The 47870-nt window shown below is 33.6% G+C and carries 53 protein-coding genes, 1 tRNA gene and 1 other RNA gene; 26 read left to right on the forward strand and 29 right to left on the reverse strand.

The window, feature by feature from the left end:
- Positions 1 to 213: 213 nt before the first annotated feature.
- The 3 genes from ACX12B_RS07855 to ACX12B_RS07865 all read right to left on the reverse strand — a co-directional run bounded on the left by ACX12B_RS07855 (position 214) and on the right by ACX12B_RS07865 (position 3333).
- Positions 214 to 1461 (reverse strand): cation:proton antiporter, encoded by a 1248-nt coding sequence (locus ACX12B_RS07855; protein ID WP_459353468.1) that lies wholly within the window; start codon positions 1459 to 1461, stop codon positions 214 to 216.
- A 74-nt stretch (positions 1462 to 1535) separates the two neighbouring features.
- The gene (gene purM / locus ACX12B_RS07860; RefSeq protein WP_459353469.1) at positions 1536 to 2558 is read right to left on the reverse strand and encodes a phosphoribosylformylglycinamidine cyclo-ligase; all 1023 of its coding nucleotides are present in this window, start codon (positions 2556 to 2558) and stop codon (positions 1536 to 1538) included.
- A 49-nt stretch (positions 2559 to 2607) separates the two neighbouring features.
- A complete protein-coding gene (locus ACX12B_RS07865; RefSeq protein ID WP_459353470.1) occupies positions 2608 to 3333 on the reverse strand; it encodes a proteasome assembly chaperone family protein in 726 nt (241 codons plus the stop codon).
- Between the two features lie 417 nt (positions 3334 to 3750).
- On the opposite strand from ACX12B_RS07865, the gene ACX12B_RS07870 reads away from it, so the two are divergent.
- Complete coding sequence (locus ACX12B_RS07870; RefSeq protein ID WP_459353471.1) at positions 3751 to 5412, forward strand: hypothetical protein; 1662 nt, start codon at positions 3751 to 3753, stop codon at positions 5410 to 5412.
- A gap of 9 nt (positions 5413 to 5421) precedes the next feature.
- Here ACX12B_RS07870 and ACX12B_RS07875 read toward each other — a convergent pair whose 3' ends face one another.
- On the reverse strand, positions 5422 to 5769 hold the full coding sequence (locus tag ACX12B_RS07875; RefSeq protein WP_459353472.1) for a hypothetical protein: 348 nt from the start codon (positions 5767 to 5769) through the stop codon (positions 5422 to 5424).
- Positions 5770 to 5957: 188 nt separating this feature from the next.
- Between ACX12B_RS07875 and ACX12B_RS07880 the strand changes: the two genes are divergently transcribed.
- Entirely contained in the window at positions 5958 to 6539 is a 582-nt protein-coding gene (locus tag ACX12B_RS07880; protein ID WP_459353473.1) for a P-II family nitrogen regulator, read from the forward strand.
- Between the two features lie 226 nt (positions 6540 to 6765).
- Here ACX12B_RS07880 and ACX12B_RS07885 read toward each other — a convergent pair whose 3' ends face one another.
- Positions 6766 to 7098: a P-II family nitrogen regulator gene (locus tag ACX12B_RS07885; RefSeq protein ID WP_459353474.1), complete on the reverse strand. Its 333-nt coding sequence runs from the start codon at positions 7096 to 7098 to the stop codon at positions 6766 to 6768.
- A gap of 117 nt (positions 7099 to 7215) precedes the next feature.
- Between ACX12B_RS07885 and ACX12B_RS07890 the strand changes: the two genes are divergently transcribed.
- The 4 genes from ACX12B_RS07890 (at position 7216) to ACX12B_RS07905 (ending at position 10125) form a co-directional block, all read left to right on the forward strand.
- Complete coding sequence (locus tag ACX12B_RS07890; RefSeq protein ID WP_459353475.1) at positions 7216 to 8523, forward strand: ammonium transporter; 1308 nt, start codon at positions 7216 to 7218, stop codon at positions 8521 to 8523.
- Positions 8524 to 8538: 15 nt separating this feature from the next.
- Positions 8539 to 8907, forward strand: a complete 369-nt coding sequence (locus ACX12B_RS07895) for a DUF6659 family protein (RefSeq protein ID WP_459353476.1) — start codon at positions 8539 to 8541, stop codon at positions 8905 to 8907.
- A gap of 1 nt (position 8908) precedes the next feature.
- A complete protein-coding gene (locus ACX12B_RS07900; RefSeq protein ID WP_459353477.1) occupies positions 8909 to 9052 on the forward strand; it encodes a hypothetical protein in 144 nt (47 codons plus the stop codon).
- A gap of 137 nt (positions 9053 to 9189) precedes the next feature.
- Complete coding sequence (locus tag ACX12B_RS07905) at positions 9190 to 10125, forward strand: calcium/sodium antiporter (protein ID WP_459353478.1); 936 nt, start codon at positions 9190 to 9192, stop codon at positions 10123 to 10125.
- A gap of 18 nt (positions 10126 to 10143) precedes the next feature.
- Here the strand turns inward: ACX12B_RS07905 and ACX12B_RS07910 are convergent, their stop codons facing one another.
- From ACX12B_RS07910 to ACX12B_RS07935, 6 genes are read right to left on the reverse strand one after another with little or no spacing between them, the layout of a single operon-like run.
- A complete protein-coding gene (locus ACX12B_RS07910; protein ID WP_459353479.1) occupies positions 10144 to 11502 on the reverse strand; it encodes a TldD/PmbA family protein in 1359 nt (452 codons plus the stop codon).
- A complete protein-coding gene (gene cofH, locus ACX12B_RS07915) occupies positions 11503 to 12762 on the reverse strand; it encodes a 5-amino-6-(D-ribitylamino)uracil--L-tyrosine 4-hydroxyphenyl transferase CofH (protein WP_459353480.1) in 1260 nt (419 codons plus the stop codon).
- Complete coding sequence (gene cofG, locus ACX12B_RS07920) at positions 12759 to 13928, reverse strand: 7,8-didemethyl-8-hydroxy-5-deazariboflavin synthase subunit CofG (RefSeq protein ID WP_459353481.1); 1170 nt, start codon at positions 13926 to 13928, stop codon at positions 12759 to 12761. Before cofG ends, cofH begins: the two co-directional genes overlap by 4 nt.
- Positions 13929 to 13969: 41 nt before the next feature.
- On the reverse strand, positions 13970 to 15112 hold the full coding sequence (locus ACX12B_RS07925; protein WP_459353482.1) for a S1C family serine protease: 1143 nt from the start codon (positions 15110 to 15112) through the stop codon (positions 13970 to 13972).
- Between the two features lie 38 nt (positions 15113 to 15150).
- A complete protein-coding gene (locus tag ACX12B_RS07930; RefSeq protein ID WP_459353483.1) occupies positions 15151 to 16359 on the reverse strand; it encodes a glycosyltransferase family 2 protein in 1209 nt (402 codons plus the stop codon).
- A gap of 3 nt (positions 16360 to 16362) precedes the next feature.
- Positions 16363 to 16779 carry a type II toxin-antitoxin system RatA family toxin gene (locus tag ACX12B_RS07935; protein ID WP_459353484.1) on the reverse strand — a complete coding sequence of 139 codons (417 nt, stop codon included), beginning with the start codon at positions 16777 to 16779 and terminating at the stop codon, positions 16363 to 16365.
- Between the two features lie 172 nt (positions 16780 to 16951).
- On the opposite strand from ACX12B_RS07935, the gene ACX12B_RS07940 reads away from it, so the two are divergent.
- Positions 16952 to 17149 (forward strand): hypothetical protein, encoded by a 198-nt coding sequence (locus ACX12B_RS07940; RefSeq protein ID WP_459353485.1) that lies wholly within the window; start codon positions 16952 to 16954, stop codon positions 17147 to 17149.
- 38 nt (positions 17150 to 17187) lie between these two features.
- A complete protein-coding gene (locus ACX12B_RS07945; RefSeq protein ID WP_459353486.1) occupies positions 17188 to 17517 on the forward strand; it encodes a tRNA-binding protein in 330 nt (109 codons plus the stop codon).
- A 170-nt stretch (positions 17518 to 17687) separates the two neighbouring features.
- Here the strand turns inward: ACX12B_RS07945 and ACX12B_RS07950 are convergent, their stop codons facing one another.
- Positions 17688 to 18248, reverse strand: coding sequence for a TATA-box-binding protein (locus ACX12B_RS07950; protein WP_012214981.1), 561 nt, complete (start codon positions 18246 to 18248; stop codon positions 17688 to 17690).
- A gap of 138 nt (positions 18249 to 18386) precedes the next feature.
- Here ACX12B_RS07950 and ACX12B_RS07955 point away from each other — a divergent pair, with 138 nt between their 5' ends.
- Positions 18387 to 19508, forward strand: coding sequence for a DUF1512 domain-containing protein (locus ACX12B_RS07955; protein WP_459353487.1), 1122 nt, complete (start codon positions 18387 to 18389; stop codon positions 19506 to 19508).
- Positions 19505 to 19687: a hypothetical protein gene (locus ACX12B_RS07960; protein ID WP_459353488.1), complete on the forward strand. Its 183-nt coding sequence runs from the start codon at positions 19505 to 19507 to the stop codon at positions 19685 to 19687. The genes ACX12B_RS07955 and ACX12B_RS07960 overlap by 4 nt, the downstream gene beginning before the upstream one ends.
- 1 nt (position 19688) lies before the next feature.
- Here ACX12B_RS07960 and map read toward each other — a convergent pair whose 3' ends face one another.
- The gene (gene map / locus ACX12B_RS07965; protein ID WP_459353489.1) at positions 19689 to 20582 is read right to left on the reverse strand and encodes a type II methionyl aminopeptidase; all 894 of its coding nucleotides are present in this window, start codon (positions 20580 to 20582) and stop codon (positions 19689 to 19691) included.
- Positions 20583 to 20654: 72 nt separating this feature from the next.
- Between map and ACX12B_RS07970 the strand changes: the two genes are divergently transcribed.
- From ACX12B_RS07970 to ACX12B_RS07985, 4 genes are all read left to right on the forward strand, one after another.
- A tRNA-Pro gene (locus ACX12B_RS07970) sits at positions 20655 to 20731 on the forward strand.
- A 136-nt stretch (positions 20732 to 20867) separates the two neighbouring features.
- The gene (locus ACX12B_RS07975) at positions 20868 to 21113 is read left to right on the forward strand and encodes a hypothetical protein (RefSeq protein ID WP_459353490.1); all 246 of its coding nucleotides are present in this window, start codon (positions 20868 to 20870) and stop codon (positions 21111 to 21113) included.
- A 138-nt stretch (positions 21114 to 21251) separates the two neighbouring features.
- A complete protein-coding gene (locus tag ACX12B_RS07980; RefSeq protein ID WP_459353491.1) occupies positions 21252 to 24539 on the forward strand; it encodes a lamin tail domain-containing protein in 3288 nt (1095 codons plus the stop codon).
- A 34-nt stretch (positions 24540 to 24573) separates the two neighbouring features.
- The gene (locus tag ACX12B_RS07985) at positions 24574 to 25065 is read left to right on the forward strand and encodes a DUF367 family protein (RefSeq protein ID WP_459353492.1); all 492 of its coding nucleotides are present in this window, start codon (positions 24574 to 24576) and stop codon (positions 25063 to 25065) included.
- Here the strand turns inward: ACX12B_RS07985 and ACX12B_RS07990 are convergent.
- Positions 25050 to 27512 (reverse strand): ABC transporter substrate-binding protein, encoded by a 2463-nt coding sequence (locus ACX12B_RS07990; RefSeq protein WP_459353493.1) that lies wholly within the window; start codon positions 27510 to 27512, stop codon positions 25050 to 25052. The two genes, ACX12B_RS07985 and ACX12B_RS07990, sit on opposite strands and share 16 nt — an antisense overlap.
- Before the next feature lie 80 nt (positions 27513 to 27592).
- Between ACX12B_RS07990 and ACX12B_RS07995 the strand changes: the two genes are divergently transcribed.
- A complete protein-coding gene (locus tag ACX12B_RS07995; protein ID WP_459353494.1) occupies positions 27593 to 28246 on the forward strand; it encodes a hypothetical protein in 654 nt (217 codons plus the stop codon).
- On the opposite strand, the gene ACX12B_RS08000 is transcribed toward ACX12B_RS07995, so the two are convergent.
- The 3 genes from ACX12B_RS08000 to ACX12B_RS08010 are packed head-to-tail and all read right to left on the reverse strand — an operon-like array spanning position 28230 to position 30513.
- Positions 28230 to 29975: a DUF2070 family protein gene (locus ACX12B_RS08000; protein ID WP_459353495.1), complete on the reverse strand. Its 1746-nt coding sequence runs from the start codon at positions 29973 to 29975 to the stop codon at positions 28230 to 28232. The two genes, ACX12B_RS07995 and ACX12B_RS08000, sit on opposite strands and share 17 nt — an antisense overlap.
- A gap of 7 nt (positions 29976 to 29982) precedes the next feature.
- Positions 29983 to 30147, reverse strand: coding sequence for a preprotein translocase subunit Sec61beta (locus ACX12B_RS08005; RefSeq protein WP_141975998.1), 165 nt, complete (start codon positions 30145 to 30147; stop codon positions 29983 to 29985).
- A gap of 42 nt (positions 30148 to 30189) precedes the next feature.
- On the reverse strand, positions 30190 to 30513 hold the full coding sequence (locus tag ACX12B_RS08010; RefSeq protein WP_459353496.1) for an Sjogren's syndrome/scleroderma autoantigen 1 family protein: 324 nt from the start codon (positions 30511 to 30513) through the stop codon (positions 30190 to 30192).
- Positions 30514 to 30615: 102 nt separating this feature from the next.
- Between ACX12B_RS08010 and yciH the strand changes: the two genes are divergently transcribed.
- Both yciH and ACX12B_RS08020 read left to right on the forward strand, forming a co-directional pair.
- Positions 30616 to 30924: a stress response translation initiation inhibitor YciH gene (gene yciH / locus ACX12B_RS08015; protein WP_141975992.1), complete on the forward strand. Its 309-nt coding sequence runs from the start codon at positions 30616 to 30618 to the stop codon at positions 30922 to 30924.
- A 6-nt stretch (positions 30925 to 30930) separates the two neighbouring features.
- Positions 30931 to 31920 (forward strand): CPBP family intramembrane glutamic endopeptidase, encoded by a 990-nt coding sequence (locus ACX12B_RS08020; protein WP_459353497.1) that lies wholly within the window; start codon positions 30931 to 30933, stop codon positions 31918 to 31920.
- On the opposite strand, the gene ACX12B_RS08025 is transcribed toward ACX12B_RS08020, so the two are convergent.
- The 3 genes from ACX12B_RS08025 to cofD all read right to left on the reverse strand — a co-directional run bounded on the left by ACX12B_RS08025 (position 31909) and on the right by cofD (position 34496).
- Positions 31909 to 32817, reverse strand: a complete 909-nt coding sequence (locus ACX12B_RS08025) for a transcription initiation factor IIB (protein WP_014962921.1) — start codon at positions 32815 to 32817, stop codon at positions 31909 to 31911. The two genes, ACX12B_RS08020 and ACX12B_RS08025, sit on opposite strands and share 12 nt — an antisense overlap.
- A 118-nt stretch (positions 32818 to 32935) precedes the next feature.
- Complete coding sequence (cofC, locus tag ACX12B_RS08030) at positions 32936 to 33574, reverse strand: 2-phospho-L-lactate guanylyltransferase (RefSeq protein ID WP_459353498.1); 639 nt, start codon at positions 33572 to 33574, stop codon at positions 32936 to 32938.
- Between the two features lies 1 nt (position 33575).
- Positions 33576 to 34496 carry a 2-phospho-L-lactate transferase gene (gene cofD / locus ACX12B_RS08035; RefSeq protein WP_428326698.1) on the reverse strand — a complete coding sequence of 307 codons (921 nt, stop codon included), beginning with the start codon at positions 34494 to 34496 and terminating at the stop codon, positions 33576 to 33578.
- A 115-nt stretch (positions 34497 to 34611) separates the two neighbouring features.
- On the opposite strand from cofD, the gene ACX12B_RS08040 reads away from it, so the two are divergent.
- Both ACX12B_RS08040 and ACX12B_RS08045 read left to right on the forward strand, forming a co-directional pair.
- Positions 34612 to 35979 carry a hypothetical protein gene (locus ACX12B_RS08040; protein WP_459353499.1) on the forward strand — a complete coding sequence of 456 codons (1368 nt, stop codon included), beginning with the start codon at positions 34612 to 34614 and terminating at the stop codon, positions 35977 to 35979.
- 29 nt (positions 35980 to 36008) lie between these two features.
- Positions 36009 to 36308 carry a hypothetical protein gene (locus ACX12B_RS08045; RefSeq protein WP_459353500.1) on the forward strand — a complete coding sequence of 100 codons (300 nt, stop codon included), beginning with the start codon at positions 36009 to 36011 and terminating at the stop codon, positions 36306 to 36308.
- 4 nt (positions 36309 to 36312) lie between these two features.
- Here the strand turns inward: ACX12B_RS08045 and rnpB are convergent.
- From rnpB to ACX12B_RS08080, 7 genes are all read right to left on the reverse strand, one after another.
- Positions 36313 to 36593: RNase P RNA component (gene rnpB / locus ACX12B_RS08050), an RNA gene on the reverse strand.
- A 37-nt stretch (positions 36594 to 36630) separates the two neighbouring features.
- Positions 36631 to 37254, reverse strand: coding sequence for a class I SAM-dependent methyltransferase (locus ACX12B_RS08055; protein ID WP_459353501.1), 624 nt, complete (start codon positions 37252 to 37254; stop codon positions 36631 to 36633).
- 331 nt (positions 37255 to 37585) lie between these two features.
- Positions 37586 to 38794: an NAD(P)/FAD-dependent oxidoreductase gene (locus ACX12B_RS08060; protein ID WP_459353502.1), complete on the reverse strand. Its 1209-nt coding sequence runs from the start codon at positions 38792 to 38794 to the stop codon at positions 37586 to 37588.
- 48 nt (positions 38795 to 38842) lie between these two features.
- Positions 38843 to 39052: a hypothetical protein gene (locus ACX12B_RS08065; protein WP_459353503.1), complete on the reverse strand. Its 210-nt coding sequence runs from the start codon at positions 39050 to 39052 to the stop codon at positions 38843 to 38845.
- Between the two features lie 227 nt (positions 39053 to 39279).
- The gene (locus ACX12B_RS08070) at positions 39280 to 40041 is read right to left on the reverse strand and encodes an SDR family NAD(P)-dependent oxidoreductase (protein ID WP_459353504.1); all 762 of its coding nucleotides are present in this window, start codon (positions 40039 to 40041) and stop codon (positions 39280 to 39282) included.
- A gap of 53 nt (positions 40042 to 40094) precedes the next feature.
- Positions 40095 to 40973, reverse strand: coding sequence for an NAD(P)-dependent oxidoreductase (locus ACX12B_RS08075; RefSeq protein WP_459353505.1), 879 nt, complete (start codon positions 40971 to 40973; stop codon positions 40095 to 40097).
- Between the two features lie 3 nt (positions 40974 to 40976).
- The gene (locus ACX12B_RS08080) at positions 40977 to 41363 is read right to left on the reverse strand and encodes a hypothetical protein (RefSeq protein WP_459353506.1); all 387 of its coding nucleotides are present in this window, start codon (positions 41361 to 41363) and stop codon (positions 40977 to 40979) included.
- 80 nt (positions 41364 to 41443) lie between these two features.
- On the opposite strand from ACX12B_RS08080, the gene ACX12B_RS08085 reads away from it, so the two are divergent.
- The gene (locus ACX12B_RS08085) at positions 41444 to 41812 is read left to right on the forward strand and encodes a C2H2-type zinc finger protein (RefSeq protein WP_459353507.1); all 369 of its coding nucleotides are present in this window, start codon (positions 41444 to 41446) and stop codon (positions 41810 to 41812) included.
- Here ACX12B_RS08085 and ACX12B_RS08090 read toward each other — a convergent pair.
- A complete protein-coding gene (locus tag ACX12B_RS08090; protein ID WP_459353508.1) occupies positions 41803 to 42105 on the reverse strand; it encodes a hypothetical protein in 303 nt (100 codons plus the stop codon). The genes ACX12B_RS08085 and ACX12B_RS08090 overlap by 10 nt on opposite strands.
- A gap of 50 nt (positions 42106 to 42155) precedes the next feature.
- On the opposite strand from ACX12B_RS08090, the gene ACX12B_RS08095 reads away from it, so the two are divergent.
- The 4 genes from ACX12B_RS08095 to artG all read left to right on the forward strand — a co-directional run bounded on the left by ACX12B_RS08095 (position 42156) and on the right by artG (position 44715).
- A complete protein-coding gene (locus tag ACX12B_RS08095) occupies positions 42156 to 42353 on the forward strand; it encodes a hypothetical protein (protein ID WP_459353509.1) in 198 nt (65 codons plus the stop codon).
- A 31-nt stretch (positions 42354 to 42384) separates the two neighbouring features.
- A complete protein-coding gene (locus tag ACX12B_RS08100; RefSeq protein ID WP_459353510.1) occupies positions 42385 to 43047 on the forward strand; it encodes a DsbA family protein in 663 nt (220 codons plus the stop codon).
- Positions 43048 to 43527, forward strand: a complete 480-nt coding sequence (locus tag ACX12B_RS08105; RefSeq protein ID WP_459353511.1) for a hypothetical protein — start codon at positions 43048 to 43050, stop codon at positions 43525 to 43527. It abuts the gene before it with no gap.
- A gap of 243 nt (positions 43528 to 43770) precedes the next feature.
- Positions 43771 to 44715, forward strand: a complete 945-nt coding sequence (gene artG / locus ACX12B_RS08110; RefSeq protein ID WP_459353512.1) for a thaumarchaeosortase — start codon at positions 43771 to 43773, stop codon at positions 44713 to 44715.
- Here artG and dinB read toward each other — a convergent pair.
- The gene (gene dinB / locus ACX12B_RS08115) at positions 44699 to 45793 is read right to left on the reverse strand and encodes a DNA polymerase IV (protein ID WP_459353513.1); all 1095 of its coding nucleotides are present in this window, start codon (positions 45791 to 45793) and stop codon (positions 44699 to 44701) included. The two genes, artG and dinB, sit on opposite strands and share 17 nt — an antisense overlap.
- Positions 45794 to 45927: 134 nt before the next feature.
- Here dinB and ACX12B_RS08120 point away from each other — a divergent pair, with 134 nt between their 5' ends.
- Positions 45928 to 47385 carry a sensor histidine kinase gene (locus ACX12B_RS08120; RefSeq protein ID WP_459353514.1) on the forward strand — a complete coding sequence of 486 codons (1458 nt, stop codon included), beginning with the start codon at positions 45928 to 45930 and terminating at the stop codon, positions 47383 to 47385.
- A gap of 89 nt (positions 47386 to 47474) precedes the next feature.
- The gene (locus tag ACX12B_RS08125; protein ID WP_459353515.1) at positions 47475 to 47723 is read left to right on the forward strand and encodes a hypothetical protein; all 249 of its coding nucleotides are present in this window, start codon (positions 47475 to 47477) and stop codon (positions 47721 to 47723) included.
- Positions 47724 to 47870 lie beyond the last annotated feature (147 nt).

The following is a 47870-nucleotide window of genomic DNA, read 5'->3' on the forward strand; positions in this document are numbered from 1 at the left end:
TTTTTAGCTGGTTTTCTCTTTGCTGTCTTTTTAGCTGGTTTTCTTGTAGATGGTTTGTTTGAAATATTATTTTTGAGATTTTTTAATTCAGTTAATTCATTTTGAATTCTTTTGATCTCTGCAATCATATCTTCTTTGAATGATTGACTACTTGCATCAACTGACATGTTACTGATTCTCACAAATTTTTATAGAATTTAAGACTTGCTGGTTTTATTCTGGTTTCTGTTCTATACTTTGCTCTGGTTGACTACCACTTTTTTGCTCTTTTCTATATTCCATCTTCAACCAGATTGGTGTGATTATTGTTGTAACTGCAACCATGATTACAATTGTGGAATACACCTCTGATGTTAATACTCCTGCAGTTACTCCTACTCCTGCAACAATTAATCCTACTTCTCCTCTTGAAATCATTCCAATACCTACTCTCATTCCTTGAGCTTTGTTTTTCAAAAAGAACATTGCTGGAAGTCCACAACCTAATAATTTTGTAACAATTGCAACTACGATGATTACTCCACTAATCATTAAAATATTCAAATCTACTGCACGAAGGTCTACCTGTGCTCCAATAATTGCAAAGAATAACGGCGCAAAAATCAATCCAACCTTTCCAATGTAGTTTTCAACTTTTTCAAACACTTTGGTTGTTGATAATGCCATTCCTACTGCAAATGCTCCTACGATCGGTGACAGTCCAATTGAGCCTGCAAGCGCTGCTGCACCAAAGAACGACGCTGTAGCAATTCCTTCAACACTACCCTTTGCTTTCCATAGCCTTGGAGTAATGACTTTGGGTATTACTATCACTGCTACAACTAACATAATTGCAAAGAATCCTAACACTTGCAAAATTGTTATAATGACATCTGAAATAACAATACTCTCAATTCCTGCATCTGATCCTGTGATTGAAATTACAACTGACAACACTGCTATTGCTAAAATATCATCAACTACTGCTGCACCAATGATTAATCTGGCTTCGGGTGTCTTTAGTTTACCAAACTCACTAAGTACTTGAATAGAAATTGCAATACTGGTAGCTGTAAGTGCCGTTGCAATCAACATTGATTCTAATGCTTCAAATCCAAACAATCCAAAAATTACAAAACCTGCAAAGAACGGGACGACCACCCCTAATGTCCCAACTGTAAATGATGCCTTTCCACCTTTTAGGAATTCTTTTGGTGTCATTTCCAATCCTGCCATAAACAAAATTACAATTGCACCCATTTCTCCTAGAATTTTTATCTCCTCATTGATGTGCAACAATTGCTTTCCATCTATAATGAAAAATTGACCTAATGCAAATGGTCCAACAATCATTCCTGCCAATAATTCTCCTAATACAATTGGAAGCTTTAATCTCAAGAAAAGCTCTGCCATTAATTTGGCTGCAAAAAGAAGTATTCCTACACCAATGATTGTTTCAATAAACTGTGCTTCTGCAGCCATCTTTCTGTTATAGTTATGGAAAAATGTGTAATATAAGGCGATACTAGGTTGAAAATTATTTTATTATTGTTAAATTAAGCAATTTTTTGTGAATTTACAAAAACACCTTTCTTAGAAACGATCTGACCTATCTCTTGACTTGAGATCTTGTGTTTTTTGAATATTGATTTAATTCTTGTCACCTGCTCTTTTGGTGCTACTACACAGAATCCTACACCCATGTTGAATATCTTGTACATTTCTTCAGGCTTTACTCCTTGCTCTTCAACTAGACCCATAATTGGTGGCATTTTTGGTAAAGAATCTATTTGATAACCTATTTTCTTGAGACGCAATAATTTGGTAAATGAGCCTCCTGTAATGTGAGCAAGACCATTAATTTTGCATTTTTCCACCATTTCTAAAACTGGTTTTGTGTAGATTTCAGTTGGCTTTAGTAATGCCTCTCCTATGATACCTACTCCCTTTACTTTGTCTTTCACTGAATATTTTTTCAATAACGCCTTTCTTGCAAGTGAATATCCGTTTGAATGAATTCCTGTGCTGTTTGCTCCAATTATCACATCTCCTGATTTTATTTTGTTTCCAAGTACTAACTGTTTTTTCTCTACTAATCCTACCACCATTCCTGCTAAATCAAATGCAAAGCCTTTTCCTTCTATAACATCTGGCATAATTGCAGTTTCTCCTCCTACAATTGGCATTGCAGATTTCTTTGCACCTTTTACTAATCCTTCTACAATCTTTTTAAAAATTGGAACATCATTTTTGTTTGCAGCAATGTAATCTACAAATGATATTGGTGTTGCACCAATACAGATTATGTCATTAACATTCATTGCAACACAGTCAATTCCTATTGTGTTGTATTTTTTCATCATGTTTGCAATTACAACTTTTGTTCCTACTCCATCAGTATGTGTTGCTAAAAGTTTTCCTCCGGGAATTTCAACAATTCCTGCGTAATGTCCGAAACCATGTGCTATCTTTGCTTTTTTTTGAAGCTTATGGGTTGATGAAATTAGTTTTCCAATTGCCATTTGACTTTGTTTAATTTTAGAAATGTCTACTCCTGCTTTCTTGTAGGTTAGAGCCATAGTTTGTTGCCCTTTTGCTGTGAATAAAAGAATTTGCCCATTATCTCGATCACATATACATTCCAGTTATCTCTTCTCTGTGCTTTACATATTTTTGAGACAACTCACTAAATTCAGAATGAATTCTATCTTTTTCCTCTTGAAGATCTGTTGTATCTATATCCATATCGTAGAATCGATTTAGAGCCTCAATTAGTGTTGCTGCGGCTCCAGAATCTGTGGTATCTCTACTTGCCTTTGCCAATAATGTCAGCCCTTGAATTTCTCTTACCAAACATTCGTTTAGTATTCCTCCTGGAATTCCTGTGATGAATCCTTGTGGAATCATACTGATGTCTTTATCTGCCATGGTTCTTACCAAATCTTCTTCTGCTGCACAGTATGCCTTATCATCATGTTCCGTACTTGCCACTCCATCTAAAATCACAATCTCTTTTGATCCTTTTTCTGTCGCCCAATCTAAAATTGATGAAACTAATGAATAAAGTCCATCCATTCTTAATGTAATTTCACAAATTATCGCACAAACCGTTCCTTCCTTGTTTGCATAGAATCTAAATGGATGACGTAATCTTCCTCTCATAAACACAGTAGATGGTGGAAGATATTTTGATCTCATTACTGCAATTTCATTCATTTTTAATTCTTCAATTATGTGATTAATTGCTACTGGTCCTACAAGACCTGCCCCAACAAACCCTGCAAAAATCACAGGACTCTTTAACTCTATTTTTTTAATTTCAAAGACTTCTGCTTCTGGAAATTCTTTTGACATTGTTTACGTCGATTTGTTCTGTCTAATTACTTTACTGAATAAGTATTTTGTACACTTTTTGTTAGACAGAATTTAGCAACAATTCTGTAATAATTAGAACTTAAGACCAAAAACGTCAGTTTCTTGGTGACAGTTCTAACTATGATCTATTTTTGTAAAAATAGTATTTAGCATATCCTGATGATTTGTATGAATCATTTCTACGTGTCTTTTTTATGCGAATTATGTTTAGTAGATTTGTACAATTGTTGGGAGTCATTCATCAACGTGTGCTAGACCATAGCGTTTCTGTCAGGTCACTTTTGACCTGACTTTTTCCTTTACTCTGTGCGTAAAAATTGAAATTTTACTGATAATTTATCAGTGCCCGATAAATATCAAAATCTCAAATTTTTGTTCATGAGGGGCATTGGTTACATGTTTGTAATTGGTGTATTTTTCACACTTTTCATACATTCTGCATATGCCCAAACAATAGGAGATCAAACAACCTTATCAGGAGATCTACAAAACAATCCTGTTGCCCAAGACATTCTTAAAAAAATTGAACAAAGCAAAAAATGGATTACACAAATAGAACAAAGAAATTTTGAAAATTCACAAAGAGAGTTAGAATTAGAACAAAAGCGTGCAGAAGTCCTCCAAAGTTTAGAAAATGATTTAAGAAAATGGGAAGAACTTTGGGGTTATTACACATTTGATAATATGCTTGAAAGGGCACTAGAAAACAACCCTGCAAAAGATACATCTAGCATTTATGATCACCATCTAAAATTCACTGCATCAAAGATTGATGCTGGACGAGAAGCATTACAAAAAGTCATCTTAGAAGGTGGGAGTCCAGAACAAGCAAGAGATGCATTTGTTAAAGCTGCAAAAATAACCCGTGCCGAAATGTCATCTGCAAATGCATTTTATAACATTCTAAACAATAATGCTTACTATAATCAACAAGTACTCTTTGAGTCTGATGGTAAATTCAACTATGGATTATCTGGAGAAGAACTACGAAAATATTATCAAGATTATAGAACCAATCCTGAATATCTAGATGCAAACCCATTTGATGTTGTCTCTTGGGAGGATCTAAGTAAAACTAATCCTAGTACTGAATGTAGACCTGGACATGTTTTAGTTTACAGAAATCATGCAGATGATTATGTTTGTACCACAGAATACACTGCTGAGATGTGGATGCGACACAATATGGGAAAGATTGTTGATGGCCCCAATGAAGAACCAAATCTTGTGCTAAACGAGCAGAAATTCAACAAAGATAGAATTCTACAAAAAGTCGATAGTCTAAACTCAAAAATTGAATCTCTCAAAACACATTATGAAGAACAACTCTTCGAAATTATTCAAAAATATGAGTCTCTCTTGACCAATATCGAATCCAACAAATACGCTGAAGAAAGACAAATTCTTGAACATTCCATCAAATCTGATTATAATTCAAAGAAGATAATGAGTCAACAAATTATGGATATTCGTGAAAAGTTTGATGAACTAGAAAAAAACACTCTTGATGAAAGAGATGAGGTATTAACCATTTTAGAAAATCAACATGTGATATCCATAGAAGAATTTGTAAATGCTCACAAATCTGATGATGAAATCAAGATGGAGTGGAATTATGATTATCCGATATTTTATCCTGATGCCTACTATTTTCAACAATCTGAACCAAGTTCGATAATTAAGACTAGTTTTGATAATGATATTTCTGGTCTTGTTATAGGTGATACAAGTCTAAAAAATGCATTTGGTAAACAAATACATTCACTAAAACTTGGACAATTAGTTCAGATCACATCTGATATTACAAATCATGATGACACTTCAAAAAAATTTGTTTATCTAGTTGAAATTAGAGATGAACAAAATCAAATTGTCCAGCCATTAAAGTGGATTACAGGACAGCTTGACTCAAGCCAAATCCTTAACTTGGGGTTATCTTGGATTCCAAAAAACCCTGGCAATTTTTATGCAGATGTTTTTCTTGGTTCTAATTTAGATTTTGTATCTCACATAGAAACAGTTTCAATTTCTGTTCTTCCTCAAGATCATTCATCTTAAACTAGACGTTTAGTTGTTTTTCTGCATAAAGAGATTCAACATTGTATGTCCCTTGTCTGTAATTGTATAGATCATGTTTGATCCAACTGCCTCTTTTTTGACAAAGTTGTAATCAACACATAGGTGAAGATAGTTCAAAAATGACTTTTTCATTCTGATCTTTGATTTTGAATACAATTCTGAAAATGTCATTGGACTTCCTCTTAATTGATACAATAATTTCAACAAAGACAAAGTACTGTAATCTCTGGTCCTTGCTTTTACTGCGCCCATGATTTCTTCATCTCTTTTAATTATGAAATCTTCGAATTGGTCTGCCACTTCTAGTGGTACGTATGTTAGTCTTGCTCGCATCATACCGTATGGTACGGTACATTACTTTATTAGTCTTTAACTTGATCTTTGTTGATCATTCTAGCTGATTTTTTTACACCATTATTTAATGCCTAAATCATCAATTCATCAAATATGATTTGAATACGATCTCATACTAGTTATGATGATGGCCTAATCTCATAAATATCCCTTTTTTCTGAAAATTATTTGTGAAAAAGATAGAGGCTATAATCAAAAGAAAAAACTTCCCTACAATCAAAAGTCACTTACATCTAGTTGGTACATACATTATTGATAAACGAAATTTAGAAGATAGCCACATCTATGATGAATCTAAAGGTTCTCGTGTAGGATCTACCGGTCTCAAATCAATCCCTCTGGCAAAAATTGAAACGGTGGTGCCAGACAAGGATGCAAGAAAAGTAGTTGAGATGATTTCAAAAAATTCTGGATTGACTGCAAATCATGGAGGAAAAATCTTTGTCTCTGAAATGGATGAAGTCGTCGACATGGAAACAAATGATGCTGCACAAGATCTTGAACTTGTTTTAGATGAAAAACCAGAACCAATAACATTGCCAAAACGTAGTAGACTTGTTCCATTGCAAAAATTTACTTTGCATAAACTCCAAGTAATTTATGAAGAAAACAAAGACACTCTTCGAACTGATTACAGAATAAAATCCTTTAGTGATTTTGTGAATCACTGTATAATGAAATATCTTCCAACATTAGAAAAACAACTAAAGAATCCTACAATTGTTTATGAAAATAATTTTGGAGATTTTTAAAAAATATAATCTGAAAACAACCACAATCCCACTAAAGTTAGACCTACTGCAGCCATTATCACTTTTACAATGGAGATTTTCTTAGAGGTTTTCATATGAAGAATAATAATATCGGTGGTATAACAATTATTCCAATGATTGCAATTACTTTTGGATAATCTTTAGGCTTAATTGGCTGCATCTTTTCTCTTTTGAATAATTTGCTTTTTCGAACATCCATGCTAAATCACATTATTGTTGATTCGCCTTCTTCACCAGTTGCAATGTCTATTGCACGCAATACTTGTGAGACAAAAATCTTACCTACTCTACCATTTTCTTTGATTATGTTTACTACTTCATCCTCTTTTGATTCTGGTATGATGGCTTCAATCAAATATTTCTCATTGAACTGAGGAACAAAAATCTCACTTCCTTTTGATGCATGAATTTCAGGACCTGGTCTTTTTCCTCTACCTCTAACCTTTGAGACAGTGAGACCGCCTATTCCAATGTTTTTTAGTGCTTCACTTATTGCCATGACATCATTTTCGCCAAGAATAGTTTCTATTTTGAGCATTTGATAATTGTAATTTCAACTTGATAAATATAATTTCTGATTTTGTATACCAAATGATTATCATTTGACAATCAAATTAGGATATTGTTATTAATTAAAAACTAATTTTTTTATTTAATGGTACTTGATTCTGGGGATACCGCATGGATGCTTGTAGCTGGAAGTCTTGTATTACTTATGATCCCTGCATTGGGTCTTTTTGAATCTGGTTTACTAAGAAAGAAAAACGCAGCTTCAATTTTTATGCAGATATTTTTCGGATTGGCACTTTTGAGTGTCATGTGGTTTGTATTTGGATTTAGTTTATCCTTTAGTCCTTCAGAACATGGATTAATTGGAGATATGGAATGGGTTTTCCTCAAAGGGGTGCCTTCTGATGATTCATTACCATTTGCTCCAACTATTCCTGGTGTACTCTTTGTAAAATTCCAATTGATGTTTGCATGTATTACGCCATTGCTTCTTACAGGAACAATTGCTGAAAGAATGAAGTTTAGTTCCTTTATTGTATTCATATCTGCATGGTCTATGTTGATTTATTATCCTCTTGTCCACTGGGTATGGGGTGGCGGTTGGTTAGCACAACTAGGTGTTGTAGACTTTGCTGGTGGTATTGTAATTCACACTAGTGTTGGTATGGCTGCTTTAGCTGCTGCACTGGTATTAGGAAAGAGAAGAAATTATGGTCCTGCCATAATGATTCCTCATAGTATTCCCCTTGCAGTTCTTGGTTCATCTTTACTATGGCTTGGATGGTTTGGCTTTAACGCAGGTAGTGCTCTTGCAGCATCTGGTGGTGTTGCAGGTAACACCGTAATTGTAACTCACATGGCTTCTTCTGTTTCTGCTTTAATTTGGGCAGGACTTTCATGGGTAAGAACAGGAAAACCATCTGTTGTTGCTACAATTAATGGTGCGATTGCTGGTCTTGCTGGTATCACTCCTGCCTCAGGATTTGTTAGTGCTGAACATGCATTTGTTATTGGTATTGCAATTGGTGTAATCTCTTACTCTGGTGTAGTACTATTCAAAGAAAAATTACACATTGATGATGCACTTGATGTAAGCTCTGTCCACGGTGTTGCAGGTATTGTAGGATCTCTTGCAATCGGTATATTTGCAAGTACTATGATTAATCCTGGTGGTGTTGATGGGCTGTTGTTTGGCAATCCAGATCAATTATGGATTCAAGCAGTAGGTGTAGCTGTTGCTGCAGCAATAGGATTTGGCGGAACATGGATCTTAATGCAGATACTTAAACATCTTATTGGAATTAGGGTTAGTGCTGAAGTTGAAGATGTAGGTCTGGATATTAGTGAGCATGCAGAATCTGCGTACTCTGATGAAGAAGAATTTATGTTAGATATGGATACTTATACTGATGAATTACAAGAAAAAGATGAAATCTTTAGAAAGAAAAAATAGATTTGGTGTATTTTCTTGACTATTAATTATGATGATCTTGCAAAAAAAATTCTTGATTTAGATTCTCAAGTAAGATTTGCTGGTGTTGCAAACAACAAAGGTGAACTTGTTGCAGGAGGTCAAAAAGATGATGTAGAAAAACTATTGGTTGGAGATGAAGTCAAAATGTCTATTCATTATGCTTTGCAAAAAAGAGAACTGTATACTAATTTGGCATACAAAATAGGTAATGAGACTTCTTCCATTACCGAATATGAAAAAGTTACAATGATCACTATTCCAATAAATTCTAGTGAATTGTTCTTAATCAGTACTGAACCCCGTGCTGATTATCTGAAAATTATTGATACTATTCGTTCTGAACTGGGTTTGTCTGGTGAATAATTTGGTACGCCGAGTTACAATTACTATGGATGATGAATTAGTTAAAAAAATCTATACTCTTCAGGCCAAAGAAATCACAAAATCTCAACAACACATTAGTTTTTCAAATATTATCAATGCCCAACTAAAACATGCACTGAAATAACACTTTATGCTCATTTTTTCTTCATTTTATGCCTGGTCTCATTTGATTTTTGCAGTTTAGAAATTAACTCTAATTGCTTGAATTGTAAAATTATAGTAAATGCTTCCCTTTAAACCCCTAAAGACTGAAACTTTCATGTGGAAGTAGTAATCAGTGCTGTTCTTACTGTTGTAGGATTGGTTATGCTGTGTTTTGGTGGTAATTGGTTAGTTAATGGAGGTGTTGCTATTGCACAAAAGTTTCGTATAAGTAATCTTGTAATTGGAATGACTATTGTAGCATATGGTACATCTACTCCAGAACTTGCTGCAAGTATAGCAGCTGCAGGAGATCACAGTGCAATTATTCTAGGAAATATAATTGGAAGTAATATTGCAAATGTTGGTATGGTAATTGGCATTGCAGCAATCCTTGTACCGCTTGCAATTAAAAAATCTCTTTTTCGTAAAGAAATTCCAATTATGTTAGGGGTTTCTGTTTTATTGATTTTGATTTCAATTGATGGTGAATTATCTCATTATGATGGAATATTGTTACTTGTTGGGTTGGGCATCTTTGGATATTACACCCTCAAAGATGCAATGAAACAACGAGAAGAGACTAAATATGAAGTTCAATCAGGTACAGGTAACATCTATCTAAAATCAATTGGTTTGATTGGACTTGGTGTGGGGCTTTTGTATATTGGAGCAATTTTGACAGTTGATAATGCTGTGATTATTGCCAAAGAATTTGGTTTGTCTGAAAAAATTATTGGCTTAACTGTAATTGCAATTGGAACTTCTCTTCCAGAATTAATCACTTCAATTATTGCAATTAGAAAAGGACATAGTGATATCGGTGTTGGGAATATCATTGGAAGTAACATCTACAATATCTTGATGATTATGGGTGTGGGTGCTGCTCTTGGTGGTGTGATGATTTCAGATGATGTTTATGTTGATTATGTAGTCATGATTTTGTTTAGTCTTGCATTACTAATTGGGCTCAAAACAGGCATAATTAACAGGGTCATGGGTGTCTGTCTGGCAATTGGATATGTTGCATATTTGGTATTGACATTTTTCAAATAACTTTTGTCTAAATCAAATTTAGATTGATGTTACTTTGATTTTTTCTGCTTTAATTGATGGTGTTATTGATGGAAGTGATGCCCATTGGATAACATTTTGTTGATCATTTCCAATTTCTGAAATATTTTTCAACATAGTTGGGAGATTGTGAATAATCCTTACTGATTTTCCGGGATTTATGATTTCTCCATTTTCAATAATTCTGACTCCACTTCTGGCGGTGCATGAAAAATCCCCTTTGATTGGATTTACTGCATATGTGTACCATAACCTTCCAACTAGTATCCCATGTTTTGTATCTTTTATCATGTCTTCTTGAGATGATTCCCCAGAATCAATTTTTAGATTATGTGGGGATGAAATTGTAATTGGGTCTGAACTTCTACCCAGAGGAGATCCCATTCTAGCTGCATTTCCTGTTGATTTTTTATTTTCTTTGTAACTATCAAAAAGATTTGAATATGTGTTTTTGAATATTCCATTTTCAATTAAATTATTTTTCTGTGTATCTATTCCCTCATCATCTACTGCTTTTGTTCCTACACCTTCTGCAATATGTGGGTCATCAATTAAATTGAAATTTTCAACTGCAACATATTCATCAAAATTATTAGAAAAACAACTTTTCTTTTCTGAGAATGTTTTGAAATTAAAATTTGATGAAATTACAAATGCTAATAATTCTCCAACAGAATATGGTTCAAAAATTATAGAATATGTGTCGGTATCAATTTTTTTTGGATTTATAGATTCAATACACATTTTCTTTGCATCTTTACCAATTTGTTCTGCTACAAAATTTGACAAAGTTCTTCCACTGGCATGGCCTATACCTGAAACTGGCAAAACTCCCTGCTCTGATTCTGCATTAATAATTCCTGAAATGTATGTTGATTTATCCTCAAAATGGAGCCCATTGGAGTTTTCAATCTCAAAAAGATCTGAAACAATGTTTAATGAACCTGTAATCGTATTAATTTTATCAGACTTTGCTGAATTTATCATAGATTGTGCGATATCCATCATTTTTGAGCCTGAAATTTTCTCTAATTTCTCATCAAATGTTCCTTCTAGATTTCTATTTGACACTGTTGTGGGCAATCCCTGCCAAAATTCTCTAGGTCTTAGATTTGGAATTGTTGAATATGCAGAATCAATAGAATCTTTGATGTCTTCTTTTTTTGTTGTTTGAATTGATGCAATTTTTTTCTCATGGATTATTCTAATTCCAAAACTTTGTTCAAAATTTTGTTTGATTTCTGCAATTTCTGAATCAGTAATTCTTATTGTTGTAATATTTTTTTTAACAGAAACTATTTCACATTCATCAATTTGTTTTTTCTTTGAATGCTGTAATGCCTTTTCTAAGGCAGACAATTATTTTCTCCTTGGATTTTCATAATTGAATTTATTTATTTTAATTAATTCTACATATGATCCAAACTGTGATGTGTTTGTAACTCTATCCAGTTTATCTTCAGGTTCATCATCTCCTTCGAATTTTTTCAATATCTCATATTTTGTATTTCTTTCTGCGGGGATTCTTTTGATTTCTCTTATCATTCTTCTAATCTCTTTTGGTTTCAATAATTGCCCATGCTCTGATCCTGCAGATGTTGAAATACTTTCATTGATTAGTGTTCCACCAAAATCATTAGCTCCCCACATTAGTAACAACTGTGACATTTTTTGACCTTCTTTAACCCAAGACATTTGTATATTGTTAATATAATTATTCAACATTATTCTTGCAATTGCATGTGTAAGTAAGACATCATTTCCACTAGCGCCTTGTTTGATTCCTTCATGTAATTGATGTTTGTACATTGGTGCTTCTGTATGAATAAAGTTAAGTGGAACAAACTCAGTAAACCCCCCCGTTTCTTTTTGAATATTTCTTAATTTTTCAATATGTTTTACTCTATCTTCATATGATTCCAAGTGTCCAAACATCATAGTTGATGTTGTGTTTATTCCCATTTTGTGGGCATTTTTGATGACTGTTTCCCAATCTTTTACGCTTATTCTGCCTGGTGAAATTTTATCTCTTAGTTCTTGGTCGAGAATTTCTGCTGAGGTTCCTGGTAGTGTATCTACTCCTGCTTCTTTCATTCTCTTTAGAAATTCTTCAATATCTACTCCAGAACGAGTGGCCCCATACAGAATTTCTTCTGGTGAAAAACCATGAATGTGGATATCTGGAACTTCTTTTTTGATCTCTCTGCATATATTCTCATACACATCTCCTTCCATATCTGGAGGTAGTCCTGCTTGAACGCAAACCTCTGTTGCTCCTAATTGATGTGCTTCTTTTGCTCTACGAACAATTTCTTCAGTTGGAAGAAAATATCCTTCTTCTTCTCTAAAGTCCCTACTAAATGCACAAAATCCACATTGTTTTATACAGACATTTGTAAAATTAATGTTCCTATTTACTACATATGATACAATGTCTCCCACTCTTCTTCTTCTTAGTTCATCTGCAACTAGTCCTACTAGATGAAAATCAATACCTGATGTATCATACAATTCTAATCCTTCTTTTGCAGTAACTTCTTTTTCTGATAGTGCTCTGTTTAGAATCTCTGAAATTACCGGGTCTGCGTTTTTAAAAAGTGCGTCTATGTTCATTGTCATCTCCAATACTCCTCTTTGACTAGACCTTCCTCATTTTGAATCTCTTTCATATTTTCTTGTAGTTCTTTACTAATAAAAGAAAAGAATTCTGGATATATTGGGAATCTACATTTCAAATCAAATCCTGCATTTTTTGAATTTTCATTAACTTTGTTTATTTCTGGCCAGGAAAATTCAGGATTTACAAAATCAGGAGTTAAAGGTGAAATTCCTCCCCAATCGTTAATTCCTACTGACAAAAAACTCTGATATGATGTTGGTGAGAGATTTGGTGGAATCTGTATGTTCATTTCTGGCATAATTATTCTAGATAAAGCAACAATTGTTTTGAAATATTTTTCATCAGCAGATGGCTCATCTTTCATTCTAGTGTCTTGTTTTGGTTGGAAATTTTGTAAAATTATCTCTTGAATATTTCCATATTTTTGGTGTAATTCCTTGATTGCCAATAATGAATCAATAATCTCCTCTATGGTCTCCCCAATTCCTACAAGAATCCCTGTAGTCATCGGAATGTGTAATTTTCCAGAATTCTCTAGAATTTCTAATCTTGTTTTTGGTCTCTTACTTGATGCCAAATGATGTGGCATTCCTTTCTCTGTTAATCTCTCACTAATGTTTTCAAGCATTAGTCCCATTGAAACATTTGTTTTCTTTAGTTCTTTCATTTCTTTAAAACTCAAATTTCCTGCATTAGTGTGTGGGAAAAGTCCCTTCTCTAATGCAATCTCTGATGCATGAATCAAATATTCTGATGTTGATGTAAATCCATTTTCTTTTAACCACTCTCTTGCTTCTTGATATCTTTGTTCAGGTTGTTCTCCTGTTACAAATAATGCTTCAACACATCTGTATTTTTTTGCAAGATCTAGTAAGTCTGTAATTTGTTGTTTTGACATTAATGATATTTTTTCTTCTCCAGGTTCTGCTTTGTATGTGCAATATGAACAGCTATCTTTGCAGAGATTAACAATGTTGAAAAAGGCTTTTTTTGAAAATGTTACAGAATTTCCTTTGTATTTTTTTCTTAGAATTTGTGCAGTTGAAAAAAGTTCACTTGGATTTTTAATTGCGTTGTGATAAATTTCTAAAATACTGTGACGTGAAATTTCTTTATTATCTAAAACATTGTTTAGGCTCTCAGAATTTAATACGAGTTTACTCAACAAAATGATTCTTGACTATGAGTATTTATGCTTGTATTGAACTAATTTCCATTTGGTCTTTCTTGAAGAATAATTGAGATGTTTGTAGTTCTACCGTCTCTTAAAACCTCTAAAATCATCTCATCTCCAACTGATTTTGCTCTTTGAAGATGAATCAAAATATCATCAATTTTTCTTACCTCTATTCCATCTACTGACAAAATAATATCTCCGCCCATTGGATAGTTTACTCCATTTTCCTCAATTGTTTTATCTGAACCAATCAATCCTGCTTTTGAAGCTGGGCTATCTTCTACTACTGTGACTACCAAAAAGCCAACTGCATCTTGCAGATCCAAAACTTTGGCCAAATCAGGATCAATATCTCTTCCAGAGATTCCTATCCATGGATGCTTGTATTCTCCATCTTCAATTAATTTTGGAATTATTTTTGCAACTGTTTGTGATGGAATTGCAAATCCTACACCTGTAAATTCCCCTGTTGCTGATTGAATTGCTGTATTAATTCCAACTACTTCTCCTCTCATATTCAATAATGGTCCTCCCGAGTTTCCTGGGTTGATAGCTGCATCAGTTTGAATAACATCTGGAATTGAATATCCTGAACCTGATGGAAGTAGTCGACCTAACTGACTTACTATTCCTGATGTCATAGAACCTGATAATCCAAATGGATTTCCTATTGCAGCTATTGGCTCTCCTACTTTGAGATTTGAAGAATCGCCAAGTGATAATGGACGTAATAATGACAAGTCTGCATTAACTTTGATTATTGCAAGATCTGTATATTCATCTACTCCAATAATTTCTGCATTGTATGATCTACCATCAAGAAATGTAACAATAATTTTTTGAGAATTGTCAATGACATGTTCATTTGTAATAATATGGCCATTTTTATCAAAAACAAATCCTGAACCCACTCCTCCTACTGGATCTCCTGTTTCTCCTCTTTGAACATTAACTCTCACAACCCCTGGTTCTGATTTTTCAAATATCTCAATTAATGATAATTTTTTTGTGTAAGTTGGGGTGGTTTCACCTACTATATTTGGACCATGACCGTTACTTACTATGATATCTGGTTTTATTGATTCGGGTGGTGATGCAAACAATACTGCAAAAATCACTATTGCAATTGCAGCTCCTATGGCGCCTCCTACAAATACTCCAGATTTGTCCATGAGATTTTTTATTCTCTATTTTGTATCTAAAAGGATTACTATATGCTAATTGAACTTTGAGAATGATCTTTCATAGAATAACTTCTTCCTCTCCAAGTTACCGATGATGTTTTTTTAGCTTGGAGTAAGCCACTCAAAAATCCTAAAACTACTACAAGACTCCCAAGTGGTGCAAATAATGCATGAACAAATCTTAGTTCTAAACCTATTTTTGCTTCAATTATTGCTCCGATGTAAATCAATAATGATGCTATAAACGCTGTAATGCAAAGAATTTGTGAAGATATTGTTTCTGTTGGAAATGAAATTGATGTAACTAAAACTGGAAATGGAACAAAGAGTAAAAACAGCACTGCAAAGAAAATCCCTATTGCAATTTTCCCACTTTGAAGATACAGAGGAATCATTAATCTTTTTAGTGCATTCCAAAGCGTAATTTTGTCTCTTGCCCATACTGCATCAATGAGGTGTTCTCCTCTTACCATTTTCATTTTATGGCCTGATTCTTTTACTTTTTTTCCTAGTGCTCCATCTTCAATAATCTCATGTTTTACACCTTCATGCATTCCAACTTGTTCGTATGTTTTTTTCTTCAAAATGAAAAAACTCCCAAAAAAATAACCTGTCTTTTTTGAAGGATTGTTTACATTTAGTGCAGAAAATCGTGTATGCAAAAATGTTGAAATCATTGGAAGTGTAATTTTTGTCCAAAAATCAAATGTTAGCATTTTAGGAATGACCGATAATGCATCCAAGTCAAATGAGAGAAGATGTGTCACTGCAAGTGATATTACGTTTTTCTTGTGTGTTGTATCTGCATCTGTGAATAATAGTAGTTCTCCAGTGGCTTTTCTATATCCTTCCATACATGCCCAATTTTTCCCCATCCACCCTTCTGGTTTTGGTTTTGCCGATACATGAATGACTTTTGAATTTTTTTCTGCATATTCTGAAATTATTTTTCCTGTAGAGTCCTCTGATGAATCATCAATTACAATAATTTCATAATTTTCATAATCTTGATTAATCAACGAATCTAAACATTTTCCCAAAAACTCTTCTTCGTTTCTTGCTGGAAGAATTATTGATACTTTGGGTGATGTTTTTGCGGTATTTTCAAATCTATCAAGATATGGTGTAAGTCTAAAAGAATCAATCATTGTTTTTATGAGAAATACCCACGCCCCACAAATGCCAATTAGTATTGCCGATAATGAATAATTAAAAATATCAAATGCTATATCCATAAACTATCTCTCAATTTCTTTTTTGATGCTATTCATGGCTTGCTCTGTCCCACTTTTGATGTGCTTTTTTATCATTCCTGTAAACATACTCATCATCCCTGTCATTTTGATATCCCATATTGTCTGAAGTGTAGTATTATCTCCTTCTGGAATTAGAGATACAATTTTTTCACCATTAAGGATGCCTTTGGTGAATTTTGCATGGATTCTTTTTTTTGGCTCTATTGTGACTTCTTGCATGCATTTTTGATCACGAAATGCTATTGTTATTTCTCTGTAAATGACATTTTCCTTCTTTGAGATATTTTTCACTTCTTTAGTCCCCTTCCAAAATTTTGGTTCATTGTCAATATCTGATACTATGTCCCAAACTCTTTCTATTGGAGCATTAATCTGGACTTTGACTTCAATTGTAGCCATGCGATGCAATTACTTGTTCCGCATTAAATATATTAGATTCCAACTCTACTGCAAATAGACTGTGATGGGCAAATGCCTAAAATCCAGAACAGTAACTCCAGTTCTAATGGCATTTGCCATTCTTCCGTCACAGTCAATTAATCTTTGAAAGAAAATGAAACCCTCGAAATACATGCCAAAAATAGGAACCTTTGACGGTGCAGGCTTTTGGAAAAATGCATATGCACATCAACGTGGAAAATTATTGAAAAAAGCTAATGTGCCTGAGGATCAAATAATTGAACTAGTTAACAAAAAGTACATGGAACTCCCTGCTGCTCTTCGATATGAAATTGAAACTAGTGGAATTGATAAAAAAGATTTACAGTAATTCGAAATTCATTTAACAGGTAACATTGGTGTCATTTCATGTCAAATGTATCATATGATGATTTTGCAAAACTCGATATCCGAGTAGCAAAAATTATTGCAACAGAACCTATTGAAGGAAAATCTAGAATTATCAAAGGTAAAATTGATTTGGGACATGATGATCAACGTGATGTAATTATTGGCGGCGCACAATATTTCCAACCTGAAGACATTGTTGGAAAGACTGTGATTGTTCTTGCAAATCTGGAACCAAAAAAAATGGCAGGAGTGGAATCCAACGCAATGCTTTTAGCTGCAGATGTTGATGATAAACCATTTTGGTTAACTGTGGAAGAAGATGTTCCACTTGGAAGTCCTATAAAGTAATTTTAGAAAGGGAACCAAGCCATTTCCCCTTGTCCGTTTTTTCCAAGTAGGTTCTTTGGGAACCATGTTTTTCTGAATTGGATGATTATTATTGCAAAATTTGTATAAAAATCTGATTGTCTTTATAACTAAAAATTTAGAAAATTAATGAAAATATGTTTGATTTATGACTAGTCATAAATCATAAGATCTTTTTCTTCTAGTAATGCATGTAAGTTATTTACGGATCTGTAAACATCTGGCTCTTTCTTTGCTCCTGTACAGACAAGTTTTCCTGAGGAAAATAACAAAATGACTGTTTTAGGATCTAGCATTCTATGAATAAGTCCTGGAAATTGTTCTGGTTCGTACATACTTCTTGGTAATGTTCTTGCAGCTTGCTCTAAGTGAATTTTTCCGCCAAGGTTAATTGATGCAACAATATTTTGAATTTCTACCACTGCATCTTTCTTCACCTTGATTCCTCCTTTTCGGAGTTTTTGGACAACTGTTTTTACTGCTTTTCTTGCCATCTCTTCTGATTTAGAACCAGTACATACCATTTTGCCTGAAGTAAAAATCAAAGTTGCAGTTTTTGGACTCTTTAATCTAAAAACTAATCCTGGAAATTGATCAGGGTGATATTCTACATCTGGAAATGTTCTTGTAATCTCATTCAAGTCCATCTTTTGGTCTACTGATGCTGAAGCTACTACATTTTCCACACTTACGATAGGTTTGGTTTGTGGCATATTCGTTTTTTTTATATTTTGAACTATAATAAAAGCACTCGCCATATTTTTTCATGGCTGTAGGCATTTTACACAATTTTTTGGCTTTATTTTGTATAGACGAATGGTTTAATTGAGATCTGACGATCGGGGAACTTAGTGGATTTTACAAATTTTGATTTTGATCAATTGTTTGGGATGAAAGATGACACTAATCCATTAATGATGTTAGTTTGGATTTTACCAATCATTCTTTTTGTTTTTTATGGCCAACGAATTCAATTGTATGTTACTTCTGGTGAAATTAAAAAAGGTATTAAAAAACTTGGTAGCTTTAGTGAAGAATCTAGAAATGAATTACTTAATTATATTAATAAAAATTTGAGCCCAAAAAATAACCCTGAAAAAAAAATTGATCAGTTCTTAGATTATTTTACTATAATGCCAGTTGATATGGACCCAAACGGAATTGTTGAGAAAGTACATCACACAGTTAGGTCAAGAGAAGACTATACTCGTGAACATGTAAGATCTCTTTTCTCAGAAATCAATGATACTGAATTATCCAAAGTTCAGACTTTGCTTGAAATTGCATCTTCATTGCAAATGATTCATAAAATTATTAATCATATGTTTTTGACTGCAAAAAAACAAAACAACTATCCTCTAATTTTGCCGCTACAAATGATTTTGCCTTTTATAATGGAACAAGCAGAAGCAATGAAAGAAGCAATTCCAGTATTTAAAACAGGCCAACCTGTTGGTGATGGAATTGGACCTATGGTTGTTGGGAAAATGATGTTAAATAGCCCAAAAGAAACAGTTGCATTTCAAACTATAGTTGCAAAAACTGAATTTGAAAATAGAAAATTATTTTTATTAAAAGCAGAAGGTCCTGGTTCTACTGTTGGAAGACCTGCTGATGCATTACAATCAATAACTTTAGAAAATAAAATTGATGCAATAATTATGATTGATGCTGCATTGAAAATGGAAGGTGAAGACTCTGCATCTGTGGCTCGTGGATTTGGGGCTGCAATTGGTGGAATCGGAACTGAAAAATTCCACATAGAGGCAATTGCAACTGAAAAACAAATTCCTGTATTTTCTATTGTAGTAAAACAGTCAGTTAAAGAGGCAATCACCTTGATGACAAAAGAAATTGCAGATCAAGCAGATGATGTACGTTCACAAGTCTATGAAATGATAAAAGAAAATACCAAAGAAGGACAATCTATAGTGGTTATAGGTGTTGGAAACACTGTGGGGATTCCTCAATGATCTTCTCAAAAGAAAAAATTACAATTGCATACACTGTTGAAAAATGTGAAAAATGTGGCATGCAAAAGAAAAGAAAATTCTCTGAAGGCGATGTCTTATTTGCAGAAATAGCAAAATGTAATTCCTGTGATGGGATGACTGTAATTGATAAAATATTTGGTGAAACTATAGAGCAGTAACTCATGCTTTGGTAGTTACTGTAACACCATTTTCTGTTGGAATAAATGTGTGCTCTGCTTGAGCAACTCTTTGCTCGTTTACTTCAATTAGTACGGGATATGCTTGCACTGCTTTTTTCTTTATCAAAATATTCAACAAATCTCTTGTTTCTTTTTCATCTCTTTCCTTTGTAATCCATCTTAGTGCAAATGGTAACATGTTAAAGTTCTCCCAGATAAAATCAAGTAGTTTATCTGCATCTGGATCTTTTGTTTTCTTTCTAGAGTTTATTGCAAAAATATTTTTTATTTGCCCATTTCTGACAAATCCTCCCCCTTCTGATGTTGTGACAAATGGTTCGCAGGCATATGCTGAATTCTCTGATAATGAAAATCCTCCAATTGACCAAATATTTGGAATAGATTTTCCTGCATGAATTGTATATTGTTCTAAAGAATGACCGCTAAGATTTGCAATTGGTTTGTATCCCATTTGTTTTATTGTAGTTTCTATGGTTCTGCCAATATCACTTGCTTTTACTCCTGCTTTTATCATTGACATTGCATTTGTTAATCCTTCTTCTGCTGCTTGTACTAGTCCATCATATTGTGGATCGTAACATACTGTTACTGCTGTATCTGCAATGTATCCGTTAATTTGTGCACCAAGATCAATTTTCACCAAATCTGTATCTTTGATTGTAATTGGATCATTTGGTTCTGCAGTATAATGAGCTGCAACTTCATTGATACTTGTATTAACTGGAAATGCACATTTTGCTCCACGCTTTCTAATTTCATCTTCTACCCATTCACAAATTTCATAAACTGTTTTTCCAACCCAGTCTTTTACTCTGACCATCTCTCTTACTTCTGATGCAATCTTTCCTGCTTTGATGTACTCTTCTGTTTGCACGTTTCTGCTCCTCTGTGTGCCTTTAAAATGATTATCTGTGAAGCTTAAATTGGGCGACTTTTAGGATTTACTGGGATCGTGGTCTAGCTTGGTATGATTCTGCGTTTGGGACGCAGAGGTCGCGCGTTCAAATCTCGCCGATCCCACCATTATCTTATTATCAAATCATCTCCCACTAATACTGCCGAGCAATGAGGAAGAGTTAGAGTAATGACTTTGATATGAAGTAAACTAATGGCTCTGAGCTCCGGCATGTTTTTATCAATTCTTTGAGGTTTTGTTTTATTGAAATTTGAGAGAAGGGATATTATTTTGATTGTTGGACTATTGCTTTTCATGGTTGGATTGATTCCATTCATGAGTCCTGCATATGCTGCAATAATTGTAATTATCATGTATTTTGGAATAAAGTTCTATGTTGCAAAGAAACGCCAGTTAATCGAGCAAGATGTAGGTGAAGGCATATGCCTAGAATGTGGGGCTAAAATTCATGAGAAAAAATGCCCTAATTGTGACTATTCTCAGGAATGATTCCTACGTATGCCTTAAAACTGAAAAAATGATAAAATATTTGATGGTTTTAAGATATATGACTTTAACAACTAGCTCAACTTTTCCTCAATTTCATTCTAAAATGACTCTTCTAGTCAGAAAAAACAGGAAACAGCAATGAATCGGAATCTATCTTTAGTATTTTCTATATTCTTACTTGCAGGAATTATTGTACCTGCATATGCTCAAACTGCTGATAATGTTGTAATTAACGAAGTCGACATTAATCCTCCTGGCGATGATTCTAAATCAATATCTGAATGGATTGAACTCTACAACCCTACTGATTCAAAAATTGATTTGAGTGGATGGCAGATTGCATCAACAACTGTTCTAAAGAAAACCATGACTATTGGTTCTGGAACTACTATTGCCCCTGGACAATTCTTGACATTTTCTTACCAAAGTGTTTGGTTTACTGATATTAACGAGTCCGTTGAATTACGTGATGCCAATGGAATTGTAATTGACAAGACCCCAATACTTTCAGATATTAAAAATGATTTTACATCTTGGCAGAGAATCTATGATGGTTATGATCTAGATAACTCTAATGATTGGAAATTTGTAACATCTACTTCTGGTTCTAGTAATGGTAAACTAGTCCAAGAACAACAAAAAGATGAGATATCTGTTACCCTTTCTTCTGACAAGTCCTCTTATTTGTTTGGAGAAACCGCTGTGATAAAAGGAAGTGTTTCTAAATCCGTATTTGTTGAAAAACCTTTCTTCCAGCCTGCAGTAATCACTGTAAAAATCACTGGGCCTAATTTTGATAGAACATTAACTTTGTATCCTGACTTGAATAAAAATTTCAAAACAACTTTGGGATTGCAAAAAGTCTTGGGAATTAATGAAGGCGATTATAACATAACTGCATCTTATGCTGGTTCAACTGCAAACACTTCATTTTCTGTAGGACATGAAATCTTTGAACAACAACAACAACAAGAAGGTTCTTTGAGTCTGACTACTGATAAATCCCAATACCTTCCAGGTCAAATGGTATCTATTACTGGTACTGCTACTGATATTATAGAATTCCAAGGAATGAAATTTACTGTAACTGATTCAGCAGGAAATACTGTCTATAATGGCAATTTATTTCCTGTAAATGGCCAATTCAAGACTAGTATTTTCTTATCCACTGTAAATCCTGTTTATGGAACTTATGAAATAATTGGTGAATACTTTGACAAATCTGCAATAGTTACATTTGATGTAGTTGAAGATATCAAGGAAACTGTCCCAATATCTCTTTGGACTGACAAGGAAGTTTATGCTCCTGGTGAATCTGTTACAATCACCGGACGTGTAAATGATGTTTGGATTCCATCGCTTGATTTAGAAATAGTCCAAACAAAGAGTCTTGCTTTGGGTACTGGCAATCAACTTGGTGGTGGTAATGTTTTGAAAATTTTAGATGTGGTTAGAATGGATGGTGATGGTAAATTCAAATATTCGTTTACTATTCCTAACGCTGATACCAGATTAGGTGATTACAAAATTAAAGTTTCAAAAGATATTGGCTCTGTAAAAAAGACCATATTTGTTGTAAAAGATCCTGAAAATTATGTTCCTATAACTGATCCTTTAGTTATTACTACAAACAAACTTGTCTATGATTTTACTATGGATAATGAACTTGTAATCCGTGGTCAAATAAAGAACCCTGTGGATAGAACAAGTTTTGAAACTCCTATTGTTTTAATTTCGTTTAAAGATAAAGATGGACAACCTCTCTCAATGATTGCGGTTCCATCTGGAATAAATCAAGGAGCTTCTGGAGGTAAAGGTAGTATCACTACAAGTTATGAATTCACGGCTATACCTGAAACTGGTGGTACTTTTTCTCTAACTGCGGATATTAGTAGAGGAATATTTTCTGAAGGAACATATATGATTACTGCTAAGTATCTTGATTTTTCTGCAACTACTTCTTTTGATATTGTCGATAATTTAGCTGGTGGTATTGGGGTTTCTCTTGATAAAGATGTTTATGGTTTAGGTGAGAAAGTTATTGTTAGTGGTATAATCCCTAATGACCGTTCTGTCACTATTTCAATTACCAGGCCTGATGGTACAAAAACCACCTATGGTACTTTTGTTGATAACCAAAGGTTTTCTTGGTCGTGGACAACTCCTATTTCAGAGCGATATCAGACTTTGAAAGATGATGGTGACCGAGATGTTGTAAATTCTAATTTTGGAATTTACAAGATTAGAGTTGCTGGAGATACATATAGTAAGAATTTATTGTTTAAAGTTTCACCTGATCCTGAAAATGATTCAATATCTACGACTCCTCTTTTTGTCACTACTGAAAAATCCCTCTATCAGGCTGGAGAGAGACTCAAAGTAGTTGGAAATGTCATTCCTCGTCAACAAGGTGAAGAAGGTCTAGTAGTACCAGAACGTGTAATTATCAAAGTTTTAGATGGCACATTCCCATACAAACAAATCCATGAAGCAGCTGTTTATCCAAAACAAGGGGGTGAATTTTCTAGTTTGTTTGAATTACCTCCAACTATATTCAGTGAAGGTCTTTATTCTGTAAAGGCCATTTATTCAACCACTCAAACAACTTCGATGTTTAGTGTAGCTAACGACTTCGCTTTTGGTGTTGACGAACCTGTATCATTATTAGTATCTACCGATAAAACTGAATATCATCCTGGTGATACAGTTATCATTTATGGAAAACCAAATAAATTAATTTACTTGGAAGCATATGATGTAAGCATTATTAAAAAATCTGATTCAGAAATAACTTGTGGTTCTTTTATTTGTGGTGCACATGTTGGCACAGTAAAATCAATTCGTCCTAGTCCTTCTGGCTCATTTATCCATGAATTCCCAATCAAAAACACATTAACTTCAATTGGAACATATGAAGTAACAATTGATGCTGACTTTGAAACAAAACATCTCAAATTCAATGTTGTTGAAGCCCCACCTACACCAAAATTAGAAACAGTAATTGAAAAAGAAAACAGAATTCCTGATACAACAATTTCTGTTTCAACTCTTGAAAAAACTATAGATGATGTAACACTTTCGCCAAGAGTTGTTTCCGGTTCTTTACTTACTCCGATTAGAGATGATGTTTCAGATGTAAATCTTAAGGTTTCCTCTCAAAGTGGTATTTGTATAATTGGTCCTGATGTTGACTGTCTTGTTAGTGAATCTACTAGAAAACCTGGACAAATCTATGATACTGTTGAAGTTGATGGAATGAACCTAAATGTAAGGTACAGTGGCTCTGATGTACGCCTAGAAAAATTTAGCATTTTACCTGAATCTTCTGAATCATTCTTACCTAATTCTGATTGGAATATAGAAGTGCTCAAAGATGATCAAGTTTCTAGATTCTATTACAAGGTAACTTACAAAGCTTTAGAGTAAGTTCAAAATACTATTCACTTGGAACTTATTTAAAATGAAACTTCAAGTTTTAATGTTTTATCAAGATGATCCCAAAAAATGCACAGCTGCCAAAATGGTAAAGTTTGGTCTTGCTCAAAACATTAAAAAAATTGGAACAAAGGGCTTAGTTTTGGATCCTTTCTCAGAAAACACCTTGATGCCAAAAGACAAATCATTAATCAACTCCATTGTTGGTATTGATTGTTCTTGGAATTTGGCTGATCAAGCATTCTCAAAAAAATTTAATGGAATAAAACGAAAACTTCCACCATTGCTTGCAGGAAATCCTGTAAACTATGCAAAATTAAATAAATTAACCACTGTTGAAGCTTTGGCAGCATCCTTGTTCATTTTAGGACAAAAGGAACAAGGTTTAGAATTACTTGAAAAATTCAAGTGGGGTCATACATTCTATGAATTGAATCAAAATTTATTTGATGAATACTTGAAATTAGAAAATGAAGAACAAATTGAATTAATTCTAAAAGACTATGGCTTGCTGTAATGTTTCTTTAGTAAAATAATAATTCCAATAATTATTACTATTGGAATTATCCAAATTTCATAACTTTGTTTATTTTCTAAAAATTCTATATCTTCTGAAGAACTGTTGGGTAACTCTGTTTTCATTTCAGTTACGATGAAACTTGTTTCGTAAAAATCTGGTTTAAGAACTGAATCAGACACTGCAAAAATCTTTACATTGCTTGTTCCTACTTGCAATTTCTCTGAATCTGCTGAATCTATATTGATGCTGATTTTGTCTTCAACAACATCTATTGATTGCGATGAAATCATGTTACCTTTACTATTTGTTAGAAAATACAAGATTGAATCTGTATTTTTAGCCTCAATTTTGATTAAAAATTCTGTTCCTCTCTCAATTACATTGTCTAATTCTATTCCTGTAATTAGTGGGAATTCTGGATTTTCAAATTCTGACCAACTTCCAACTTTAAATGGATATGAATCATCTTCAAATGAACTTACTGTGATTGTTCGTGATTCAGGTGAGTATGATTCTAGATAAAATGGCCCGTTACTAATTACTGCATGATTGTTTTCTTCAATCCATTTTATAGATGAGTCAAATCTTTCTTGGAAATATTTTGATTCTAAATTGTTATTTTTTAATGAAACGGGTATGTGATTTGAATCTCTAAACTCTTGCAAATAATTTTTGATAAGATCTGCATCATTTGGAATGATTAATGATAACCAATTCACATTCTTATTTGTTGCACCTGATCTAGAAAATGACACTTTACCATCTAGTACTGCTTTCTCCATTGCTGCAGAAATCTCCCAAGGCATTGTATTCCAAATGACTGCCCAATCTGCAATCTCCCCTTCATCAAAATGCCAATAATCTACATAAACTTCGATAGTGTCTTCATCAATTTGATTTACGCCAATTATTGTCTGAATACTCTGAGCAGCTCTTGGGGTAAATTCTGTATCAAACGTCCTGTCATTTTCATCTGTTTGTGTTCCCCACTCAATTGTAAAATACAAAGAATGCATAATGTCATTCATGTCTATTTTTTGACCGTTATGCCAATTCCCAAAACTAAAATCAAAAATTACTTTGCTTTTAGATACTGTATTTGGTTTGATGTTTTCCCATTTTTGTATTTCTGGATTCCACATAACTGCTTTTGTTGGAACTACAATCTCTCCATTTGGACCTCCAGTCTCTACCTGCCAATTTGTTCTAACTGGAAATGTTTCTCCAGTAAAAGGATGTTTGAATGTTCCAGGATCTGACACTATTCCCCAAATATGTCTGCTATAACTATCCGTTAAACCCATAATTGGATTCCATGCTCCTTGATAGATTTGTTTGACTCCAATTACTAGTTCGTCTTTTTGACTTTGTGCATTAATTGGAGTGAATCTACTTGGTACTCCTGCTCCAAAGTCATTTACAACTCCACTTACTTTTTCATTTACAACGTACTGATCAATTTTACTTGCTAGAAAAATTCTCACAGATTCATTAATTCCTTCAACAATTGCATCTTGAATCAACTCTGATCTATCCTCAACAGTTTCAAAATTACCTGTGTAGATTTTTTGTGTAATTTCATCTAATTCTGCATTTTCATAATTCCAGTATGACGGGTCATTGAATCCTGGCATATTTGAAAACCATGGAGAATACATTTGACCTAATCCCACTGAATCATATTTTACAAATGCTGAACGCCCCCATCCCTCTGTATACAAACTCCATTTCAAATCCGAGGGATTTGAACCATATACCACAACAAATGCTTTATTCAAATCGCCAAAATCTTTCTTGACTGAGAATCCCACTCTCTCTAATTCTATTGCCAAAATCTCCCCAATTGATTTTCTAACTGGGTCGTCACTTCTGATGAAAATTCTAATCTCTATTGGTGTTTCATCTATTTGCCATTTTTCATCAATTTTTATTGCTCCTCTTTCTTTTAGTGCATTTGTGATCATTTCTTCTGCAAGTGCCGGATTGTACTTGAAATTGAATCTCTCTAATTCTTCTAGTATTGTTAGGTATTCAGGATCTGTTGGTCCATAGTATGAGATTATTGGTGCCCCGTATCCTCCCATCAATTCATTTACGATTAATTTCCTGTCTACCAAATAATTCAAAGCAAATCTGATTTCTTTAATTGAAAATGGGTTGAAATTTTCAGATTCTGCTGGATTTACTAGAATGCTGTATGATCCTCCAGTTGAATCAAACACTTGTAATCCTTCTCTGGCTTGATTGTTTTCTAATCTATCTGATGAAATTCTGTAATAGTAAATGTCTAGATTGCCATTTCGAACTTCTTCTAGTGCTGTATTCTCATCAAGATACTGAATAAATTTTACAGAATCAAAAAACACATTTTTTTCTGCAAACACCTGATTATGTCCAATAATTACAATTGAAAGAGCTAGTATGAAAACTAGCAATTTTTTCATATCAATAATTTAAGAGGCTCATAATAAAACCTATATCATAATACCCTGTTCTTTTATTTCTTAAAACCTAAATTCCTTTCATGATTCATGAATTTCAATTGAAAGTAAATCACAAAATGATTGTTGGCCTAAAAGGAATTATTCCGGGTGGTGTTTCTGCTAAAGATTTTTCTGCTGTCACTAAAATGACTGAGACTGAATCAAAAATAATTTTAGATGAATTTGTCAAAAATCAAATTGGAAATAAACAAGATAATTTTTACTATTTTGAAGAAGGTGATAAACTAAAAATTGCAATATATTTACTTGAGAAGGGATTATCTATCGATGAAATCTCTGTTGCTCTAGATTGGAAAGACTTTGAAGGATTAACTGCCGAAATACTATCTTCAAAAAATTTTGCTGTCATAAAAAATATGATGCTCACAAAACCTAGAATGGAGATTGATGTTGTAGGAATTAGGTTGGGTGTTGCAATACTAATTGATTGTAAACACTGGAAACGCTACAGTATGTCGTCTCTTTCATCTGTTGTTAAAAAACAAATTGAACGAACAAGACAATATGTTGCAAAAACACAAGGTGCAATCGCTGTCCCTGTTATAGTTACGTTATATCAAGACAAAGTAGATTTCATTGAAAACGTACCTATAGTGCCAATATTTCAATTCTCGTCATTTGTTGATGAGTTTTATGGTAATATTGAACAGATGAAAACTATAGAAAAAGACTAGTTATGAAGAATATTACTCCTCCAATCACGAATCCTTTGGTAATTTTTAATGAATTATCTAATGCCTTTGAATAGTCTTCATAGATTCCCTGTCCCATAACTTTAACCTCTGTCTCGTTTTCTAAAATCTCAAACTTTGCAGTTGTAGTGCTTGATTCAGCATTGTTTGCAATCTCTAAGAACCACTTTGCAAGTTTATCTGCACTTGTGATCAGCCCCAATTGATAGTATCCGTTTCTATTTCTGGCTTTAACTGGAGCATAATGAGTATCTGATGTACAAATCTCAAGTAATTGAAGGTCTTTTTTTGCAAACAAATCTATGATTTTTTCTCTTACACCATTTTCCATATTGTTTGCATCTGCCCAACCAAGAAAGTATTTCTTTTCATTAATTTTAAGACAAACAATTCCTAATCCTCCCATTCCTAAATCTTCTGTCCACACATCCATGTCATCTGAATTTGCATATCCAAATTCAATTGGAAAACTATCTTTTGTAATTAGAGTATCCAAACAAGACTTTGCAGCTTTTAGCATATCTTCCCCATCTTCATTTGAAATTTCCTCTCCCATTGCATTGTGGCAATCAACGATTAGCGGTTTTGAGTAATTTCTGTTTTTAGCATATTGTTCAATATCATTTTTCATATAATTTGGAATATCTTCCATCCCGTGTGGTGATAATGATAAGAATAGTAAGGGATTCTTTCCAAATAGCAATCCAATCACTCTTGCTTTGTTAATTTGTACAGTTACAGGCTCTGTACATTGCAATCCCTCTTCTTTGACTTTGCTATTTTCTAAATTTTTTAGATAATTCTCAACTTCATTTTTTGATGGAAGATTTAGCGCATGATCTGATATGCTATGCATTACCATTGCTGAAGATGACAAATTTTTGTAAATCAAATATGGTATGTTGCTTCCTCCTACAGGATGATATGGCCCTGGGTGGATTTCAGGTAGCACCATTCGGAATTCTTTACCTCCATCATTTGCAGATAATCTGATTTGTGAAGTTGCTACTTTGGTTTGGCTAGAACGCTCTTCCATTATTTCTTCAGCTTCTGTATGATCATTTTTTTGTGATGCAAGATATGCTTGAATTGTTTTGTGAGTACTTTCCATTCCAGGTCTTCCTGCTCTATCTGTAAGTACTGACCACACACTTGCAATTATCATAAATGAAATTCCATAAAACAATGCCATTGGTTCACTTAGCATTGGAACCCACAAATCTTGTGGAATTAGAACTGCAAACATTGCTAGTGGTTGAACAAAGCAAATTGCCCATGCTTTCTTGAGACTTGCTCCTAATGTGGTGGTGTAAATTCCAATTCTAAAACTTGCAAACAAGAACATTCCAAAAGTTACAAAGAATAATGATGTCTCTTTACCTAATACAAAACTTGCCAGTAATCCTAACAATACAGTTGCCGCCCACAACATATTTGCAAATAACGAAGAGTGTAACGACTTTGAGTACTCTTTTTTCTTTGTGAATCTTGTATCAAGTAACTGTGTTAAGAAAAGAACTACAATTACTACTAGAACCACATTCCATGATTCTTCAATACTTGTTCCCAAATATCCCAAAAGTGTAGTGAGTGAAATTATTGCAGCTACTCCTAATGATACGAATAATGAAAAGTAATGTGATGATGGATTAACTAAAGTAAGGGAGAACCTGTTGTGGATATTTGAAACATCGTCTGGTGCGTTTTCCATTGTTTATTCAGGGAGCTAAAAAGATATCGATAACCCATGATATTGAAATTAAACTAATAGGAATTGATACTACGATTCTTGGATCCAATTTGAATCCCTTTGTCTCATCTTCAAAGAATCTCATGAGACCTCCACTTGATGCTGGAAGTGGTGCTGATTTCTTATCTGCCATTCTAATTCGAAAACAAGGATTTTGACATAAATACTTTATTGTCTATTTTTTTACCTTTTCTATTGTCTCTAACAATGAATTAATTGATTTTAGTATATCTTGTTGCTTTGTGTGATCTTTTTCTTCTTCTAGTTCTTTTGATAAACCTGCAAGTTTCTTTTCTAGAGTTTCAATTAGTGGTGATTGGGTTTCTTTTTCTTTAATTTCTGGGATCTCTTTTTTCTCAGGCTCTCTACCGCAACTTATGCATAATGCATGACCCTCTTTCATCACTCTTACCCCCTTACAATATGGGCATGGTTCACTAAGTAACGTTGCTCCTTGCAGTAACATCTCTGCTGCTTTTTTTGTGAGATCTTTTGACACTGTTTTTCTTGCATTTTCTATCTAAAAAATCTCATTATTTTTTAAAATGCATCATTTCAAACAAGGCTTAATAGTGCGTATAATTGAATTTATTTCGAACGAATGGCAGTAATTTGTAATACTTGTGGTCTTCCAGAAGACTTGTGTGCATGCGGTGAACTTGCCAAAGATAGCACCAAAATTATAATTCGATTAGAAACAAGACGATTTAAGAAAAAAGGTACTATGATTGAAGGCTTGGATCCTAAACTAAATAATTTAGAGACTGTTGCAAAAGAACTCAAAAGCAAGTATGCATGTGGTGGAACTGCTAAAGAAGGTTACATTTTCTTGCAAGGTGATCATCGTGATACCATCAAAGAAACTTTGACTAATCTAGGTTTTGCTGAAGAAACTATAGAATTACATTAAAATAAATTGCAAAATCAAAACAAACTTCTCCAAGCTATTGGAATACCTTTTACTGCATTACTTTCAGTAATCTTTGGATTACTTTTAGTCTCTTTTCCGATAGGGATCTTTGTCATTTTTGAAAGTGATATTGGTGGTGATATTAATTATGATTTTCCTGTAACTCATTTAGAATTATTTGAAGGAACGTCTGTCTATCAAACTGCATCTGATGTTAGTATAGGTGATGTATTTGTTGGTTTGTGGATTTTTTATGTGGTATTGTTTGTGATTGCCATTTTAGGTCCTAAAACAGGATTTTTAAAATCATTTACATCCATCATCTCTTTTGGAAAATATGATTCAACTTCAAACTATATGCTTGGTGTTACCAAATGGCTATCTATTCTGGTATTAGTTTCTGCATTGATTAATTTTGTACAAGAACAATTTGGAATTGTTACAGTCCCTCCACTTGATGATAATGACTTGATACAATTTTTCTATGTCTCACTTGCACCTTTAATAGAAGAGATTGGGTTCCGTTTAATTTTAGTTGGAATTCCATTATTTGCACTTTATTCTAGTAGGTCATCTGTAAAATACTTCTTCAAATGCTTGTGGTCTCCTAGGAATCTTGATATTCATGATTCTAAAAAAGCAATCTTCTTGATTGTCTTTGTTGGTGTGTTGTTTGGATTTGCACATATTGCATTTGCAGAATCTTGGAGTGAAGGTAAATTTGCTCAAGCAACTGCTGGTGGAATTATACTAGGATGGGTTTATCTTAGGTTTGGATTTGTTGCATCTTTACTAATTCATTGGGCTACAAATTATTTCATATTCTCTTATGCAAATTTCTTATCTCAGATTAACTCTATATCTATAGAGAGTGCATTTTCACATTCGTTAATGTCTACTCTGGAACTACTACTTTTAACATCAGGCATATTGTCTGTGTGTATGGTGTTTTTGAATAGATATTATTCTAAAAAAGAGTCGACACTAGAGATTTAAGGCTACTTTCAAGCCTTTGTATCTATTTCTGATTGTCACTTCTGTGACTCCTGCAGCTTCTGCTACATCTCTTTGTGTTTTGTTTTCACCGTTTGTTACACATGCAACATACAATGCAGCTGCTGCTAATCCCATAGGATCTTTTCCTGCTGAGATTTTGTTTTCTTCTGCAGTTTGTAAAATCTTTGTTGCTTTTCTCTTTGTCTTTTCTGATAGACCTGCTTTACTTGCAATCCTTGAAATACATTTGATTGGATCTACTACTGGCATCTTCAAATTTAATTCTCTTAACAATAACCTGTAACATCTTGCAATATCTTTTCTTTTGATGTTGCTTGCTTGTCCTATATCTTTTAGTGTTCTTGGTGTTTCAGTATCACGACATGCAGCATACAATGCTGATGCAATCAAAGCTGAAATGGAACGTCCTCTGACTAGTCCTTTCTCCAATGCTTTTCTGTAAATATAAGCTGCTTTTTCAATTACTGCATCTCCTACTGCAAGTTTGTCTTTTAGTCTATCTAATTCACTAAATGCTTGTCTAAAGTTTCTATCAACTGGCTCGTGAACTTGACTTCTACTGTCCCATGTTCTTAATCTCTCAATGGTACTTTTCATAGAGGCTGTTAGTGGTTTTCCAGTTGCATCTCTGTTTTGAGGATTGATTACAGTTGCCAATCCCATATCGTGCATGGCAAGTGATGTTGGAACTCCTGCTCTGCTTTTGTTTTCACCTTCGTTTGAAAATGATCTCCATTCTGGACCTGACTCTTCTACTTTATCTGTAATTACAAATCCACATTTACCACAAAAATTCTCACCAGTGTTTGCATCTGTTACTAGTGTGCCCTTTCCACATCTTGGACATCTGTCCTTTGGATTTACTGTTTTAACCATTCTTTATATCTCCCAAAACCTTTTATGATAATATTTAACATTTTCTAAAACATTACTTATAAGTCTGTTGGTGATCGTACCTAAAAAAAGACTATTTTTGAGTATTTTTTTGATTTTTTTACGCTGTTTCTAAAATCTGTTTAATTTTTTCTGCAATGTTTGGCTTTTCTTTTTGTTCTAAAAGGAATTTCAAGTCTTCAACATTATCGACATCCCACATGATTCTCTTTACAAATACCATTGCAACATTTAGTGTGTGCTCTTTTGCAGTATTCATGTGAATTTTGTAACTGTCTTCATCGTAATGGGTCTCCATCAGATCAATTGGCATTCTTACAAGTGCATTAGTTCCATCAAACCTCCTTGATGGAACAATTATTGCAAAATTAGGTGGTGATTTGTAGTTTAACATAAAGTCAATATCTTGTGTTTTGATGTAGGGTATATCTTGAGGAAAAACAATTGATACATCAAAATTATTTTCTAATAGATACTTGTCTGCTAGTGCAACTGCACCGTTGACGCTTTCCTCTTTCTCATCAATTATTGTATGAGTATTGAACTTTTCTCCAATCTCAATTGCTTTTTTCTCTTTTGTCACCATTACTATTTTATCAATTTGAGGTGAGATTGAAACTGTGTGTAGAATCTCTTCTAACATCACTTTGCACAAATCCTCTATTTTCTGCGGAGATAACTCTAAACGCGTCTTTGCATTAGAGAAAGTCTTTACAGGAATTATTGCAGCTATTTTCAAATTACACGTGTACTTGTTTTAGAATGAAATTTGCTAATGCATCTTCAGCTAATTTATTTTTCATAGTAATTTTTGTTTCAAAGACTTTCATGTCTAAACTTTGAATCTTCTTTGAGAGCATTCTATCTTTAGTATCTACAATTATGTTAGAACATACATCTGAATACATTTTTGCTAACCCATAGGCATTTGATTCTATACCTGCAGCCTGCATGTATTTTGCAGCAGGACCACTAATTGCATTATCTCCAATTAATGGACTTATTGCAACTACCTTTTTCTTAATTTTTGATAACTCTTTTCTAATTCCTTTAATTTGAAGCATTGGGCCAATTGATGTTAGCGGATTTCCTGGAGCTAAAATTACCATGTCTGCATCATGTATTGCATTAACTGCTTCAGGATTTGGACGTGCTTTGTCTGCTCCGATATATTGAATTCCTTCAACAGGATCTTTTCCTCTATGTTTTACCCAATATTCTTGCAAGTGTAATTCTCCTTTGTCTGTGATAATTCTTGTTTCAATACTGTTGTCAGTTACTGGAATGATGTTTGCACTAACTGCAAATTTTTCACACATCCATTTTGTAATATCACTTAGATTTTTTCCATTCTTTAACATGTTTGTTCTAATCAGGTGAGTTGCAGCATCTCTGTCTCCAACTCTAAACCATGTCTCTTCTCCAAATACTTCCATTTGACGCAAAAAGTTGAATGTGTCTTTTTTGATTCCCCAACCTTTCTCTGAATCTAATAAATCTGCTAATCCGTATACTATTGTGTCAATATCTGGACATACATAGAGTCCGTACAACCAATAATTATCTCCAACATTACTTACAACATTGACTTTAGATTCTTGAGATACTAATCCTCTAACTAGTTTGACTGAACCTGTTCCTCCTGCTAAAACTGTAATCATGCCATTTTCTCCTAAAACTGCAAAGTCTGCAACGCTTACTCCATATTACTTTTTCAAAAATTTGCGATCATTATGTTGGATAAGTTTATTACTACAAATAATTGCTCTCTAGATCGTGTCTAGGGTAGCCGTTTTAACCGTTTTACTCGCTGGTCTTATCATAGTAGGTTCAACTGGTTCTGTTTTTGGTGCCCAAATGGATGCAAGAATAAACCCAAACAATGAGACTTCTCCATTTAAGATGAATTATCAAAAAACAGTATTTATCGAGTATCCAAATGGCGGAGACCTATTTGATGTCTTGAGAGGTCAAGAATGGACTGTTGAAGGAACTGCAGATTCCTCAGATCCTGGTGTTAAAAATTTGATGAAACAACTCAATGATAAAATTAAAGCAGATGGCAGCCAGGCTCACATTTCTGACTTGAAAGTCTCTTATGATATTCACCTTAAAGCAAGAAACATCAACACTTCTGTTGATTATAGAGTGATTCTTGAAGGAACTCTTTCAAACTATGTAATCACTAAAGACTCTCAAAAAACTTTGGTTGATTTAGGATGGAGAGGATTAACTGCAACTGATGACGTTGTAATTGATGGACATGAACTCAATTTCCCAATTAACATTTTACTTGAAATGGAACCTGAAGCAGCAGCCTTCTTTGTAGGAACTGAAGCTGAAGATGTTTTACATAGAAATCTTATTGATGCTAACTTTATCTTAAAACAACCACTAACAAACTGGCACTTTTTGTTTGACCCAACTGGTATCAATGTTGATGCTGGAACATTTGGTCTAAGTGATGAGATTGCTGGATATGTTGTTTCTAGCTGGACTATGGGTGAAAGTAGTATCAGAGAAGGAAGACAGGTAGAAAGAGTCTTTGAAGCCGAAATTATGGCAGATCAACTTTATGTTGTTAGAAGTGTTCAATCATCAGACCAAGGAAACTTGTATGCAATTGGATTTGGTGCTTTAGATATTTTTGATGGTGTTGAAATTGCAGGTGTAACTCCAACTCCTCCAGAAGATTATGCTACTACATCAACAGGTGATTTCCCTGTGATGATAATTTATGGAATGGCAGCAATTGCAGGTATTGCAGGTGGTGCATTCTTTATGTTTAGTAATCGTGCTCTAAAGAACGAGAAAACAGGCCAACAAGGAATATCTCCTGATAGACTCCAAGGCTACCAAACTAGTTCTTCATCTGGTGGCTATCAAACCAACAGAGGTGAAGCACAACTCAAAGATGATAATGACTATCAACAAACAAGAAGCGTTTATGATAACTCTTCAAATTCAACACCTCCACCACAAGCAGCAACTCCTGCTACTGAAGAAGAAGCAGCATGTGGATGTGCTGCCTCAGCCGAGATGGGCTCTGAATGTGATTGTGCAATGCAAGGTGCATGTTTATGTGATGCAACATGTCGTTGTAACGCAGATATCTGTAAAGAACAAGTCAACTCTATGAGTTAGTTTTTTAGAAATTTTCTCTAGTTTTGCTAATGGGGTTTTTATCAAATCTTAAAAAAGAATTGCAATCTGCTAAAGCAAAAAAGGCTGCTCAAATTAATGGGAAAACTCTCAAGGGATTACTCAAGACATTCAAAGAAGAAAGAGACAGAATAGAAAAAGAAACTGGAACTCGTCCTGAGATTGATGAGACAACTAGAATGTATATGCAAAAAATCCTAAACGTTTGGATTTCTGAAGGGAGAAAAATTGATGACGAAAAATTTTGGAGAGAAGTAGATTACAACAGACAGTTTTCTCATCCAGTTGAGTATTATGAAATTAAAAATTAAAAATGTGTGCTGGGAGTAACCCTCCTTCTGTTTTCACGATATTTCGCTTTGCAGCCTACCTGAACTTAGTACAGGAACTTACAGTTCTGTTTGGCTTTGCTCCATGTGGGTCGGCTTTTTCATTCCTTTTATGGAAATCTCAGGTTTTCACCATCACAGTGCGCCATATTGGATTTTTTTTCTGCTCCGTTGCCAATCATCTCTGATTATCTATCTCCAGATCACATATCCTGTATGGAGGGAGGAGTTTCCTCTGCCGTAGCAGCGTGTCGTGCTCCAGCTCACATAACTATACTTTTGATTTATCGAATTTGAATATTGCCTAGTTTTTTGTGCCTATGATGAACAAAGTCCCGAATTCTCTTTTCCATTTTTTTCTACTTTTCAAATCTTTGATGTGTTTGGTTTTTACTTGAAAACCTGCATTTTGAAAAAATTCTTTCCATTCTTTTTTTGAATGCCAATGCATTTGGATTTTCATAATGTCTGCCCATCTGGCAGTTGCCTTGTTATCTGTGTAAAAATCAGTCCCACAAAAAAACTGGCCTCCTGGTTTTAACAACTTGTATATTTTTTTGAGTGCCTCTTCTATGGAATCTGAATAATAAAGTGTCTCCATTGAGAAAATAAAGTTAAATTTTCCTTTGTATTTCCATGATTCTATATCTGTGTGTACAAATTCTTCTTTTTTACTGTCTTTCTTCTTTTTTGCCTGAATAATCATTTTTTTACTTTTATCAATTCCTATTGCTTTTTTACAATTATTTTCTTTAGCAATTTTTCTTACAACCCATCCATTCCCACAACCTACATCAAGAAATGTAAATGGCTCATCAAATGATATTGTATTCAAAAATTTTGATACATTTTTTCCATGTTCTACCTCCATTAACTCTGCTCTGCCGTTTTGAGCCCACTCGTCAAATGTTTTTCTAACTTTGTCCATGTGTTTTGTTTTTTTATTTTACATTATAATCTTCGTCTTACTGATCATTGATATGAATAATTTCTACGTGCGCCTTATATTCAATTTTTACAAACATTGTTTGAATAGAAATGCCTGATGAATCATGTAGAACATGTGGTGGAAAATTAACTGAGCATACAAAATGTGCTTATTGTATGAAGCCAAATAGCATGATTTGTCAAGATTGTGCTCTTAGCACAACTGAGCAGTTTCATTCTATTTGTATGTCTACTAAGACAAACCAGACCAATACCGTGCCCTTTTTCAAGTCTGGCAACTACCCTAGGGTAGTTGCCATGGCTTGATCTTCCTAATTTCTACCCTTAACCAAATTAAACAATTGTCTTACTGCTAGTTTTGGATGACTAGTTGCAAGTTTTAGCATATTTGATAACCCAAAGTCTGCTTTAATAAAATCTAAAAATTCTTCTGGCTTTAACTCACTAATGATATCTAATTCTTTATCCCAATCTTCGTCAGTTAGCCCAATCCATCTGTCTTGAACTTTTCCTGCAGATTTTATTTTAGACTCAATCGCTTTTTTCCAATTATCTTCATACTCTGATAGTATTTTCTCTGAAGTATCATTTGCCTTGATTGCTTTTGATGCAACCTCTCCTGCTATTCTTCCAAATTTTATTGCATAACGGATTCCTTCTAAGACCAATGGGTTTGCTTGACCTGCAGAGTCTCCCACCAAAATTAAATTATCATAAACTGTTTTTCTTGAAAGCCCATCATTTGGAATTAACCCATAATGGAATTCTATTGGTTCAATTTTTCCCAAATCTGCAATTGGACCTTCTTTGTTTTCAATGAGTTCTTTTAGTCTGGTTGTTGGGTCTACTGGGGAATCTGGCTTTCCAATACCTACTCCAATTCTGGCAATATTATTCCCTAAAGGAAAAATCCATGCATATCCTGCAGGTGAATATTTTTCTCCAACCATCAACCACCATGTATCTGCTTGAACATGTTCTACTCTTGCTTCATATTCTGCCCCGGCCCCAAATCTCTCCCACTGTTGAACCAATCCCATTGATTTTGCAACAGTTGATTGAAAACCACTAGCATCAATGATTATCTTTCCATAAAACTCAATTTCTTTTTCATTTCGAGTTGCTTTTACTCCAATTATTTTTCCTGACTCATCTTTGATTGCTTCTTTTACCGTAGTATTGACAAAAATTTCAGTACCCTCTGTTTCTGCTTGTGATGCCAGCCACCGATACGTCTTTCTTACATCTAGTACTGCAGAACGTGCAATCTCGTCCCCAATACTTACTTTGTTGTTTGGTGAATAAAATACAAAATTCTTTACTGGATTATAACAATCATCTGGAATTCCAAACTCTTTGATGTTTTGAATCCACGTAACTCCGCTAGTCCTAACTGATTCTGCAATTGATTCTTCTTTTTCAATTAAGACTACTTTCAATCCGTTTTTTGAAGCAGCATATGCAGCTGATGATCCTGCAGGACCTCCTCCTACAACAACTAAATCATAAGTGTCTGACAATTGGTTTGAATCAATAACATCTAGGATATAATTTTGAGGTCTAAAAAATTATTTTTTCAATACAGGCACACCGTTTGAATCATTTTCTCTTTCAGGATCAAATGTACTCATATGTGCTGGGTCTCTATGCATGTAACTGTGAGTTTCACCTTCTGACTTTCTGCAGAATTTTGAATGAATCGTCTCTTCTATTTTTAATGTAGTTTCATTCTCGTGAAATAGTCGTTTTCCACATTCTGGACATGTGAATTCAGGCATAATTTTACACAATATCAAATCTATTTAGATGTTTCAGAGCCACAATCATCTTCCTGATCCGAAACTTTAGATGTTTAAAAATCCCTTATTTTTCATGGATGAATCTGAAATCTCGTCTTTTGTTATGTGGTCTGCAGTTACTGGAATCATAATGCTTGTCACCGGCCTAAGTTATCGTGTATATTTGAGGAAAAGGAATCATGAGATCTCTTCGACCTGAGAAATGTCTATCCTTCTGAAGCTGTCTTTCCACCATCAACATTTAGAATTGTTCCAGTAACCCAACTTGCTTCATCTGAAGCCAAGTACGCTACTGCATTTGCAACATCTTCTGGTTCTCCAACTCTTGCAAGTGGTAATCTTTCTTCGAGTACTTTTCTTGCTTGAGGATCATCAAGATATGGTTTGATTGAACCTGAATTAATTATTCCAGGATTAACACAATTACATCTAATGTTTCTTCTTGCATACTCTACTGCAATTGATTTTGTAAACATGGGGATTGCTGCTTTTGTGGCAGAATACACTGCTAAATGAACTCGTGGAATTGCTCTTTCACTTGAGATGGAACCAATGTTTACAATAGAACCACTTTTGACGTCTGACATTTTTGTCAAAACAGCTTTTGTCATGTTAAACACTCCCATCAAGTTTACATTGATTAGTTTTTGAATTTCTGAGTTTGGCATTTCATGAAAATGTACTGGGTCATTAATTACACCTGCATTGTTAACAAGAATGTCTATTTTTCCATACGTGTCCATGATTTGATTAACAACTTGTAATGCTTGAGACTCATCTGTCAAATCACAAGTAATGGGTACTGTGGAGTCCTCATTTCCTATATCTTTTCTTGCCTTTTCCAATCCTTCTAAATTCCTTGCAACAAGAACTACTTTTGCTCCTTCTTCGACAAATTTCTTGGCAATACCTTTTCCGATATCACTTGATGCCCCTGTAACAATTGCAACTTTATCGCTTAATTTCACAATATAGTATACTCGTAATAGCTTATAGAATTTTTGTTGAATTTCGTTCTTGATTATTTAGATTCGTTAATTCTTTTAATATATTCGATAATTCCTGTATAGTCGATCTTGCCTAATCCTTCTTTTACTGCATTTTCATAAACTTCTTCAGCTTTTTTTATCATGGGTAACTCAAGTCCTAGAGATTTTGCAGCATTTGTCATTGTGGTGATATCTTTTTTGAGATTTTCAAGTGTAAATGTTGGCTCATATTTTCCATCAATCATTTTGAATGCCTTGTTTTCACTCATTCCGGTTTTAAAATAAGTAGAATTTAAAATCTCTAGAAAAATTTTAGGATCTACATTTGATTTTCTGACTAGTGTGATTCCTTCTGATAATGCAAGTGCAAGCATTGTGATTTGAAGATTCATTGCTAACTTGATGGAATGTGCAACTCCTTTTTCTCCTAAGAAAAATACTTTGTTTGCAATTTTTTCAAAGATATTTTTGCATTCTTCAAAACTTTCTTTATCTCCTGACACCATCATTACTAAATCCCCAGTAATTGCTACATTAGGGCCTCCCATGACAGGGATATCTAATTTGTTTATGTTAAATTCCTGAAACTTTACTGAAATATTTTTTGACTCTAAAGGATCTATTGTGCTCATATCTGCAACAATTAATTTTTGATTTTCTCCTTTGACAATTCCTTTTTCACCAAACGACACTTGTTTTACTGCTTCAGCATCTTTTACTACTATTATTACCAAATCTGATTTCTGTGCAACTTCTTTAGGAGAATCTACAACTATTGCACCTTTTTCTTTTGCTTGAATTGTTTTGTCTTTATTTCTATTGAAAACTGTAACTTCAAACCCTGAATCTAACAAATGTAGTGCTACTGCATTTCCTAGTATTCCTAATCCTATGATTCCTATTTTTTTCATATTCTAATGACGCTCCTCTTCTTCAATTTCCCAATGCCCATTTCCAAATCTTGTAACTGCAAATTTTAATTGTCCAACTGTTTTGTCTCCTTTTTTGACTTTTGCAAAATCAAATTTTTTCATACTGAATACTTTGTCTTTTGGTTTGTATCCTCCTTCGATAACTTTAACTTTGAATCTTTTACTTGCTTTGATTATCATTTTTCTAGCCACTTGAACATCCCCAATCCATGAGAACATTTCAAAATCTCCAAAATTCTTTGTAGATACGGTATACCCATACAGTCTTGCCTCAAGTTTTGTTTTTTGAGATTTTGCATATTCATTTAACCATGTAACTACTTCTTCCCCGTGACCTTTTTCCACTCCAAAAGTTTCTGAATCACTCATCTACAAAACCACAATATTGAACCATAATAATCATTTTCGATAATTGTTAAACTAAAATATTGATTTGACTCAAAGCATTCATGCTTACAATTGACTGTACTGATGTACTGCCCATCAAACACGAACTTGTAGTGTATGTATCAGATCAAGTCGCAGCAATTCCCACTCTAAAAAATAATCAATTTACTTTGTCAACTCTGGAAGACGATGAGATAATTGATACTAACACTGTAATCACTGCAATCAAGGAATTTTTAGACTCTATAGGTGAGGGTAGAAATTTTGCAGTTATTGGAAATCATAACATGATTAGTATTACATCTGTATCTGGAAAAGTAATTGAGCGACAAGCTTCTCAACAACAAGAGATGTTCTCATGCTCTCATTGTGGATTTGTAACCCAATATCAAGTTGAATTAGAGACTCATATGAGAATTCATTATCTCTGAATCTTTTTAAAAATTCTAGGTATTGTATTTTTTCTAATTTCTGGAATTTCTATTGCCATTACAAAATTGTAATGTGGAAATCTTTTTTTGTATTCTGAAATGTAACTTTGTGCTACATTATGTGTTTTAAAATCAACTCGTACTCCTTCTAGTTTAATCTCTTTTCCAAAAACATCATAGATTACTATTGAATGATTGTCTGGTTTAATGTAGAATTTTGTACTACAATACCACGCAATTCCTAATACTACTACAAAAAATCCTGTTACAAATTTGTCCAGAATTTTTCTCATATGTTGATTTTCAACAGGATCTTTATAAGCACTAATTACTGTAATTTGTTATGGATAAACCATCAAGAAATAATGTTTCAAAGGTTTATTGTGAAAAGTGTGATCTTGTGTTTGAATCTAGAGATCGATTTGAAAAACATCTAGATAGTCATTCTTCAGGTGTTCAATGTGAGGTTTGTCCAATTGATACTGCAATTGCAAAATTTACTAATCTGTTTAAACGAAAATCGTCTCGTAATTTGGAATAAGTTTTTTTAACTCTTCTAATTTCTTTTGAACATGAACAAAAAAGGCGTGATTATAGGCGTCGTTGTTATTGCAATTATTGCTGGAGTAGCCGCATCTTTGTCTTCTACTCCTGCTGAAACTGTAAATCTTGACATGACTAGAACTCATGGGACCATTTCCACTGCAATGGGGTCTCCTATCTTAGGTGATCCGTCTGCTCCTGTAACTATTGTTGAGTTTGGAGATTATCAATGTCATCAATGTTACAATTGGTTCCACAATACAAAACCTGCTATAACTCGTGATTATATTGACACTGGAAAAGCTAATCTGGTTTTTGTTGATATGGCCTTCTTGGGAAGAGATTCAAGTCCTGCATCTCAAGCAACTTACTGTGCTGAAGACCAAGGAAAGTATTGGGAATATCATGATATGTTGTATAATGCACAAGAAGATAAAATCGATGGCGGTTGGGCTAACACTGAAAGACTAAAGGCTTTTGCATTTTCAATGGGATTAGACATGGAATTGTTTGAAAGTTGTCTTGACTCTGGAAAGTATTCTAAACGTGTTCAGTATAACACTCAACAAGCCAGAGATCATGGTGTAAGAGGAACTCCTGGATTCTTTATTGTAGGTCCAGATGGGCAACAACAGATTGGTGGTGCACAACCATTTTCTGTCTTTAAACAAGTTCTGGATCCATTGGTATAGATGACAAGTACAATCAAATTTGTTTTTTCAAATCAAAAATACATTGCACTTTCTTTTGCAATATTCATTCCAATGCTTGTTGGATTATTGATATTATCTGAGTATATTTTCTTAGAACCTTATGTGGTAAGTCATCTTCCTAACGGCACTGAATTTGGATTTGCGCTTATTGTAATAATTTCAGCATTATCTGCAATAGTTCTCCCAATGAATGTTTTTAGAATTAGTGTATTGAAAAGTTCAACACAAAAAATGGGTGGTGGTGTAATTGGCTCTTTTGTTGGTGCAGCAGCTGGGGCATGTAGTTGTGGTCCAATTGGATTTGCAGTAATCTCAACATTTGGTTCTGTTGGTGCAACTGCAACTGCATTTTTGACTAATTATGAAATCCCTCTACGAATAATCGCTATTGGGGTTTTGGTAATTACCTATTTTACAACTGTAAAATCCCTCAAAATCGAATGTAAATTTGATCCTTGATTTGATTTACTAGAAATCACCATTTAGGCAAACGTTTTCAACCTTTGGATGTATCTTAAAGTCTGATGTATTGCTTGTGTGACATTCATTTATGTTCCAATTAGGCCAAGTAGGAGAGATCCAGACGCCGATGAAATCGAAGATGCTGAAGATTAGCATCTTTTTCCCATTTGATTATGAATAAATGAATTTAGGAAATTTTCAAAGTCGAGCTATTTATTTGCCCTTTTCAAGTTTAACGTAATGCAAAATTGGAATTTAATTGCTGGAATTTTGATAATTGCCAGTCCGATTCTATTTTCAATGATCGCATATCCTGATTCTGTAGCTTGGAGTTGGAATGAGGGAAGAGGAGGATATCTTTTTGCACTTGTTTTTGTTGTAGCTGAACTAATCGGTCTAAAGATTATAATTTCAAAAAAACGATTACTTGCAGTAATTCCTATTGCATTATTGACTATCTCTTATCTGATTTCATTAGAGTATGGTCTAAGAGATTACATTATTGCATCTGCAGAACAATTTGATGTTCAATTAATCTATTCTTGGACATGGATGTGGGACTTTGTTGTTATGGCCATCTTCATTGTTGTTGCATTAACTATCTTCTTTGGAACCAGATGGATTCGAATTGCTCCTGCAGGACCTATTTTCTTAACTGGTACTGCAATTATCTTATCTCTTGATGCATTTTTCCCATATGATACATTAGGTCCATTACAATACATCGTTCCATATTTTGTACAAGCTAATGTTTGGGTAATCACTGTACTTGAACTTGGTACTGCTGTTGCAAGAGACAATGTCATGTTCTTGCGTGGAGATCATGGTTCAATGGCCTTGCAAGTATTTTGGCCATCAGCTGGTGTTCATAGCATTATCATTTTCTCATTAGTTATTGGCGCATTCATGCTCAAGATGAATATTCCTAGAGCAAGAAAATCAATGTATTTTGTTTTAGGTATTATTGGAACAATTATTGTAAACTTGATTCGTATTTTCTCTTTATCTTGGTATGCCCTCAAAGTAACAACTGACCCAGTGGCTTGGGAGGAATATCATAAAATTGCAGGTGAAATAATGTTCCTGCCGTGGCTGTTTGCATTCATTTTGGTAGTCATACTAATAGAATCTAGACGTCTCAAAAAACAAGAAGAACGAGATGGACTTTCTAAAAATAACTCGTAATGTCTCTTTGTCCTTGATTCTCTGAAAGTTCTGAAACTTTAACTCCTAATCGTCTAATGGTAGCTGTTTGAGTTTCTAGTGCTTCTTTTAGTAACTGCTCTGCAGTTTTTTCTAATTCATCTAAACTCATAGTAGAATTTCTGAGCATTTTTGATTTTGATTTGTTTGATAAATCTGATTGAACAAAACTTATTCCAACTGATTTGAACATTTGATTCTTTTTTTGAATTATCTCGTGTACTTCTTTACATAATTCTAACAAATTCTCTAAAAGAAATTTGTAATCTTTTGAATCTTTTTTTAGAGTAACAATTTTTCCATGTTGGATACTTGGTTCTCTTTTTTTTACTTGGTCATCATCAATTCCTCTTACTGCATTGTAGATGTAAGTTCCACTTTTTCTACCAAATTCTTTATTCAAAGTAAAAACATCGAGTTTTTTTACATCTCCTATTGTTTCTAAATTCATTTCAACAAACCTCTCTTCTGTTTTTTTACCAATACCTGGAATGTCTCTTATTTTTAATGACTCTAAAAATACATCAATTTTTTCAGGTGAAACTAATGTTAACCCATCTGGTTTTTGAAAGTCTGATGCAATCTTTGAAATTAATTTATTTGGAGAAATTCCAATTGAACAACTAAGTTTTGTTTTCTCTCTTATGGAATTTTTAATTTGTTGTGCTAGATGACTTGCTTTGTGAAAATCTCCTTCAGTTCTCTTTGTGACATCCAAATATGCTTCATCCCTTCCTACATATTCAAAAATATCTGAAAACTCTTCGATGATTTTCATTGCTTTTTCAGACATTTCAGAATAGTAATCAAAATCTACTGGCAAAAACACTGCATCTTTTCTCTCTTCTAATCTTTTTTTAGCAAAGATTATTGGAATTCCGGATTTTGCACCATACTTTCTTGCAGTATAATTTGCAGTTGCAATGGCACCACTATCTCCTCCTCTATCTGAAAAGACACATACACAAACTGGTTTTGATTTTAATTCTGGTGACCTTATCTCTTCACACTGGGCATAAAAATAGTCAAAATCTATGTGGAAAACGATTCTTGTTTCCAATGTTATAGGATTAACTTTAGATTATTACTATATTGCGTGACTTGTATGATTCAACATTTTTTATCATTATACTCGATGATGAAATAATTTTTACTTGTTAATTTTCATTACATGCTAGATGATGATTGGTTATTATGCGAACGAGAACTCTCATGGGATTGGGATTTATCATAATCTTTGTGATTTTTGGGGTTGCAAGTTATTTTCAATTGTATTATTCTTTGGAAATACGTGATGTAACTGAATATCATCGAAATATGAGCATTCCTGCAATTACGGTTCTCAATCAAATCCAACTCAATTATCAGATGATGCATATGGCAACAATGCAAATGATCCATGAAGATCCCTCATCTAATACGTATCTGGAATTTGAAAAAAAATTTAAAAAATTTGATCAAGGACTTGACGAACAAATTCAAAAATATGCTGATCTGACATTCACAAAATATTCTACAGGAGAATATCTTGCACCATTGATGATGCGGGAAATGATGTTAAATTATGTTGATTTACTAACTCAAAAATCTGATGAACATGATATAATTTTTGAACAATACCAAAATAATGATATTACAAAATTTGAAGCCATAGAACTTTTAGAAAAATCTGAAATTGATTTTCATAAAATTATGGAACAGATCTCTCAGATGGAAATTGATGGAATGAATCTAGTTCAAGAACAAATCCTAGGCATTGAATATAGAATGCAAAATACTTTTCTAATATCTTCAATTGTTGCTATTATTGCTGCAATATTTATTCTAATTCTTTCATCACAATTTATTGCAAAACCCATTAATCAGTTAACTTCTATGACCCAATCTATTGCAAAGGGAGATTTTATTAAAATTAAACCCACATCAAAAAATACTGATGTAAATGATATTTTACAATCTCTAAATCACATGTCTTCAGAACTAGAAAAATATAAAACAAAAATTATCAAACAAGAAAAACTTTCATCTATTGGTGAACTCTCTTCAAGACTCGCACATGATATTAGAAACCCTCTAACTGTAATCAAAGCAACTTTAGACATCATAAAAGCTAGAAATACTCTTACAGAAGATGAACTAGAAAAATTTAATCGAGTAGATAATGCGATGCAAAGAATTAATCATCAAATAGAGAATGTTTTAGATTTTGTAAAAAATAAGCCATTGGTTTTCACGTCTCAATCAATACAGCAGATTTTAAATTCTGCACTTGAAGATATTGTTAAACCTCAAGGAATTAGTATAGATGTTAAAGGACATGATGTTATAATTGATTGTGATTATGAAACCATAAAAATTGTTTTTATCAATATAATCTTTAATGCAATACAAGAAATTGGAGATGATGGCAAGATAAAGATTACAACTGAATCAAAAGATAATCAGGCAATAATTCAGATTGAAGATAATGGTCCTGGCATACCTGAAGATACCTTGGAGAAGATCTTTGAACCCCTGTATACTACAAAACAAGAAGGAACCGGATTGGGGCTTGCAAGCTGTAAATCAATAATAGAGCAACATCATGGAAATATCTCAGTAAAAAATAATCCAACTAGATTTATTATTAAAATTCCACAAGAGCAAAAATAATCTATTTCATTATCAACACTTTGTTTGTAAAAAATATTAACAAATTAATGAGCCATTCCATCTAAATACCCAATTAACTAACCCCTCATATGGACTATCCTGTATCTGTTGATGAAAATGGATTGAAAATAAAACCTGAAAAAATGGAAAAAGAGAAACTCTATCATTGTATTTTCAAGGAAAAAGCAATGTTAGTTTTCAAAGATTCTCAAGATGTTATGAATTGTTATGAGATTGAAGAAAAAGATCTTGTTGAAAAAATCAAACAGATTAGCAATGATGACGATCTAGAAAAATTATTTGATGACTATCTCAAAGGACAAGACCTGAAAAATTAAATAAAAGCGAGAGAGCATTTCGTTATTAAAGGAATAAAGAATTGAGTGATAGAAAATCAAAAGACGCAGAAGACATTTTATCAGAATTTGACTCTAGAAATAAATCCGAACCTGAACCAACACCAGAACCAGAACCAACACCAGAAC

This window comes from Nitrosopumilus sp. S6 (assembly GCF_054515815.1).

What these genes read in the sequence shown, in the direction of transcription:
- ACX12B_RS08090 (WP_459353508.1), bottom strand. Translation starts at nt 42,105, where the DNA reads ATGAGAAAAATTCTGGACAAATTTGTAACAGGATTTTTTGTAGTAGTA.
- ACX12B_RS07875 (WP_459353472.1), bottom strand. Translation starts at nt 5,769, where the DNA reads ATGATGCGAGCAAGACTAACATACGTACCACTAGAAGTGGCAGACCAA.
- ACX12B_RS07985 (WP_459353492.1), top strand. Translation starts at nt 24,574, where the DNA reads ATGAAACTTCAAGTTTTAATGTTTTATCAAGATGATCCCAAAAAATGC.
- artG (WP_459353512.1), top strand. Translation starts at nt 43,771, where the DNA reads ATGCAAAATTGGAATTTAATTGCTGGAATTTTGATAATTGCCAGTCCG.
- ACX12B_RS08075 (WP_459353505.1), bottom strand. Translation starts at nt 40,973, where the DNA reads ATGAAAAAAATAGGAATCATAGGATTAGGAATACTAGGAAATGCAGTA.
- ACX12B_RS07865 (WP_459353470.1), bottom strand. Translation starts at nt 3,333, where the DNA reads ATGTCAAAAGAATTTCCAGAAGCAGAAGTCTTTGAAATTAAAAAAATA.
- cofH (WP_459353480.1), bottom strand. Translation starts at nt 12,762, where the DNA reads ATGACAATGAACATAGACGCACTTTTTAAAAACGCAGACCCGGTAATT.
- ACX12B_RS07890 (WP_459353475.1), top strand. Translation starts at nt 7,216, where the DNA reads ATGGTACTTGATTCTGGGGATACCGCATGGATGCTTGTAGCTGGAAGT.
- ACX12B_RS07885 (WP_459353474.1), bottom strand. Translation starts at nt 7,098, where the DNA reads ATGCTCAAAATAGAAACTATTCTTGGCGAAAATGATGTCATGGCAATA.
- ACX12B_RS08045 (WP_459353500.1), top strand. Translation starts at nt 36,009, where the DNA reads ATGGGGTTTTTATCAAATCTTAAAAAAGAATTGCAATCTGCTAAAGCA.
- ACX12B_RS07995 (WP_459353494.1), top strand. Translation starts at nt 27,593, where the DNA reads ATGATTCATGAATTTCAATTGAAAGTAAATCACAAAATGATTGTTGGC.
- ACX12B_RS08005 (WP_141975998.1), bottom strand. Translation starts at nt 30,147, where the DNA reads ATGGCAGATAAGAAATCAGCACCACTTCCAGCATCAAGTGGAGGTCTC.
- ACX12B_RS07940 (WP_459353485.1), top strand. Translation starts at nt 16,952, where the DNA reads ATGCCAAAAATAGGAACCTTTGACGGTGCAGGCTTTTGGAAAAATGCA.
- ACX12B_RS08125 (WP_459353515.1), top strand. Translation starts at nt 47,475, where the DNA reads ATGGACTATCCTGTATCTGTTGATGAAAATGGATTGAAAATAAAACCT.
- ACX12B_RS07990 (WP_459353493.1), bottom strand. Translation starts at nt 27,512, where the DNA reads ATGAAAAAATTGCTAGTTTTCATACTAGCTCTTTCAATTGTAATTATT.
- ACX12B_RS08025 (WP_014962921.1), bottom strand. Translation starts at nt 32,817, where the DNA reads ATGGTTAAAACAGTAAATCCAAAGGACAGATGTCCAAGATGTGGAAAG.
- ACX12B_RS07945 (WP_459353486.1), top strand. Translation starts at nt 17,188, where the DNA reads ATGTCAAATGTATCATATGATGATTTTGCAAAACTCGATATCCGAGTA.
- ACX12B_RS07930 (WP_459353483.1), bottom strand. Translation starts at nt 16,359, where the DNA reads ATGGATATAGCATTTGATATTTTTAATTATTCATTATCGGCAATACTA.
- ACX12B_RS07935 (WP_459353484.1), bottom strand. Translation starts at nt 16,779, where the DNA reads ATGGCTACAATTGAAGTCAAAGTCCAGATTAATGCTCCAATAGAAAGA.
- ACX12B_RS08055 (WP_459353501.1), bottom strand. Translation starts at nt 37,254, where the DNA reads ATGGACAAAGTTAGAAAAACATTTGACGAGTGGGCTCAAAACGGCAGA.
- ACX12B_RS07950 (WP_012214981.1), bottom strand. Translation starts at nt 18,248, where the DNA reads ATGCCACAAACCAAACCTATCGTAAGTGTGGAAAATGTAGTAGCTTCA.
- ACX12B_RS08080 (WP_459353506.1), bottom strand. Translation starts at nt 41,363, where the DNA reads ATGAGTGATTCAGAAACTTTTGGAGTGGAAAAAGGTCACGGGGAAGAA.
- ACX12B_RS08095 (WP_459353509.1), top strand. Translation starts at nt 42,156, where the DNA reads ATGGATAAACCATCAAGAAATAATGTTTCAAAGGTTTATTGTGAAAAG.
- purM (WP_459353469.1), bottom strand. Translation starts at nt 2,558, where the DNA reads ATGGCTCTAACCTACAAGAAAGCAGGAGTAGACATTTCTAAAATTAAA.
- ACX12B_RS08120 (WP_459353514.1), top strand. Translation starts at nt 45,928, where the DNA reads ATGCGAACGAGAACTCTCATGGGATTGGGATTTATCATAATCTTTGTG.
- ACX12B_RS08100 (WP_459353510.1), top strand. Translation starts at nt 42,385, where the DNA reads ATGAACAAAAAAGGCGTGATTATAGGCGTCGTTGTTATTGCAATTATT.
- ACX12B_RS08105 (WP_459353511.1), top strand. Translation starts at nt 43,048, where the DNA reads ATGACAAGTACAATCAAATTTGTTTTTTCAAATCAAAAATACATTGCA.
- ACX12B_RS08085 (WP_459353507.1), top strand. Translation starts at nt 41,444, where the DNA reads ATGCTTACAATTGACTGTACTGATGTACTGCCCATCAAACACGAACTT.
- ACX12B_RS07855 (WP_459353468.1), bottom strand. Translation starts at nt 1,461, where the DNA reads ATGGCTGCAGAAGCACAGTTTATTGAAACAATCATTGGTGTAGGAATA.
- cofD (WP_428326698.1), bottom strand. Translation starts at nt 34,496, where the DNA reads ATGATTACAGTTTTAGCAGGAGGAACAGGTTCAGTCAAACTAGTTAGA.
- ACX12B_RS08065 (WP_459353503.1), bottom strand. Translation starts at nt 39,052, where the DNA reads ATGCCTGAATTCACATGTCCAGAATGTGGAAAACGACTATTTCACGAG.
- ACX12B_RS07925 (WP_459353482.1), bottom strand. Translation starts at nt 15,112, where the DNA reads ATGGACAAATCTGGAGTATTTGTAGGAGGCGCCATAGGAGCTGCAATT.
- ACX12B_RS07870 (WP_459353471.1), top strand. Translation starts at nt 3,751, where the DNA reads ATGTTTGTAATTGGTGTATTTTTCACACTTTTCATACATTCTGCATAT.
- ACX12B_RS07980 (WP_459353491.1), top strand. Translation starts at nt 21,252, where the DNA reads ATGAATCGGAATCTATCTTTAGTATTTTCTATATTCTTACTTGCAGGA.
- ACX12B_RS07960 (WP_459353488.1), top strand. Translation starts at nt 19,505, where the DNA reads ATGATCTTCTCAAAAGAAAAAATTACAATTGCATACACTGTTGAAAAA.
- ACX12B_RS08000 (WP_459353495.1), bottom strand. Translation starts at nt 29,975, where the DNA reads ATGGAAAACGCACCAGACGATGTTTCAAATATCCACAACAGGTTCTCC.
- yciH (WP_141975992.1), top strand. Translation starts at nt 30,616, where the DNA reads ATGGCAGTAATTTGTAATACTTGTGGTCTTCCAGAAGACTTGTGTGCA.